A 57,671-nucleotide genomic window follows, 5' to 3' on the forward strand; every position below is an offset into this window, starting at 1 on the left:
GAGCACGGCGACCTTGGGCTTGAGGGCACCCGTCGCGATGGGCGTCGCCATCGCGTTCGCGGTGTCGTGGAAGCCGTTCGTGAAGTCGAAGAACAGCGCCAGCGCGATGACGAGCAGCACGATGATTACGGCGGTTTCCACAGTTCGCTTTCCGTCGGGATTCGTGGGGAGGGTGCCGATGGGATCGGCGGTGCGAACGAACAGTTCACCGTGGGTTCATGTTCCGGCAACCGGACCACGGAAATCCTCGCACATCCGCGGCCGATCGCAGAACCGTCGCACCCGCCCCCGCGGGGGGTCGGTTAGCGTGGGACGGTGACCATCTCGGAGCCCTCCGCCCCCGCCGTTCCCGCCCGTCCGACCACCCGCAGCCATCACGGTGACGATGTCGTCGATCCCTACGAATGGCTGCGGGCGAAGGAGGACGAACAGGTCCTCGCCCACCTGGCCGCGGAGAACGCCTACACGCAGGAGCGCACCGCCCACCTCGAGCCCCTGCAGGAGCGGATCTACCAGGAGATCAAGGGCCGCACGCTCGAGACGGACCTGTCCGTCCCGAGCCGGCGGGGGTCGTGGTGGTACTACAGCCGCACGGTCGAGGGCAGCCAGTACGGCATCCACTGCCGCGCCCCGCTCGCCGACGCGGACGACTGGACGCCGCCCGTCCTCTCCCCCGACGTCGCGATCCCCGGCGAGCAGGTCCTCCTGGACGGCAACGTCGAGGCAGCGGGTCACGAGTTCTTCTCCCTCGGCACCTTCGACGTGTCCACCGACGGCACGCGCCTGCTCTACGGCGTCGACACGCAGGGCGACGAGCGCTACACGCTCCGCATCCGCGACCTCGCGAGCGGCGGCGACCTCGGCGACGTCATCCCGGAGACCTCGGCGGGGGCGATGTTCTCCCCGGACGGGCGCTTCGTCGTGTACACGACCGTCGACGACGCGTGGCGGCCCGACACGGTGTGGCTGCACGAGGTCGGAACGGATGCCGCGACCGACGCGAAGCTCTTCCACGAGCCCGACGAGCGCTACTGGGTGGGCGCGGGCTTCACACGCAGCGACCGCTACCTCGTCATCGCGGCGGAGTCGTCGATCACGAGCGAGGAGTTCCTCGTGGATGCCACCGACCTCCGATCGCCGCTGCAGCCGGTCTGGCCGCGGCGGGAGGGCGTGGACTACTCCCTGACGCACGCCGTCGTCGACGGCGAGGACGTGCTCTACATCCTGCACAACGACGGCGCCCTGGACTTCGAGCTCGTCCGCGTCGCGGCATCCGACCCGGAGGGCCCCCACGAGGTCGTGCTGGCGCACGTGCCGGGCCGGCGCCTGGAGGACGTGTCGGCGTTCCGCGACTGGGGCGTCGTGTCATACCGCCGCGAGGGGCTGTCCCGGGTGGGGCTCCTCGACTACGGCAGCGGCGCGCTGACCGAGCTCGCGTTCGACGAGCCGCTGTACACCGTGGGCGCCTCCGGCAACCCGGAGTGGGCGCCGCCGGTGCTGCGGCTCGGCTACGGCTCGTTCGTCACGCCGGGCACCGTCTACGACTACGTCGTGGAGACCGGCGAACTGCTGCTGCGGCGTCGCCAGCCGGTGCTCGGCGGCTACGACCCGGAGGAGTACGCGCAGGAGCGCCTGTGGGCGACGGCCGAGGACGGCACCCGCATCCCGATCTCGCTCGTCTGGAAGCGCGCCTTCGATGCGGGCGACGGCCCGCGGCCCGTGCACCTCTACGGCTACGGGTCGTACGAGCACTCGATCGACCCCGGCTTCTCGGTGGCGCGCCTGTCGATGCTCGACCGCGGCGTCGTGTTCGCGATCGCGCACGTCCGCGGCGGCGGCGAGATGGGCCGGCAGTGGTACGAGGACGGCAAGCTGCTGCACAAGCGCAACACCTTCACCGACTTCGTCGCGTGCGCGCGGCACCTCGTGGCCGAAGGCCGCACCACCCCGGACCTGCTCGTCGCCGAGGGCGGATCGGCGGGCGGCCTGCTCATGGGCGCGGTGGCCAACCTCGCGCCGGAGCTCTTCGCCGGCATCCTGGCCGACGTGCCGTTCGTGGACGCGCTGACGACGATCCTCGACCCCTCGCTGCCGCTGACCGTCGTCGAGTGGGACGAGTGGGGCGACCCGCTGCACGACCCCAGCGTCTACGAGTACATGAAGTCGTACACGCCGTACGAGAACGTCCGCGAAGGCGTCGCGTACCCCCGGATCCTCGCCGTCACGTCGCTCAACGACACGCGCGTGCTGTACGTCGAGCCCGCCAAGTGGGTCGCGCGCCTGCGCGAGGTGGGCGCCGACGCGCTGCTGAAGTGCGAGATGGTCGCCGGCCACGGCGGGGTGAGCGGGCGCTACAACGCCTGGAAGCAGCGGGCGTTCGAGCTGGCCTGGCTGCTGGACGTCCTCGGCCTCGCCGACTGAGCGCGGCTGGGGCCGGCGGGTCGGGGGGCTGACCCGGGCGCCCGGCATCCCCGCCGCCCGGCATCCCCGGCGCCCGGCATCCCTTCGGCGTCCCCGGCGCCCGGCATCCCCTTCGGCGTCCCCGGCATGTCACACCTGGCGCGGGTCGCGGACCCGTCTCCCGCAGTTGGCGAGACAACTGAGACAGGGATGTCACAGGAGGCGGACTTGCGGGCAGCTCGACCCGCATATTCTGTGACATGCAGCGGCTCCTCCCCAGGGGCTAGATTCGCGCACGTCACGACCGATCGCGCTGCCCATGGGCGGGTGACCGGCGTTCGGCGCTCGACTGGGCGGATGACGAGGATCACGCCGCTTCCCGCGGAATTCGGGGCGCGACCGTTTCGCGTCGCCGAGGCTTTGGCGTCCGGTGTGACGCCGTCAAGACTGAGAGCGGGAGACCTTCTCACGCCGACGCGTGGTGTCCGGGTCGCCCGCTCGGTGACCTTGGCGACGCCGGCGAGGTCGGCGCACCAGCAGGACCGCCTCCGCGCCGACCTGCTCGAGCGCGCGGCGGCCGTTGCGCCCGCGCTGACTCCCGATCAGTTCTTCAGCCACGGCACGGCGCTCGCCCTGCTGGGCGCGCCCCTGCCGTACCTGCGTGCCACGGCGTGGGAACTGCACGTGTCAGCTCGCCGCCCGGCGGGCCAGCCGCGCCGGGCAGGCGTGGTGGGACATCGCCTGCAAGCCCGCGCACCCGCCCGGGGTACCGCTCACGGACTCCCGATCGAGCACCCCGCACGAGCATGGCGGCAGGCCGCGCGGACCTGGGATCTCGACGACGTGATCGCTGCGGCAGATCACCTCGTGTGTCCCCGGCATCGAATCATCACGCCAGCTGATCTCCGCGCCGAGATAGCGGACGCCGGCGACCTACGCGGGGGTCTCCTCACGCGTGCGCGTGCGGAGGTGCGCGTCGGCGCGGAAACGGCGGAGGAGACCCATGTGCGGCTGCTTCTGATGCGAGCCGGGTTACCGGAACCCTCGCTGAACCACCGCTTGCAGGATAGCCTCGGCCGCTTCATCGCGCGTCTGGATCTCGCCTATCCGGGCTACCGCGGTGCCGTAGAGCACGACGGACGCACGCACGCGTTCGATGAGCAGCAGTTCGCGAAGGACGCCGACCGGTGGGATGCCATTCGCGACGAAGGCTGGCTGCTCGTGCGCATCCTGAGCCACCACCTGCGGCCTGATCCCCGCCGGGCGCTCGCCAAGGTGACGGATGCGCTCATCGCCCGTGGTTGGCGCCCCGGCGTCGACTGACCCACCCCTCCGCTCGGCACCATCCGCATCCGCATCCGCATCGGCACCATCCGCATCCGCATCCGCATCCGACGTTCCTGTCACAGAACTCGCGGGTGTAGCGCCCGTCCGGCGCGGTTCGTGTGACATGCGTTGCCGCCATGTCCCGCTTCGCGCACGCGCACGCGCCACCAGCCGCCGCTTGTGTGACACAGGACGGAAGGGGCAGGCCTGCGGGATGGCGGGGACGCCGGAGGGGGCCGTCGGTCGCGCGCTCCGGCGGCCCGCCGCGCCCCCGCGCGTCACCCGAAGAGGGCGGCGGCCTCCTCGTAGCGATACAGGGGGACGTTGTTGAGCTCGCCCAGGGCGTCCTCGAACGACACGCGCACGATGTCGGTGCCGCGCAGCGACACCATCTGACCCCACGCCTGCTCCATGATGGCGTCGGCGGCGTGCAGGCCCAGGCGCGTCGCGAGGACGCGGTCGAACGCCGACGGCGAGCCGCCGCGCTGGATGTGGCCGAGCACGGTCGCCCGGGTCTCGATGCCGGTGCGGCGCTCGATCTCCGGGGCGAGGATCTCCCCGATGCCGCCGAGGCGGGGGCGGTTGAAGGCGTCCAGGCCCTTGTCGCTGTAAGCCTCGTCCATGCCGGTGAGGGTGAAGCCCTCCGACACGACGACGAGCGGCGCGCGACCGCGGTCGTGGGCCTTCGTCACCTGGGCGACGATCTCGTCGATCGACATCGGCACCTCGGGGATGCAGATGACATGGGCGCCGGCGGCGACTCCCGCATGCAGTGCGATCCAGCCGACGTGGCGGCCCATGACCTCGGCGACCATGCAGCGCTGGTGGGAGTCACCGGTCGTGCGGAGGCGGTCCATCGCGTCGGTGGCGATGTTCACCGCGGTGTCGAAGCCGAACGAGTAGTCCGTCGCGCGCAGGTCGTTGTCGATCGTCTTCGGGACGCCCAGCACGTTGATGCCGTCGTTCGCCAGGCGGTTCGCCGCGGCGAGAGTGCCCTCGCCGCCGATCGCGATGATGCCGTCGATGCGGTGGCCGTACAGGGTCTTCGCGATGTTCTCGGCGCCGCCGCGCGGGCCCTCGTAGGGGTTGGTGCGGCTCGTGCCGAGGATCGTGCCCCCGACCTTCGACAGGCCCTTCACCTCGTGGCGGGTCAGCGGGAAGAAGTCACCGTCCACGACGCCGCGCCAGCCGTCGCGGATGCCGACGAACTCGATGTTGTAGTTGGTCGTGCCCTTGAGCACGACGCCGCGGATGACCGCGTTCAGGCCGGGGCAGTCGCCGCCGCTGGTGAGGATGCCGATCTTCATGGAGAGATCCTTCGTGGTGTCAGGGATGCTGCGGCACCGTTGCCTGGCTTCGACACTATCGCCGCCGGGCGCCGGGCTGCCACCGGGTCGGCCGTCGATAACCGTCGACGGCCGACCCGGTGCGAGACCTGCGATCAGGCGCCGCCGAGCGCCTGCCGCAGCAGGTGCATGAGCGCGGACAGCTGCACGGAGTCGCTGGATGTCGGGTCGACGGCCTCGCCGTCGAGCGCCCGGGCCGCGAGTCCCTGCTTCGAGTCGATGAGTTCGGCGATCTTCGTGTCGATCGTGTGCGCGGCGATGATCCGCCACGCGGTGACCGGCTCGTCCTGGCCGATGCGGTGCACGCGGTCGATCGCCTGGGTCTGCTCCGCGGCGGTCCACGACAGCTCGGCGAGGACGACGTTGGACGCGGCCTGCATGTTCAGGCCGACGCCGGCGGCGGTCAGCGAGCAGACCGCGACAGCGACCTCGGGGTCGTTGTTGAACGCGTCGATGGCCTGCTGACGCGCGGGCGTCGTCTGGTCGCCGCGGATCGAGACGGTGCGCAGCCCCGCGGCGGCGAAGAGGTCCTCCGCGGCATCCATCACGTCGATGTGCTTCGCGAAGAAGACGACCTTGCCGACGGAGCGCTGCAGCTGCACGGTGTAGTCCGCGGCGAGCAGAGCCTTCGCCTGCCCGATGCGCCGCACCATGGTGAAGACGTTCTCCGAGCCGGAGCCGGCGGCCTTGGCCTCCTCGAGCTCGCCGTGCGCCACGAGGCGCACGATGTCCTCGTCGAACTCGCCGAGGAACACGCGGTCGCCGCGCGCCTCGATGATGCGGCGGTACTTCGCCGCCAGGCGCTGGCCCAGCTCGCGCTCGGCCTCGCGGATCGACCGGCCGAACTCGTCGTCGAGCTCCACGGGGAGGTCGGCGATGAGCTTGTCGGGCAGGTCGGCGGCGACGTCCTTCTTCTTGCGACGGACGATGCCCATCGAGATGACGGCGTCGCGGGCCTCCGGGTAGAACGCCTTGTCGGCAGGGGTCAGGCCGGTCGCGTCGAGCTTCTCCATGAGGGCGGGGCCGGGCTTCTCACCGTTGGTCCAGCCGAGGAAGCGCCAGATCGCGTCGAAGTCCTCGACGTCGTTGATGAGCGGCGTACCGGTGAGGGCCAGCATGAGCGGGTCGCGCACCTGCTCGCGGATGCGGGTCGCGAGACCCAGCACGTTCTGCGAGCGCTGCGAGGACAGGTTCTTGATGAAGTGCGCCTCGTCGACGACCATGCCCTTGAGCCCCAGGGAGGCCAGCCAGGACAGGTGCCGGTCGAGCACCTCGTAGTTGACGATGAAGACGTCGGCGAACGCGTCCACCTGGTCGCCGTCGCCGTGGATGACGGTGGCGCGGCGCTGCGGCGTCCACCGCTCGACCTCGCGGGCCCAGTTCATCTTGACGACGTTGGGGACGACCGCCAGCAGCGGGTAAGCGCCCGCGACGGATGCCGCGAGCACGGACTCCGCCGTCTTCCCGAGGCCCGGCTCATCGGCCAGGAGGAAGGAGCGGTGACCGGCGCGCACGGCTTCGAGGAAGCGGGACTGGTGCGGCATGATCTCGAGGCCCTTGGGCGAGAGCCGGTCGAACTCGGGGACCTCCGGGAGGTCCATCGACGCGGCGCCGCCGCCGGCGCCGGTCTCGAACGCCTTGTACAGCGGTCCCATGAGCTCCCAGCCGTCCAGGCGCCGGCGCGGCGTGGGCTGCGGGGCGCGGAGGCTGACGTCGGGCGCGAGGAACGGGTTCGACTCGCGACGCGCGTCGATCTGCGGGGGGACGACCTGCCGCTCGGCGAGGGCCGCCGGGACGACGGACGCCTGCACCGGCGCGGCGTCGGTGATGATGAGCTCATCCTCGGGCAGGTCGGCGCCCGACTCGAGGAGCCAGTCGCGGCGCATCCGGCGGGCGACCGGGGAGGTCGCCTGGTCGACTTCGAGCAGCTGGATGAGCGACGTGTCGCGGGCCGCGGTCTTCGCGAGGATCGTCGCCACTCCGTCGAGGCGCTTGAGCAGCTCGGCGCGCGCGGCGGCCGGCACGTCCTCGTCGGCCTTGACCCGCGCCCGCTCCTCGCGGACGAGGAAGGCGATGACCTGGAACTTGACGCGGTTGGTGGGGCCGAGCTTGCCGCGCTGGGCCTTCGCCTCGACCTCGCGCACCTTGCGGGCGAGGATCGGGATGAGGGGCGCGTCGTCGTCGCGTCGAGCCGATGAGCCCGAACGACGCCGGGACGACGACTTGCGTGCGGTGGATGCCGTGGTCGGCATGCTCCTCCTGAGCGTGAGAGCCGGCGCAGGGCCGGCTGTCCGGCGATCGTGCGGCCGGTCGAACGGAGTCGCCGCGAAGCGGCGGCGGGAATACGTGGGGCCCGATCCTCCCGGCTGCGGGTACTCGCTTCTGCGAGCTGCGGCGACGGCGGGGTGCGGTCCTCGCGGAAAGTCTAGCGCGTCGTCACGGCGCCGTGCGCAAGCGCAGGCTGTTGAGCACGACGAACACGCTGGAGAACGCCATGGCCGCGCCCGCGATCATCGGGTTCAGGAGGCCGAGCGCTGCCAGCGGCAGCGCGGCGACGTTGTACGCGAAGGCCCAGAACAGGTTGCCGCGGATGACCCGCATCGTGCGACGGCTCAGCCGGATCGCGGTGACCACGGGGGCGATGCCGTGCCCGGCGAGGGCGATGTCGCTCGCGTGCATGGCGGCGTCGGTCCCGCCGCCCATCGCGATGCCGAGATCGGCGGTGGCGAGCGCCGCGGCGTCGTTGACGCCGTCGCCGACCATGGCGACGCGGTGCCCCTCGGCGCGCAGGCGCGCGATCTCGTCGACCTTGCCCTCCGGCAGGACGCCCGCGATGACGCGGTCGATTCCGACGGCGTGGGCGGCGGCGCGCGCGGCGCCGGCGTTGTCGCCGGTGAGCAGGATGACGTCCAGGCCCAGGCGCCGGAGAGCCCCGATGGTCTCGGCGCTGTCATCGCGCACCGTGTCGGCGACCGCGAGGACGGCGCGCACGCGGCCGTCCCAGCCGGCGACGACGGCGGTCGCCCCGTCCGCCTCGATGCGGTCGACGGCGGCGCGGGCCGCCTCCGGGAGCGCACCGGCCTGCGCGGCGGCGAACGCCGCACGACCGGCGAACACCGCATGCCCGTCGACGGTGCCGGTGACGCCCCGTCCCGCGAGGCCCGCGAAATCGGCCACCGGCGCGTGCTCCGCCGTGAGGCCGGCGAGCGCGCGGGCGAGGGGATGCTCGGATGCGTGCTCGAGCGAGCCGATCAGGTGCTGGATGTCGGCGGTCGCGGCGTCGCCGACCCGGGTGACGGCGACGACCGTCATCCGCCCCTCGGTGACGGTCCCGGTCTTGTCGAGGACGATCGTGTCGATGCGCTCGGCGCTCTCGAGGGCCTCCGGGCCCGTGATGAGGACGCCCAGCTGGGCGCCGCGGCCGGTGCCGACGAGGATCGCGATGGGGGTCGCGAGGCCCAGTGCGCACGGGCAGGCGATGATGAGCACGGCCACGGCGGCGGTGAAGCCCGCGGCCGGCGGCTGCCCCGCGGCGATCCAGCCGAGGAGGGTCAGCACGGCGAGCGCGATGACGATGGGCACGAAGACCGCCGAGATGCGGTCGGCGAGGCGCTGCACGCGGCTCTTCCCCGCCTGGGCCTCCTCCACGAGGCGTGCGAGGTGCGCGAGGCGCGTGTCGTCGCCGACGCTCGTGGCCTCGACGATCAGCCGGCCGTCGGCGGCGAGCGTGCCGCCGGTCACGGCATCCCCGGCGCTCACGTCGACGGGGACGGATTCGCCGGTCATCATGCTCTCGTCGACCGAGGCGCGGCCCTCGCGGACGATGCCGTCGGTGGCCACCTTCTCCCCGGGCCGGACGACGAACACGTCGCCGACGCGGAGGCGCTCGACCGGGACGCGTGTGCCGTCGGCGAGTTCGACGTCCTTCGCGGCGAGCTGCAGCAGCGCGTGCAGGGCGGCGCCGGCGCGCCCCTTCGAGCGCTGCTCGATGAAGCGTCCGAGGAGGAGGAAGACGGTGACGGCGGCGGCGACCTCGAAGTAGACGAGCGCCGTCGCGTCGTGCACGGGGCCGAACAGGACGACCTCGTGCATCAGGCCGATCCGGCCGGCCGAGCCGAAGAGCAGCGCCCACACGCTCCAGCCGAACGCGGCCATCGTGCCGAGCGTGATGAGGGTGTCCATCGTCATGGCGCCGTGGCGCGCGTTCGCGAGGGTGGCACGGTGGAACGGCCAGCCGCCCCACAGCACGATGGGCGCCGTGAGGACGAGGGAGACCCACTGCCAGCCGGGGAACTGCCAGGCCGGGATCATGCCGAACGCGACGACCGGGACGGCGAGTGCGAGGCTCACGAGCAGGCGGGTGCGCAGCGGCGTCGAGCCGGGCCTGTCGGCGACGTCGTGGACGTGCCCACCCTCGGCCTCGTGCGCGGGGGCGTCGTGTCCCGCGGGCTCCGTCCGCGGCGTGCGGATCTCCGCGTCGTAGCCGGCTTCACGGACGGCCGCGACGAGCCGCTCCGGGTCGAGGTCCTGCGGGAAGCTGACACGAGCGGTCTCGGTCGCGAGGTTGACGGATGCCGTCACGCCCTCGACCAGCTGCAGCCGCTTCTCCACGCGTGCGACGCAGCTCGCGCAGGTCATGCCCTCGATGTCGAGGACGGCGCCCCGCACCGCGGCACCGTCCGGTGCCGCGGTCATCAGCGGCGGCCGGTGAGACTGTAGCCCGCCTCGGCGACGGCGGCGGCGATGGCCTCGTCGGCGGGCATGGCGTCACCGGTGACGGTGACCGTCTTCGCCGCGACGTCGACGGCGACCTCGGACACGCCGGCCACGGCGCTCACCTCGCGGGTGACGGCGGCGGCGCAGTGGCCGCAGGTCATTCCTTCGACGGTGTAGGCCTGGGTGCTCATGGGGTTCTCCTCGTGGTGTGTTCACCTGCCCCAACAGAGTACCCCCCGGGGGTATTCCTCAGTCCGACGCGAGGCCGCGCTGCCAGAGGTCGAGGGCGCCGGGGTCGTCGGTGACGATCCCGTCCACCCCCCACCCCACGGCGGCATCCCAGTGCCGGTCGCTGTTGAGCGTGTAGACCACGACGCGGAGGTCGGCGTCGTGCAGCTCGGCGACGACCTCGGGACGGGCCGCGACCGCCGCACGGTCGACGACGATGCCGCGGACGTCGACCTCCCGCATGGCCTGCACGGCATCGGCGGGGATCGTGCGCAGGATTGCCATCCGCGGAATCGCATCCGTCCGGGCCGCCACGAGGGCGAGGGTCCGGGCGTCGAAGCTCGCGGCCACGACGCGCCGTTCGAGTCCGCGGGACAGCACGGCGTCGGCGAGCGCCGCAGCGGCGTCTGTCGTCCAGGTGCCCTTGAGGTCGAGCAGGGCGCGGCCGTCCCGCTCGGCCAGCAGGTCGAGGAACTCCACCGCCGTAGGCACGGGCGTCCCGGCGTAGCGGGGCGCGTACCAGGACCCTGCATCGAGCGCCCGGACCTCGGCGAGTGTCAGCCGCGCGAGGGGCCCGTGTCCGTCCGTAGTGCGGTCGACCATGGCGTCGTGCATCAGGACGGCGTGGCCGTCGGCGGTGAGCGCGAGGTCGACCTCGACGTACTCGAAGCCGGCCGCGAGCGCAGCCGCCACGGCGGGCAGGGTGTTCTCCGGCGCCGCCTCCGCACCCCCGCGGTGGCTCGCGATGAACACGCGCTCGCCGGGCGTGCGCACCGTGCCCCACAGGTCCTGCGCGGAGATCCTCGTGGGCGTCACCCCGGTCATGATGACCACGACGCACGCCACGGCGAGCGCGCAGACGATGAGCAGGGCGGGAAGCCGTTCGGCCGTCCTCGATTCGGGCATCGGGGTGGTCCTTCACTTCGGTGACGTCGTCGTCGCGGCCCACTGTAGCGGAGGCCGTTACCTTTCCGTTACCACTGCGTCGGTGCTTCGCGCGGCCCCTGGCGGTCGGCGTACGCTGGCTGCATGGCCACTATCTCCGAGCGCGAACTCGCCGCGACCCTCGACCACGCGATCCTCAAGCCCGAACTGACGCGCGATCAGGTCGATGCCGAACTCGACATCGCCGCCGAGTGGGGCGTGTTCAGCGTGTGCGTGCGCCCGAGCGACATCGCCCACGCCGCCAGCCGGCTCGCCGGCACGGGAGTGGCCGTTGGCACCGTCATCGGCTTCCCGCACGGCACCACTTCGACGGCCGCGAAGGTCGCCGAGGTGCGTCAGGCGCTCGCCGACGGCGCGACCGAGGTCGACATGGTCGTCAACATCGGCGCGCTCCGCTCCGGCTTCGACGATGTCGTCACCGACGACATCCGCGCCGTCGTCGAGGCGGCCTCCGGTCACATCACGAAGGTGATCCTCGAGACGGCATACCTCGATGACGAGCAGATCGCCCGCGGCAGCCGCCTGACCGAGGCCGGCGGCGCGCACTTCGTCAAGACGTCCACCGGTTTCGCCGGCGGCGGCGCGACCGTCGAGCACGTCCGCCTCATGCGTGCGAACGTCGGCCCGGCTGTGCAGGTCAAGGCCTCCGGCGGAGTCCGCAGCTACGCCGACGCCCTCGCCATGATCGCCGCCGGCGCGACCCGCCTCGGCACGAGCGGCAGCGCCGTCATCCTGGGCGAGGCACGCCGGGTGGATGCCGGTGAGGGCGCGACCGGCGCGGTCGACGACTCGTCCTACTGACGCCCACACGGGCCGCGCGCGTCCTCGCTCAGGAGAGGGCGGCGCGCACGTCGGCGACGTCGTGGGTCATCTGCGCGATGAGCGGCTCGATGCCCTCGAACGCGACCATCCCGCGGATGCGGTCGGTGAAGGTCACCGAGACGCGGTGACCGTACAGGTCGAGGTCGGTCTCGTCCAGCACGTACGCCTCGACCTGGCGCACGAGCACGTCGTCGAAGGTCGGGTTCGTGCCGACGGAGATGGCCGCGGGGTAGCGGGTGACGGCGTGCATCGCCGCCGCCTCCGCGGACGGCCCCTCGTCGACGAGCCACCCGGCATAGACCCCGTCCGCGGGGATGAAGCCCTCCACGTCGGCGGACAGGTTCGCGGTCGGGAAGCCGAGCTCGCGGCCCCGCTTGAGCCCGTGGACGACCTCGCCCTGCACGGCGTGCGGACGCCCGAGCAGCCGGGCGGCACCCTCGACGTCGCCCTCGGCGAGGAGGGTGCGGACCCACGTCGAGGAGACGCGGCGACCGCCGCCCTCGACGTCGCCGACGACGTCGGCACGGAACCCGAACTCGGCGCCGAGTTCGCCCAGGAGCGCGGGGTCGCCCGCTCCCCCGCGGCCGAAGCGGAAGTCCTCGCCGACCAGGACCTTCACGACCCCGAGCGCGTCGACGAGGACGTGCTCCACGAAGGCACGGGCGGTGAGGGAGGCCAGCTGCTCGTCGAAGCGGAGGACGAGCGTCGCGTCGACGCCCTGCTCCGCGAGGAGGTGCAGCTTCTGGTCGAGGCTGACGAGGGGCGCCGGGCAGATCTCGGGGCGCAGGAGGCTCAACGGGTTGCGGTCGAAGGTGACCGCGACGACGCGGGCGCCGGCATCCTCCGCGGCGACGCGCGCACGGTCGATGACGGCACGGTGACCGGAGTGCACGCCGTCGAACTTGCCGATCGCGATGACGCTCGGCCCGAATCCCGCCGGCACCTCGGACGGCTCGCGGAAGACGATCACCAGGACGACCGTTCCAGGGCGGGGTCGATCTCCTCGGCCACGGCGTTGCGCGTGTGGGTCAGCCACCACAGGCCCAGGAACGGCAGGACGAGCGGCACCCAGAGGTAGCCGGCCCCGAAGCCGGACCAGACGGTCGGGTGATCGAACAGCGCGGGGACGACGAGCGACAGCGTGCCGACGACGAGGACGCCGACGAGCTCGAAGCCGATCGCGACCCACGCGACGAGGTACCAGGCCCGCGACGCGCTCAGGATCAGGGCGAGGGTCGCGAGGATGTAGACGACGGCGGCGAGCGCCGACAGCGAGTACGCCAGCGGAGCGGCGTCGAACTCGCGGACGATCTGGACGAAGGAGCGACCGGTGGCCGCCATCGCCATGATCGCGTAGACGATCACGAGGACGCGGGCGATGCCGGTCATGCGGGGGCGGGTCGTGGACATGACCTGTCAATGATAGGCGGCGGAGAGCCTCCGCCCGCGCGCTCAGGCGACCTGGACGGTCCAGATCACGTGCATGCGCCACACCATGACCGCGACCGCGAGCGCGGCGATCCCCATGATGACGGTGCTCCACCGGCTGCGCTCGATGAGCGCCCACGCGACACCGGCGGGGGGCAGGAGCACCGCCGAGACGAGGTACACCCAGTACTCCAGCGCGCTTCCCGACGGGGGGTTGCCGGCGAGGGGCGCGACGATCGCGATGACCACCTGGGCGATCAGGAGCAGGAGGATGAGGGCGAGCCCGCCCACCGACAGGTCGCTGGGGCGCCGGCCGGCGAGTCCCAGCACGATGCACAGCAGGCCGACGCCGCACGCGGCGACGAGCTGGACGATGGTGAACCACAGGATCACAGGGGCTCCTCAGCCATGTTCATGATGCTCTTGACGTCGTCCCCGCGGCGCTCGACGATCCCGACGAGGCGGCCGTCCGGGTCGATGGCGGCGGGGTTCGCGGTGGCCAGCCGCGCGGCGGCGCCGGTGAGGCGCTTGCCGTGCCGGAGATCGCGGGCCTCCTCGGCGGTGACGGGGAAGGCGCCCAGGACGGAGGCAGCCACCTCGGCGTCGCCGCGCAGCGGGGTGTCCGGGGCGACGTCGGTGACCGCGTCGGTGACCTCGAACGGGCCGATGCGCGTGCGGCGGAGCCTCGTGAGATGCCCCCCGACGTCGAGCGCCGCACCGAGGTCCCGCGCGAGCGCGCGGATGTAGGTGCCGCTCGAGCAGTCCACGACGACGTCGAGGTCGATCACGCCGTCCGCCCGGCGGATGCCGGTGACCTCGAACCGGGACACGGTGACCTCGCGCGCCGCGAGCTCGACATGCTCCCCCGCGCGGGCCAGATCGTAGGCGCGCCGGCCGCCGACCTTGATGGCTGAGACGCGGCTCGGCACCTGCGAGATGGGTCCGGTCAGCGCGGCGACGCCGGCCGTGATGGCATCCTCGGTGACGGCGTCGATCGCGGCGGCATCCGCCCGTGTCGTCTCGACGCCGTCGGCGTCGTCGGAGTCGGTCGCGACGCCGAGGCGGATCGTCGCCTCGTACGTCTTGTCGAGGCCCACGATGTAGGTGAGGAGGCGGGTCGCGGGACCGACGCCGAGGACGAGGAGCCCGGTCGCCATGGGGTCCAGGGTCCCGGCGTGGCCGATCTTGCGGGTCTGCAGCGCGCGTCGCGCGCGGGCGACGACGTCGTGGCTCGTGATCCTGCCCGGCTTGTCGACCAGCAGGATGCCGCGGGGCGCGGCCATCAGCAGAAGTCCCGGTAGACGCGGGCCGGAGCGGCGGGGTCGGCGTTGTCGACGATGGCCGAGGCGGCGCGCCGAGGATCGCCGTCACGCAGGTACAGCTCCATCCCCGCCCGGTAGCGCCGGTTCGCCTCGGCCGCCGGGTCGGGGTCGCTGCCGTCGCGTTCCGCCATGCGCGCGAAGCGCACGTCGACGGGGACGTCCAGCCACACCGACCAGTTCCAGATGCCGCGAAGCTCGGGGCGGTTCAGGAAGACACCGTCCACGATGAGGACGGCGTCGCGCGGCGCCGTCACCCACTCCGACGCGACGGGCTCGTCGCGGTCGACGTCGAACACGGCGGTCTGGAACCCGGTGTCCGTCGTCGGCCCGCTGCGGAACGGATCGATCAGCACCCGCCGGAACGTCGCGTAGTCGTACGAGTCGAGGTAGTACCCCTCCGGTGAGCTGCGTCCGCGCGCGTAGCGCTCCGCGCGGGGTCGGTGGAAGCCGTCGATCGACGCGCGGAGGACGGCGGACCCGTCTTCGCCGAACACGGCGGCGAGGTTGTCGGCGAACGTCGTCTTGCCGGCACCGTCCTCGCCGTCCACGCCGACGATCACGCGGCCGCGCCGGTAATGCTGTCGCACCTCGTCGCGGAGCTCGCGCCACAGCGTGGAGGCGGGCGTGACGGGAAGTCGCATGCCTCCAGCCTAGGCGGCGGGACGCCGCCGTTCCGTGCCGCGGCGGTCACTCGCGGCATCCGCATGCCCCCGGTTGCGTAGGCTGGAGCGGTGCCCGACCTCGCCCGCCCGCTCCTGGACTGGTACCGCGTCAACGCGCGGGATCTCCCCTGGCGGGCACCGGGGTTCGGGGCGTGGGGCGTGCTGGTGAGCGAGTTCATGCTGCAGCAGACGCCGGTGACGCGGGTCATCCCGCATCTGGAGGCCTGGCTCACGCGGTGGCCCTCCCCCGCCGACCTCGCCGCCGCACCGCCCGCGGAGGCCGTGCGCCAGTGGGCGAACCTCGGCTACCCGCGCCGGGCGCTGTGGCTGCACCGCGCCGCCGTCGAGATCCGCGACCGCCACGCCGGTGTCGTGCCGCGTGAGGTCGACGCGCTGCTGGCACTGTCGGGCATCGGCGACTACACGGCGCGGGCCGTCGCGACCTTCGCGTACGGCGACCGGCATCCCGTCGTCGACACCAACACGCGGCGCGTCCTGGCCCGCGCGGTGGACGGCCGGTCGCAGCCCGGCCCGCCGGCCAGGCGCGACCTCGCGGCGATGGCGGCGATCCTGCCGGACGACGACGGCGAGGCCGCGATCGTCAACGCCGCGACCATGGAGCTCGGCGCCGTCGTGTGCACGGCGCGGTCCCCGCGCTGCGAAGCCTGCCCGCTCGCGGAGGTCTGCGCGTGGCGGGCGGCGGGCTACCCCGACACCGGCGACGACCGGCGCCGTCAGGCGGCGTACGAGGGCAGCGACCGGCAGGCGCGCGGCGCCGTGCTGCGGGCCCTGCGCGGGACGCACGCCGTGCCCGTCGCGGACGTGCTGCCCGATTGGCCCGATCCCCTGCAACGGGATCGGGCGATCGACTCGCTCATCGCCGACGGGCTGGCGGAGGCCGCCGACGGCATGCTGCGACTGCCGGCCTGAGCCGGCTGTCGCGCCTCAGGCCTCGTCGGCCTCGTCGTCCAGCTCGCGCGGCTTCACGTACGGGTCGGCGTCGCCGGCGTACGTCGCGCCGGTCGCGAGACCCTGCACGGCGGCGTCGCGCTCGCGCGCTTCGCGGAGCAGCTCGGCGATGTGCCCGGCGGTCTCCGGCAGCGCGTCGGGGATGAACTCCAGCGACGGGGTCAGGCGCACGTTGAGGTGCTTGCCGACCTCGCTGCGCAGCATCCCGGTCGCCGCCTTCAGCGCCTCCGCGGAGGAGGCGCGCTCCTCGTCGGAGCCGTACACGGTGTAGAACACCGACGCGTGCTGCAGGTCGCCCGTCACGCGGACGTCCGTGATCGTCACGAAGCCGAGGCGCGGGTCGCGCAGCCCCTTCTCGAGGCGCTCCGCGAGGATGACGCGGATGCGGTCGCCGAGGCGCGCTTGACGTTCACTGGCCATGAGTGTTCCCTTCGACGGCTGAGGGACGCCCGTGGGCGCCCCTCAGCGGTTGCGACTCAGCCTCGCGGCTTCTCCACCATCTCGGTGGTCTCGATCTCGTCGCCCACCTGGATGTCGTTGTACTTGCCCAGGCCGATACCGGCTTCGTAGTCGGTGCGCACCTCGGTGACATCGTCCTTGAAGCGGCGCAGCGACTCGATGGCCAGGCCATCGGCGACCACGACGCCGTCGCGGATGATGCGCGCCTTGGCGTTTCGGGTGATCGTTCCGGAGCGGACGATGACACCGGCGATGTTGCCGAACTTCGAGGAGCGGAACACCTCGCGGATCTCGGCGACACCCGACTGCACCTCTTCGAACTCCGGCTTGAGCAGGCCCTTGAGCGACTGCTCGACGTCGTCGATCGCGTTGTAGATGACCGAGTAGAACCGGATGTCGACACCCTCGCGGGCGGCGCGCTCCCGGGCCTTCGCGTCCGGACGGACGTTGAAGCCGATGACGATCGCGTTGTCGATCGTCGCGAGGTTGACGTCGGACTCCGTGACGGCACCCACACCGCGGTGGATGATCCGCAGCTGCACCGAGTCGTCGACCTCGATCTTGAGGAGCGACTCCTCCAGCGCCTCGACGGCACCGGACACGTCGCCCTTGATGATGAGGTTGAGCGACTCGACCTTGCCCTCTTCGAGCGCGCGGGTGAAGTCCTCGAGCGAGATGCGCTTGCGGGCCTTGGCCAGCTGCGCGTTGCGCTCGGCGGCTTCGCGCTTCTCCGCGATCTGGCGGGCGAGGCGGTCCTCCTCTGTGACGATGAACGTGTCACCGGCACGCGGGACGGAGTTCAGGCCCTGCACCTGCACGGGACGCGACGGGGCGGCCTCGAGGACCGGCTCGCCGTTCTCGTCCGCCATGGCGCGGACGCGGCCGTACGCGGTGCCCGCGACGATCGCGTCGCCGACGCGGAGCGTTCCGGACTGGATGAGCACCGTGGCGACCGAACCGCGACCCTTGTCGAGCTTGGCTTCGATCGCGACACCGCGCGCCGCCTTGTTCGGGTTGGCCGTGAGGTCGAGCCCGGCGTCGGCGGTGAGCAGCACGGCATCCAGGAGGGCCTGGATGTTGAGGCCGTCGCGCGCCGACACGTCGACGAACATGACGTCCCCGCCGTACTCCTCGGCGACGAGGCCGTACTCGGTGAGCTGCTGGCGCACCTTGGCCGGGTTGGCGTCGGGCTTGTCGACCTTGTTGACCGCCACGACGATCGGCACGTTGGCCGCCTGGGCGTGGTTGAGCGCCTCCACCGTCTGCGGCATGATGCCGTCGTCGGCGGCGACCACGAGGATCGCGATGTCGGTCACCTGCGCACCACGGGCGCGCATGGCGGTGAACGCCTCGTGACCCGGGGTGTCGATGAAGGTGATCGCGCGCTCGATGCCGTCGTGCTCGGTCCACACCTGGTAGGCACCGATGTGCTGCGTGATGCCACCGGCCTCGCCGGCGACGACGTTCGCGTTGCGGATCGCGTCGAGGAGGCGCGTCTTACCGTGGTCGACGTGGCCCATGACGGTCACGACGGGCGGACGGATCTCGAGGTCTTCCTCGTTCTCGTCCTCGAGCTCCTGATCGAGGTCGAGACCGAAGCTCTCCAGGAGCTCCTTGTCCTCGTCTTCGGGAGAGACCATCTGGATCTTGTAGCCGAGCTCGGCGCCGAGCACCTCGAAGGTGGCCTCGTCCAGCGACTCCGTCGCCGTGGCCATCTCACCGAGGTTGAACAGGATCGTCACGAGCGTGCCGGGCTGCACCGTGTAGCCGGTCAGCGTCTCGATCTTGTCGGCGAAGTCCGAGATCGACGCGCCACGGCGCATGCGGATGATCTCCCCGTTGCCGCGGGAGACGTTGACGCCGCCGACGACGGGGGCATCCCGCATCTCGAACTCTTGCCGCTTCGCCCGCCGCGACTTGCGCTGCTTGGACTTGCCGCCGCCCTTGCCGAAGGCGCCGGCCGTGCCGCCGCCGGGGCCGCGGCCACGACCGCCGCCACCACCGGGACGACCGGCGAAGCCGCCGCCTGCCGGTGCACCGGGACGCTGGAACCCGCCGGGAGCGCCACCGGGCCGGCCGGGGCCGCCGGGACGCTGCTGGAAGGGGGCGCCGGGACGACCGGCACCGCCGGGACGACCCGCACCGCCGGGACGCGGGGCCCCGGGACGCGGTGCACCCGGGCGCGGAGCCTGGGGACGCGGGATGTTGCCGGGGCTCGGACGCTGGCCCATGCCCTGCGCGGACGCGAACGGGTTGTTACCCGGGCGCGGGCCGGCGGGCCGCTGGCCCATGCCCTGCGCCGACGCGAACGGGTTGTTCCCGGGGCGCGCGCCACCGGGACGCGGGGGCTGCGGTGCGCCGGGCGTCGCGCCGGGCGCCGCCGGTGCGGGGGCGCCGGGGGTCGGTGCCTCGGCGGCGGCGGCGGGAGCCGGAGCTGCCGGGGCGGCCGGAGCCGCCGGTGCCGGGGCGGCCGGTGCAGCGGGTGCCGCAGCGGCGGGCGCGGGCGCGGCGGGCGCCGGGGCGGCCGGCGCCGGAGCGGCGGGACGGGCGGGACCGGGGCGGCCCGGGGTCGCGGGCTTGGCCGCGGCCTTCGGCGCCGCCGATGCCGCGGGCGCCGCAGCGCCTTCAGCCTCGAGCGCAGCCCGAAGCTTGCGAGCCACGGGGGGCTCGATGGTGGATGAGGGGCTCTTGACGAATTCGCCGAGCTCCTTCAGCTTCGCGAGGGCGACTTTGCTGTCGACGCCGAGCTCGGAAGCGATCTCGTGCACGCGTGGTTTTGCCACAATTCTCCTGTCTGGGGCCTACCCAGGACAGGGCAGACCGTTACTTGCGGACGGGTCTCATTTCGAGCCGTTCACTTTGTGTCCATAGCCGTTCAGCCGTTTCGCTGGTGGGTGTCTTGAAAGGTCTGCGTGTCCAGGTCACCGGACACACGCAATGCTCGTCCGAAGGCGCGGCGCCGGATGGCGGCGGTCACGCACTCGTCCGTGTCATGCACCCACGTCCCCCTCCCCGGAAGCACGGCTTTCTCGTCGGCGACGAGGATGCCGTCACGGGCCACGACTCTCAGGAGTGCGGATCGAGGGGCACGCGCGCGGCATCCCACGCACGTTCGAACAGGTTCCATCCTACCCCGTCAGGCGTCTTCCAGGATGCTGTCCGGCTGGATGTCGATCTTTGCGCCCGTCAGCTTGGCCGCGAGGCGGGCATTCTGGCCCTCCTTGCCGATCGCGAGCGACAGCTGGTAGTCGGGCACGAGCGCGCGGACGGCCTTCGTTCCGGCGTCCAGGATGAAGCTGGAGGTGACCTTCGCCGGCGACAGGGCGTTGGCGACGAACTTCGCCAGCTCGCCGTCGTAGTCGACGATGTCGATCTTCTCGCCGCCGAGCTCCTCGGTGACGGCGCGGACGCGGCGGCCGAGCTCGCCGATGCAGGCGCCCTTGGCGTTGATCGACGGGTCGTTGGCGCGGACGGCGATCTTCGTGCGGTGACCGGCCTCGCGGGCGAGGGACACGATCTCGACGAGGCCGGACGCGATCTCGGGGACCTCGAGGGCGAAGAGCTTGCGGACGAGGCCCGGGTGCGTGCGGGACACGGCGATCTGCGGGCCCTTGGTGCCCTTGGACACCGAGGTCACGTAGACGCGCACCCGCGAGCCGTGGGTGTACTCCTCCCCCGCCACCTGCTCCTCGGGGGGCAGGATCGCCTCGACGGTGCCGAGATCGACGTGGACCATGCGCGGGTTGGGGCCCTGCTGGATGACGCCGGCGACGATGTCGCCCTCCTTGCCGCGGAACTCGCCGAGGATCGCGTCGTCGGCGATGTCGCGGAGGCGCTGGCTGATGACCTGCTTCGCGGCGAACGCGGCGATGCGGCCGAAGTCGTCCGGGGTGCTCTCCTCCTCGCCGATGATCACGTCCTCCTCGTCGCGGAGGGGGATGAACACGGCGACGTGCCCGGTCTTGCGGTTGAGCTCGGCGCGGGCGCCTTCGGGGAGCTCGCCCGTGGGCGAGGTGTGCTTGGCGTAGGCCGTCAGGATGGCCTGCTCGATGATCCGCACGAGTTCGTCGAAGGGGATCTCCTTCTCCCGCTCGACGGTGCGCAGCAGTCCCAGATCGATGTCCACAGGTTTCTCCCTATTCAGCTCTCGCCGGGAACGTCACCGTCCCGGCATCCCCCCAACGTTACCGGATGCGGCTGTGCGCGGCATCGGGGACAGCCGCCGCCCGGACGCCCGCCCCGGGTTCTGCGGGGCGTTCGTCGGCGGGCCATACTGGGCTCATGACTGGCCGAACTGCGGACCCCGGACTCATCGGCCTTCTCGGCTTCGTCATCGCGACGCTGACGGCGCAGCTCGAGCACCTCGGGGTGCAGAACGAGAGCCCGGTGTTCTGGATCGGCGCCGTCTTCGGCGGCGTCGTCCAGGTGACGGCGGGGATGCTGGCCTACTTCCAGGGCGATGATTTCCATTTCCTGGTCTACAACGCCTTCGGCTGGTACTGGATCTGCATGCCCGGCTTCCTCCTCGGCGGCGAGCTCGGCTTCTTCGAGGTCGCCGGTCCCGCCCGCGGCGTGTTCTCGCTCATGTTCGCGATCCTCGCGCTCGGCTTCGCGTTCCCCGCCTCGATGCACAACTCCGTGCTCCCGGTGACGCTCCTCTGCGTGTCCGGCGGGCTCGGCCTGCAGGCGGCGGGCGCGTTCACCGGCGTCGAGCTGCTCGGCACGGTCGGGGCGGTGCTGCTGCTGGCGGCGTCGGCCCTGGCCGCCTACCTGCTGGCGGAGAAGTTCGTGTGGCGCACGATGCGGCGCCGCGTCGTGCCGCTCGGCCGGCCGTGGATCGCGGGCGATCCGGACCGCGAGTCCTAGGGGTGCCGGTGTCCGACGCCGCGAAGGACGCCGCGCGCGAGGCGACCACGAGCACCGTGTTCCGGGTGCTCGCCCGGTCGGGTTTCGCCGCCAACGGCGTGGTGCACATCCTCATCGGCGCGATCATCCTCGCCGTCGCGACCGGCACCCGCGCCGAGGCCGACCAAGTGGGCGCGTTCAAGGCGATCGCGACGGCGCCGCTCGGGTTCGTCGCGCTCTGGATGGTCGCGATCGCGCTGTGGGCGCTGGCGCTGTGGCACGTCGCGGAAGGCCTCCTGGCCCGGGGCGAGCGTCCCCGCAAGTGGGGCACCCGCGTCTCGGAGTGGGGTCAGGCGCTCGTGTTCGCGGGGCTGGGCGCCGTGGCCGCCGCCGTCGCGCTCGGGGCGCGCCCCAACGCGGAGGACACGGCGGAGGACGCCAGCCGCGGCGTGCTCGCGATCCCCGGCGGCGTGTTCCTTCTCGGCGCCGTGGGTGCGGGGTTCGCCGTCGCGGGCGTCGTCTTCGTCGTGATGGGCGTGCGGCGCACCTTCCGGAACAAGGTCACGATCCCCCACGCCGGCCCGGGGCGGAGTCTCGCGGGCCTCGGCGCGGTCGGCTTCGTCGCGAAGGGCGTCGCGCTCGGCATCATCGGCATCCTCCTGCTCGTCGCCGCGGTGAAGGTCGACCCTGTTGCTGCGGGAGGTCTCGACGGCGCCGTCGACGGCCTGCTCGAGTTCACCTTCGGCCGCGCCCTGGCGGCCGTCGTCGGGGTGGGCCTCATCGCGTACGGGGTCTTCTGCATCTTCCGGGCCCGCTACGCGCGCCTCTGACACGTGTCAACCCCCTGGCCGCGGCGGAGCACGGCGCGCAGGGTGGGGCCATGACCGAAGTGACCGGCAAGGAAGCCCTCGAGCGCGTGAAGACGCTCGTCGAGGACATCGATTTCACGATGCTGACGACGCAGGATGCGCAGAACCGGCTCGTCAGCCGGCCCATGAGCACCCGCGAGATGGACGACGCCGGCGACATCTGGTTCTTCACCGCGGAGGACACCCAGAAGGTCGACGACGTGCAGCGCGACCACGACGTGGGGCTGTCCTACTGCGACGCGAAGGGGATGCGGTACGTGTCCGTCGCCGGCCGGGCCTCCGTGGTCCACGACCGCGCGAAGATGGAGGAGCTCTGGACCCCGTCCCTGGACATCTGGTTCCCGCACGGCCTGGAGACCCCGGGCATCGCGCTGCTGAAGGTCACTCCTCTGGACACCGAGTTCTGGGAGCCCGCCCACGGCAAGCTCGTCATGGCGGCGGGGATGCTGAAGGCCCTCGTGACCCGGGACACCCCCGATGACACGATGAACCACGGCCGCATCGTCTGCTGACGTCACGCGGCGTGCGCCGGCTTCGCCGTCAGTTCGCGTGGGCCTGCCCCGACGGCGCGCTGTCCAGCTGGTTGACGGCCCGGATGAGCCGGTACAGCGACCCCACCTGGAACTGATCGTAGATCATCACCAGCCGCGGCAGGTCGACGCGGTCATCGTCCTCCCGCTCCGGCGTGAGCGGCCCGGACTTCTCGATCGCGCCGTCGATCAGCATCCCGCCGAACCGGGCGTTCAGATCCGCCACCTCGGCATCGGTGGGTTCGACGCGCAGCCGCAGCACGAGGCGCTTGCCGACCCAGCGCAGGGAGTCGTAGTTGCGCCAGAAGCCGGTGATCTCCTCGGCGGCGGCCGTGACGGAGTCGGCGAGTGTGACCCGGTCGAAGTCGTCGGGAGAGATGACACCGGCGGGCAGCAGCTGCTGTTCGACATAGTCGCGCAGTCCCTCCCAGAACCTGCCGCCGGGCGCATCGAGCAGCACGATCGGCATGGGCTCGGCCTTGCCGGTCTGCTGCAGCGTGAGCAGCTCGAACAGCTCGTCGAGCGTCCCGAAGCCGCCCGGCACGCAGACGAAGCCGTGCGACTCCTTCACGAGCATGAGCTTGCGCGTGAAGAAGTACTTCATGGCCACGTTGTTGGCGCCGGCGGCGACGACGGCGTTCGGCTTCTCCTCGAACGGCAGCCGGATCGACACGCCGAGCGATCGGTCGGCGCCGGCGCCCTCGGCGGCCGCCTGCATGATCCCCGGCCCCGCACCCGTGACGACCATCCAGCCGCGCTCGGCGAGCGCCGCCGCCACCTCCGACGCCTGACGGTACAGCTCGTCGTCGGGCTTCGTGCGCGCGGAGCCGAAGACCGTGACCTTCGGCACGTCGCGGTAGGGGGCGAACAGATGGAAGGCGGCGCGCATCTCGCTGAGCGCCGCGGAGGTGATCTTGAGGTCGAGCCGGTCGGGGTCGTCGAGCCCCAGGCCGACACCCGTGGCGAGGATGCGCGCGATGAGGTCGGCGTCGGCGGTGATGCCCGCTTCGGCGATGACGGCGCGCAGCGCCTCGGTCACCTGCGGCGGGATGGACGCGTGGGAACGGGGTGGAGCCATGCCTCCACCCTGTCACGGCCCGGTGAACGACGGGCCAACGACCTCACCCGGCGGTGAGGGCCGCCACGGCGTCCGCAGCGGCGACGGTCTCACGCTCACCGGTGCGACGGTCCCACAGCTCGACCTCGCCGTCGGCCGCGCCACGACCGACGATGACGATCCGCGGCACCCCGACGAGCTCCGCATCGCCGAACTTCACGCCGGGCGAGACCTTCGGACGGTCATCGAGAAGCACGTCGACTCCGGCGGCCTCCAGGTCGGCGGCGAGCTTCTCGGCCAGCTCGAACGCGACCGCATCCCGGCCCGTCGCGACGACGTGCACGTCGAACGGCGCGATGGAGGCGGGCCACACGAGCCCCTTGTCGTCGTTGTTGAGTTCGGCGAGCGCCGCGAGGATGCGGGTGACGCCGATGCCGTACGAGCCCATCGTGACCGTGACGAGCTTGCCGTTCTCGTCGAGGACCTTGAGCCCCAGCTTCTCCGCGAAGAAGCGACCGAGCTGGAACACGTGCCCGATCTCCATCCCCCGCGCGAGCTCGACCGGGCCGGAGCCGTCCGGTGCCGGGTCGCCGGGTCGCACGTTGGCGACCTCCACGAAGCCGTCGGCCGTGAAGTCGCGGCCCGCGACGAGGGTGTGGACGTGCTTCTGGTCGACGTTGGCGCCGGTGATCCAGCTCGACCCGTCGACGACCCGCGGGTCGAGGAAGAAGCGGATGCCGGTCGCGGACTCCTCGCCGAGCACGGGGCCGAGCTCGGACCAGGGGCCGATGTAGCCCTTCACGAGCAGCGGGTGCTTCGCGAAGTCGGCTTCCGTGGCCGGTTCGACCGCGGCGGGCGCGAAGGCGACCTCGACGCGCTTGTCGTCGACCTCGCGGTCGCCGGGGATGCCGACGACGACGAGTTCGCGGGTGCCGTCGAGGTGGGTGAGCGCGAGGACGACGTTCTTCAGCGTGTCCGCCGCGGTGTACTCCCCCTCGAGGACGGCGTTGCTGTGGGCGACGAGGGTGTCGATCGTGGGGGTGTCCGGCGAGTCGAAGACGACCGGGGCGGGGAGCCCGTCGAACGCGATCGGCTCGGGGGCCACCGTCGTGAACGCCTCGACGTTCGCCGCGTAACCGCCGGCGGAGCGCACGAACGTGTCCTCGCCGACAGGGGTGGGGTGCAGGAACTCCTCGCTGCGCGCGCCGCCCATGAGGCCGTTGTCGGCGTTGACGATGACGTACTCCATGCCGAGGCGCTGGAAGATGCGCTCGTACGCGTCGCGCTGCAGCTGGTAGGACGCGTCGAGTCCGGCATCCGTGTAGTCGAAGGAGTACGCGTCCTTCATGGTGAACTCGCGGCCGCGCAGGAGGCCGGCGCGCGGGCGGGCCTCGTCGCGGTACTTGTCCTGGATCTGGTAGATCGTCAGCGGCAGGTCCTTGTACGACGAGTACAGGTCCTTCACGAGGAGGGTGAACATCTCCTCGTGGGTGGGCGCCAGCAGGTAGTCCGCGTCCTTGCGGTCCTTCAGCCGGAAGATGCCGTCCCCGTACGCCTCCCAGCGCCCGGAGAGCTCGTACGGCTCACGGGGCAGCAGCGCCGGGAAATGCACCTCGTAGGCGCCCGCCCGCGTCATCTCCTCGCGGACGATGCCCTCGATCTTCGCCTTGACGCGCAGGCCCAGCGGGAGCCACGTGAAGATGCCGGGTGCGGCGCGGCGAATGTAGCCGGCGCGCACCAGGAGGCGGTGGCTTGTGACCTCGGCGTCGGCCGGGTCTTCGCGGAGCGTGCGGAGGAAGTAGTGCGAGAGACGGGTGACCACGAGGGTCAAGCTTAGTCGCGCGGGTTCGAGCGGCCCGCGCGGTCCGGCGGGCTGTCCCGGGCGAGCGCGCCTACACTGGCGCCGTGCCCGTCCGACGCTCCCGCATCGTCCCGACCGAGGCCCGCGGCGCGCTCGCGGCGTCGTTGGAGGCGCTGCGCCGCTCCCTCGATCTCCCCGCGTCGTTCCCGCCCGAGGCGCAGGCGGAGGCCGAGCGGGCCGCCGCCGCCGTGCCGGTCGACCCGGCGGCCGCCGGCCTCGCCGATCTCCGGCACATCGAGTTCCTGACGATCGACCCGGCCGGCTCCACCGACCTCGATCAGGCGGTGCATCTGGAGCGGACCGCGACCGGCGCGATCCTGCACTACGCCATCGCGGACGTGCCGGCGTACGTGGCGCCCGGCGGCGCGCTCGACGGCGAGGCCCGCCGCCGGGCGCAGACGATCTACGCCCCCGACGGCCGGATCCCCCTGCATCCGCCGGTGCTGAGCGAGCACGCCGCCTCCCTCCTGCCCGAGCAGGACCGCCGCGCGTACGTCTGGCGGTTCGTGCTCGACGACGGCGCACGTCCGGTTCAGACGACGCTCACCCGGGCGGTGGTCCGGTCCCGCGCGCAGTGGGCGTATGCCGAGGCGCAGGAGGCCATCGACCTCGGCACCGCTCCCCTCACACTCCTCGCGATGCCGTGGTTCGGCGCCGAGCGCGACGCGCGGGAGAGCGAGCGCGGCGGGGCGAGTCTGAACCTCCCGGAGACCCGGGTCGTCGCGGAGGGCGACGGCTACCGTCTGGAGAGCCGCGACGGTGTGCCCCTGGAGGAATGGAACGCGCACGTGTCGCTCCTGACCGGGATGGCCGCTGCAGAGATCATGCTGGCCGGCGGCGTCGGCATCCTGCGCACGATGCCGCAGGCCGACCCCGACGACGTCGCCGAGTTCCGCGCCCAGACGATCGCCCTCGGCCTCCCCTGGCGCTTCGACATCCCGTACGGGACGTACTTGAGTGATCTGCCCCACACACCCGCCGGACGGGCCGTGCGCGAGTATGCCGGTGGCCTGTTCCGCGGCGCGGGGTACGTCGCCTTCGACGGCGACCCGCCCGACGACCCCCGCCAGGCCGCGATCGGAGCGCCCTACGCGCACACGACCGCGCCGCTGCGCCGTCTCGTCGACCGCTGGTCGCTCGTGATCTGCGACGCCCTCGCGAACGGCCGTCCGGTGCCGGACTGGGCGCGCCAGAGCCTGCCCGAGGTGCCCGCCCTGATGGCGGCCGGCTCGCAGCGCGCCGGACGGATGGATGCCGGGGCGATCGACCGCGTGGAGGCCGCCGTGCTGCGCGGCCGGGAGGGTGAGGTCTTCGACGGCGTCGTGCTGAGCGTCCGCGGCGACGGCGCCCGTGTGCAGCTTCGCCGCCCGCCCGTCGAGGCGAAGGTCGCGGGCCTCGGCGACGTCGTGCCCGGCGCGGAGGTGCGGCTGCGTCTCGACGCGGCCTCGATCGCCGACGGCACCGCGCTCTTCAGCGAGGCGGCGTCGTGACCACGGTGCTGCTGACCGGGTTCCAACCGTTCGGCGGCGACGCCGCCAACCCGTCGGGCGAGGCCGTGCAGCTCGTGGCATCCGGGTGGGACGGGCCGGCCACGCTCATCGCGGCGGTCCTCCCGGTCACGTTCGCGGGCGCCGCGGCACGCCTCCGGGAACTCATCGCGGAGCATCGACCCGACGTCGTCCTCGCGACCGGGCTGGCCGGCGGACGCGCCGCGATCGGCGTCGAGCGGATCGCCGTGAACCTCATCGACGCCCGCATCCCCGACAACGCCGGCGCGCAGCCCGTCGATGAGCCCAGCATCCCCGGCGCCCCGCCGGCGGCCTTCGCGACACTGCCGGTCAAGTCCGTCGCCGCCGCGATCCGGGATGCCGGCATCCCCGCCGAGGTGTCGCACACGGCCGGCACGTTCGTGTGCAACCACGCCTTCTTCACGGCGCTGTCGGCCGTCGCCCCCGGCACACGAGCGGGCTTCGTCCACGTCCCGTGGGCCGTCGGCCAGGCGCCGGGCGACGAGCCCGAGCTGCCGCTGGGCGACATCGCCCGCGCGCTGCGGGTCGCGCTCGACGTGACGCTTGCCGGCGCTCCGGAGACGCGCTCCCCCGCGGGCACGCTGCACTGATCCCCGCCCGCGCCGCCGATCCCCGCGTCGCGCCGGGAGGATTCGACGCCTCGGGAGGTCGCATGGAGCCCAGGCATCCTCCTGAAAGGTCATCCCCTCCCGAAGCGCACACCGTCGCGGGTTACACGCTCTGCGCGACCAGCGCAAGGGGTGACGGATGGCGCCTCGGTGTAGCAGGTTGGAAGCATGCTGCCCCTCAATCCCCCCGGCGACGCCGGTACCGCGAGCGGAAAGATGATCGTATGACGGATGTCACCGAGCCCGCCCCCTACACGGCCTCCATTCCGATCCTCACGCAGGAGCCGTTCCCGGACACCCCGGGCAGCCCCGAGCCGGAGTGGTTCAAGACCGCCGTCTTCTACGAGGTCCTGGTGCGCTCGTTCAAGGACTCCGACGGCGACGGGATGGGCGACATCCGCGGGCTCATCGAGAAGCTGGACTACCTGCAGTGGCTGGGCGTGGACTGCCTGTGGCTTCCGCCCTTCTTCCCCTCGCCGCTGCGCGACGGCGGCTACGACGTGGCCGACTACACCGGCATCCAGCCGGGTCTCGGCACGATCGAGGACTTCCAGGAGTTCCTGGACGCCGCGCACGAGCGCGGCATCAAGGTGATCGTCGACTTCGTCATGAACCACACGAGCGACGAGCACCCGTGGTTCCAGGCGAGCCGCAGCGACCCGGGCGGGCCGTTCGGCGACTTCTACGTCTGGAGCGACACCGACCAGCTGTACGAGGATGCCCGCGTCATCTTCGTCGACACCGAGCCGAGCAACTGGACGTGGGACCCCGTACGCCAGCAGTACTTCTGGCACCGGTTCTTCTCGCACCAGCCCGACCTGAACTTCGACAACCCCGCGGTCCACGAGGCGATGATCGACGCGATGCGCTTCTGGCTGGACATGGGGCTCGACGGGTTCCGCCTGGATGCGGTCCCGTATCTCTACGAGCGGCCGGGCACGAACGGCGAGAACCTGCCGGAGACCCACGAGTTCCTGCGGAAGGTGCGCCGCTTCGTGGACCGCGACTACCCGGGCCGGGTGCTGCTGGCCGAGGCCAACCAGTGGCCGGCCGACGTCGTCGACTACTTCGGGAACCCGGATGTCGGCGGCGACGAGTGCCACATGTGCTTCCACTTCCCCGTCATGCCGCGCATCTTCATGGCGGTGCGCCGCGAGTCGCGGTATCCCATCAGCGAGATCCTCGCGCAGACGCCGCCGATCCCGGCCGGATGCCAGTGGGGCATCTTCCTCCGCAACCACGACGAGCTGACCCTCGAGATGGTCACCCACGAGGACCGCGACTACATGTGGAACGAGTACGCCCAGGATCCGCGGATGAAGGCGAACATCGGCATCCGGCGGCGCCTCGCCCCTCTGCTGGACAACGACATCGACCGGATCGAGCTGTTCACCGCGCTGCTGCTGTCCCTTCCCGGTTCCCCCGTTCTCTACTACGGCGACGAGATCGGGATGGGCGACAACATCTGGCTCGGCGACCGCGACGGCGTCCGCACCCCCATGCAGTGGACGTCGGACCGGAATGCGGGCTTCTCGACCGCGAACCCCGGCAAGCTGACGCTGCCCGTCGTGCAGGATCCCGTGCACGGCTACCTGGCGGTCAACGTCGAGGCGCAGCAGGAGGACCGTTCGTCGCTGCTGCACTGGACCCGGCAGATGATCCTCGCCCGCAAGCGCCACCCCGCGTTCGGGCTCGGCGGATTCAACGATCTCGGCGGCTCGAACCCGTCCGTGCTGTCGTACTCGCGAGAGCACACGAACGACGACGGCACCGTGGACGTCATCCTGTGCGTCAACAACCTGTCCCAGTTCCCGCAGCCGGTGGAGCTGGATCTGCGACGCTTCGAGGGGATGGTCCCGGTCGAGCTCGTCGGCGGCGTGCCGTTCCCGCGGATCGGCGAGCTGCCGTACCTGCTGACCCTGGGAGGACATGGGTTCTTCTGGTTCCAGCTGCATGGGCCGGCCGAAGAGTCGGAGGAGGTGGGGCTGCTGTGAGCCAGCTCGATCACGCCGTTCTGGCGGACTATCTCGGTCGGACGCGCTGGTTCGCCGGCAAGGGCCGGCCATTCCAGGTCACGGACGCACGCGTGGTCGCGGACCTCCCGGCGACAGACCGCGGCCCGGCCGTCACCGTGATCCTCGCGACGGTCGACTACGCCGACGAGGAAGGCGGCCGCGAGCGGTACCAGGTGCCGCTCGCCGGCTACGCCGACATCGAGGAGCGGATCGGCCACGCGTACGTCGGCGCGACGGAGATCGACGGGCATGTCCGGCACTTGTACGACGCCGTGCACGACCACGACGCGATGGCGCTCTGGCTGGCAGGCTTCGTCGCCGCCGAGCCGGACGGGACGGCGGAGATCGGCGGACTGCGGTTCCGCCGGGTGCCGGGCGGCGACCGGCTCGACCCCGACCTGCGGGCATCGACCATGACCGGCGAGCAGTCCAACTCCTCCGTGCGCTTCGACGACACCGCCATCATGAAGGTGTTCCGCAAGGTGAGCGCGGGCGTGAACCCCGACATCGAGATCCACGAAGAGCTGACGCGGGGCGGGTCGGAGCACATCGCCCCCCTGTACGGATGGGTCGAGATCGAGCTCGACGGTGAGGTGCTGCACCTGGCGATGCTGCAGCTGTTCCTCCGCACCGCCACGGACGGCTTCGACCTCGCGATGGGGAGCGTCCGCACGCTGCTGGCCGATCCCGATCCGGACATCGTCGGCTCCGGCGGCGACTTCGCGGGCGAGGCGGCGCGCCTCGGCGAAGCGCTCGCGGGCGTCCACGCCATGCTCCGCGAGCGGTTCCCCGCGCATCGGCGCGGCGCCGAGGCGACCGCCGAGCTCGCCCGCGCCATGACGGATCGCCTGGACCGCGCACTGCGGACGGTGCCCGAACTCGAGCCGCACGCGGAGCGGCTGCGGGCCGCGTACGCCGCCGTCGCCGCGCTCGACGGGCTGGACGTGCAGCGGATCCACGGCGACCTGCACCTCGGCCAGACGCTGCGCACCTCCCACGGGTGGCGGATCGTGGACTTCGAGGGCGAACCGGGCCGCCCCTTCGACGAGCGGGCCCTCCCGGACTCGCCGTGGCGCGACGTGGCGGGCATGCTGCGCTCGTTCGACTACGCACCCGGCGTCGTGGAGATGTCGGGCTCCGGCGCGGATGCCGAGGAGAACGCCCTCCGGGCGGACCGCGCCCACGAGTGGTCGCAGCGCGCGCGCCGTCACTTCGTCGACGCGTACGTGGCGGCATCGTTCCCGACGCATCCGCACGACGAGGCCGACGAGCCCGACGAGGCCGACCAGGGTTCTCCCGCCGCGGACGCTCTCGCCCGCGAGCGCCGTGTCCTGCTGGATGCATACGTGGCCGACAAGTCCGTGTACGAAGTCGTCTACGAGAAGCGCAATCGTCCCGCCTGGACGGCGATCCCCCTCGGCGCGGTCGCCGCGATCGGCGCCGTCTGACCAGTCACGGAGGAACAAGGGCGACGCTGGGCAACATCACCTTCTACGCCGACGATCCGCGCCGGCTCTCGCACTTCTGGGCGGACGTGTTCGGCTGTCCGCGATCAGCAGTGGGGAGCGTGGCCGGAGCTGTACTTCCAGATGCGGGATCCCGAGGGCAACGAGTTCTGCCTGCCGTGACCCGGGGGTCTCACCGTGCCGCCCCCGTGACGCGGGCCAGCGGCCCGATGCCTTCGCGGCGCTCGAATACGAGGTGGGTCTCGGTCGTGCTCACCATCTCGTGCACCGTGATGTGCTGCAGGACGATGTCCCGCAGCGCCGCCGCGTCCTCGACCGCGACGTGGACGAGGAAGTCATCCGCTCCGGCGACGTGGAACACCTCGATGACGCCGGGGGTGCGCACGAGAGCGTCGAACAGACCGCCCACGCCGTCACTCGTGTGCCGGCCCAGCCGCACCCGGATCACGCCCTGGAGGGGAAGACCGAGAGCGGCCGCGTCGAGCACGACGCGCACACCGGCGATCACGCCGCGCGACCGGAGAGCGCGGACCCGGTAGGCGCACGTCGACTCGGCGACGCCGAGATCCTCGGCGAGCGCCTTGTTCGACCGGCCGGGCTGCCGCACGAGCACCGCGAGAAGCCGGAGGTCGAGATCGTCGAGCCCGGTGCTCGATTGCGGATCGGCCAAGACAGCCACCCCTTCCGACATCCCGATTGCTGATTCGCCAATGCTTCCATAGTTCAGGATGCCGATCCACAATCATCATCGACAGACATCGATCATTCCGCAACGCTAGGCCCCATGGACCGCGCCCCGCACCCCGAGAACGTCCACCGCTTCGAGACCCTGGCTGTGCATGGCGGCCGGGACGACCTCACGACGCTCGGCGTGCACGCTCCGCCCCTCGACCTCTCGTCGACCTATCCCCTGCCGGATGTGCAGCGCGGCGGCGACTCCTACGAGACGCTCGCGGGCGGCGGGCGGCCTCCTGCGGACGGCAGCGCCGTGTACGCCCGACTGTGGAACCCCACCGTCGCCCGGTTCGAGGACGCGCTCGCGCTGCTCGAGGGCGCCGAGGCGGCCGTCGCCTTCTCCTCCGGGATGGCGGCGGTCACGGCTGCCCTGCTCAGTCACACGACGTCGGTCGGCAGACCGCACGTCGTGGCGGTGCGTCCGCTGTACGGGGGCACCGACCATCTCCTGGCGACGGGCCTCCTCGGAACCGACGTGACGTACTGCACCGCCGATGAGATCGCCCGGGCGGTCCGCGGCGACACGGGGCTCGTCATCGTGGAGACCCCCGCCAACCCGACGATGGAGCTCGTGGACATCGAGCGCGCGGTGGCTCAGGCGGGCTCGGTTCCCGTCCTCGTCGACAACACCTTCGCCACGCCGGTGCTGCAGAACCCGATCGCGCACGGCGCCGCCATGTCGCTGCACAGCGCGACGAAGTATCTGGGCGGGCACGGCGACGTCATCGGCGGGGTCATCGCATGCAGCGAGGAGACGGCCGAGGCGCTGCGGCCCGTGCGCGCGATCACCGGCGCCGTCCTCCATCCGCTCGCCGCGTACCTGCTGCACCGGGGGCTCCCCACCCTCGCGCTGCGCGTGCGAGCCCAGCAGGCGTCCGCGGAGCGGATCGCGCGATGGCTGACCGAGGATCCCGCCGTCGCCGAGGTGTTCTACCCGGGTCTCACCGGGGACCCGCTCGTCGGGTCGCAGATGCGCGGCGGCGGGGCGATGATCGCTGTCCGCCTGCGCGGCGGCTACGAGGCCGCTGCGCACGTGGCCGGCGCCACGCGGGTGTTCGGCCACGCGGTCTCGCTGGGCGGTGTCGATTCGCTCGTGCAGCACCCGGCGGCGCTGACCCACCGCCCGGTGGCGCCGTCGGCGCGTCCGGGCGCCGACATCCTGCGGCTGTCGATCGGCCTGGAGCACATCGACGACCTGATCGCCGACCTCGCCCAGGCCCTCGCCTCGGCGCCGCAGGAGAGCACAGCCGTGACGCGCGCCGGTGTCCGCTAGGCCGTGACGACCTGCGCCGTGCCGAGCGGCGCGCCCGGGCCCATCTCGGCGGCGAGGCGGTTGGCCTCTTCGATCAGGGTCGCGACGATGTCGGCCTCCGGCACGGTCTTGATGACCTCGCCCTTGACGAAGATCTGACCCTTCCCGTTGCCGGACGCCACACCGAGGTCGGCCTCGCGGGCCTCCCCCGGTCCGTTGACGACGCAGCCCATGACGGCGACGCGCAGCGGCACGGTCATGTCCTTGAGCCCCTCGGTGACGTTGTCGGCGAGGGTGTAGACGTCGACCTGGGCGCGTCCGCACGAGGGGCACGAGACGATCTCGAGCTTGCGCTCGCGGAGGTTCAGCGACTGCAGGATCTGGTGGCCGACCTTGACCTCCTCGGCGGGCGGGGCGGACAGCGAGACGCGGATGGTGTCGCCGATGCCCTCCGACAGCAGGATGCCGAACGCCGTCGCGCTCTTGATGGTCCCCTGGAAGGCGGGGCCGGCCTCGGTGACGCCGAGGTGCAGCGGCCAGTCGCCCATCGCGGCGAGGAGGCGGTACGCCTTCACCATGACGACGGGGTCGTTGTGCTTGACGGAGATCTTGAAGTCGTGGAAGTCGTGCTCCTCGAACAGCGACGCCTCCCAGCGGGCGCTCTCCGCGAGCGCCTCGGGGGTCGCCTTCCCGTACTTCTGGAGCAGGCGCGGGTCGAGCGACCCGGCGTTCACGCCGATCCGCAGCGACACGCCGGCGTCCTTGGCGGCCTTGGCGATCGCGCCGACCTGGTCGTCGAACTTGCGGATGTTGCCGGGGTTCACGCGCACGGCGGCGCAGCCGGCGTCGATGGCCTGGAAGACGTACTTCGGCTGGAAGTGGATGTCCGCGATGACCGGGATCTGGCTCTTCTTCGCGATGATGTGCAGCACATCGGCGTCGTCCTGCGACGGCACGGCGACGCGGACGATCTCACAGCCGGAGGCCGTGAGCTCGGCGATCTGCTGCAGGGTCCCGTTGATGTTGGTCGTCGGGGTCGTGCACATCGACTGGACGCTCACGGGGGCGTCACCGCCGACGAGGACTTTTCCTACCCGGATCTGGCGGCTCTTGCGGCGCGGGGCGAGGACGTCGGGGACCTTGGGCATCCCGAGATTGACTGCTGGCACGTCCTCAAGCCTACGACCCGCCGACCGGGTGCAGGCTGAGTGCGCCCGCGCGGCTGTGGTAGTTTCGGCGCATGTCCGCGAACCTCACCTGGTGGCACTCCGCATAAGGCGGTGTGTTCGCGTGACGACTGACACAGACCGCCCCGACGGGCGGTCTTCTTCGTAGGGCGACCGCCCCCACGACGAAAGACCGACCATGACCGGGTCCACTCCGCCGAACCTCGCCGCCCTCGCCTCCTCCGGGACGCCGTTCGCGCTCCTCGCCCGCGACGGCTCGACCGTCGAGGTCCTCACCGGCGACATCGTCGACGTCGCCGCGCTCGCCGACATCCCCCTCGCGGATGCCGCCGGGACGCCCCGTGAGGTGCTCGCTCTCGTCCCGTTCCGGCAGGTCGTGGAGCGGGGCTTCGAATGCCACGACGACGGGGCGCCGCTGCGCTGCCTCGTCGTGGACGCCCACGAGGCGCTGACCCTCGACGACGCGCTCGCCCAGCTCCCGACCGAGCGCGTCGCCCTCGCCGACGCCGGCTTCGACATCCCGGATGAGGAGTACGCCGCCATCGTCCGCCGCGTCATCGCGGATGAGATCGGCCGCGGCGAAGGCGCGAACTTCGTCATCCGGCGCGATTTCACCGCCGCCGTCGACGCGGATGCCGTGACGGCCGGACTCACCTGGTTCCGCGCCCTCCTCGAGCACGAGCGGGGCGCCTACTGGACGTTCCTGATCTCCACGCCGGGGCACCTCGCCGTCGGCGCCAGCCCCGAAGCGCATGTGAGCGCGAAGGGCGGCCTCGTCACGATGAACCCGATCTCGGGAACCTTCCGGCATCCCGCCGGCGGCGCCACCGTCGAGACCCTCGCCGAGTTCCTCTCCTCCACGAAGGAGACCGAGGAGCTCTTCATGGTCGTCGACGAGGAGCTGAAGATGATGTCCGCCGTCTGCACCGACGGCGGCCGCATCACCGGACCGCACCTGAAGGAGATGTCCCGGCTGACCCACACGGAGTACATGCTTCGCGGGCACAGCACGATGGACCCGCGCGACATCCTGCGGGAGACGATGTTCGCCCCGACCGTGACGGGCTCCCCCATGCAGAACGCGTGCACGGTCATCACGCGGCACGAGCGCTCCCCGCGCGGGTACTACTCCGGGGTCGCGGCCCTCTTCACTCCGCATCCCGGAGGCGGACACGACCTGGACGCCCCGATCCTCATCCGGACGGCATACCTCGCCGACGGCGTCCTCCGGGTCCCCGTCGGCGCCACCCTCGTCCGGCACAGCGACCCCGACGGCGAGGTCGGCGAGACCCACGGCAAGGCCGCCGGCGTGCTGGGCGCCATCGGCGCCGTGGAGCGCGACCACATCGCGGAGGCGGTCGAGCTCGATGAGGACGCGCCGGCGGCGCAGCCGCGCCTGCTGGCCGATGACCCGGCGATCGCCGCTCAGCTGTCCTCGCGCAACGCCCGGCTCGCCGCGTTCTGGCTGAACCCGCAGGATGCCGGTGCGCACGGCCCCTTCGCGGGCCGCACCGCGCTCGTCGTCGACGCCGAGGACCGCTTCACGACGATGCTCGCGCACCAGCTGCGCCACCTGGGGTTCGAGGTGACGATCCTCCCGTGGCACGAGGTCGATGTCGCGGCGATCGACGTCGCCGATCTCGTCGTCTCCGGTCCCGGTCCCGGCGACCCGCGCGAGGCGGACAGTCCGCGCATGGCGCGGATGCGCGAGGTCGTGCGTGCGCGCCTGGCCTCGGGGCGGCCGCTCCTGGCGGTGTGCCTCAGCCACCAGATCCTCGCCGCCGAGCTGGGCCTCGGCCTCGCCCCGCTGGATTCCCCGCACCAGGGACTGCAGAAGACCGTGGACGTGTTCGGCGTGCCGGCCTCCATCGGGTTCTACAACACCTTCACCGTCCGCGTGCCGGCCGGCACCGCCGAGGTCGGGGCGACGCAGATCGCCGCGGATGCGGCATCCGGGGATGTCTATGCGCTGCGCGGTCCGGGCTACGCCTCCGTGCAGGGACACCTTGAGTCGATCCTGTCGCGGGACGGCCTGGAGACGCTCGAGCGTCTCATCACCCACGCGCTCACGTCCTGATCGGCGGGAGATCAGCCGAACAGGACGACCGGGTTGAAGACGTCGGCGAGGATCAGGATCCCGCCCATGACGATGAGTCCGATCACGACGACGAAGGTGACGGGGACGAGCTTCGTCGCATCCACGGGCTTGGGGGCGGCCGCCGGAACAGCTTCGCCCACGCCCGCTTGAGACCGTCCCACAGCGCCACGACGACGTGCCCGCCGTCCAGGGGCAGGAGCGGCACGAGGTTGAAGACGAACAGCGCGATGTTCAGCGACCCGAGGAGGCCGAGGAGCGCGGACACGCGGTTCAGGATCGGCGCGTCGATCGCCGCGACCTCGCCCGCCAGGCGACCCGCGCCGACGACGGAGAGCGGGCCGTTCGGGTCGCGATCCTGACCGGTGAACAGGTCGACGGCGGTCTGGTAGACCTTGACCGGCAGCTGCCAGATGATGCCCATCACCTGCCCGGTCTGGTCCACCGCGGAGGCCGGGCCCGCCCAGATCGGCTGACGGACGAACTCGACGGATGCCGTCATCCCGACGAAGCCGACCTCGGCGGTCGTCACCTCGCCGCCGGCGCCTTCGACCTCGCGCTCGGCGAGCATCGGGGTCACCCGCAGCGGGACGGTCTCCCCGTCTCGCTCGACGACGATCTCCAGCGCGCGTCCGGGGGCGGCCTGGATGATCGCCGAGGCATCCGAGAAGGTGGCGACGTCCGTACCGTCGACCGAGACGAGCACGTCCCCGGGAAGGATGCCGCCCTCCGCGGCCGGCGACGCCGGATCGCCGGCGTCGCACGTGGTCTGCGTCGTCCCGGCCGGCAGCACGCACTCGTTGACGGCCGCGACCGTCGTGGTCGCGGTCTGCACGCCGATGCCGCTGAACACGATCGCGAACAGCACGAAGGCCAGCAGCAGGTTCATGACCGGGCCGCCGAGCATCACGATGACGCGCTGGTACACCGGCAGCTCGTAGAAGGCCCGGCGCTCCCCGGTCGCGACGAGCGTCTCGTCGTTCGCGGCGCGGGCGTCCTGCACCATCGTCGCGAAGAACCCCCCGCCGGCGCGTCCCTCGGCGCCGGGCGAGGGCGGGTACATGCCGGCCATCGAGATGTAGCCGCCCAGCGGGATCGCGTTGAACCCGTACTCGGTCTCCCCGAAGCGCCGCGACCACAGCGTCGGGCCGAAGCCGATCATGTACTGGCCGACGCGCACGCCGAACTTCTTGGCCGGCACGAGGTGCCCTACCTCGTGGAGCGCGATCGAGACGGCGAGCCCCACGACGAGGAGCACGACCCCGATGATGAAGGCGATGACGGTCACGAGCGCTCACGCTACCGTCCGGCGCTTTGAGTTTGCCGAGCCGCGCGCCGACTAGGCTCGGAGCGTGGAACGGGGACGACACGCGGCGCGCCGGGCGCGGGCCGTGCGCGGCTGCGCGGCAGCCGCCGTCGCCGTCGTCCTCGCCGCCACGGCGCACACACTCTCCGGCGGCGGCGCCCCGCCGTGGTGGCTCCTCGTCGCCGTGACACTCCTGGCCTCCCCGCTCGCCGTCGCGCTCGTCGGACGGGCCCCCGCCCTATGGCGCACGAGCGCGGTCGTCGCCGTCAGCCAGGCTCTCCTGCACACGGCGTTCGCCGCGGTGGGGACGGATGCCCCGGCAGCGGGCGTGCGGCATGTGCACGGCGGCGCCCTCCTGGGGATCGGTTCCGCCGGAGTCGTCCTCGACCCCGGGATGATCGCCGGCCACGCGCTGGCCGCGCTCATCACGACCGTGCTGCTGGTGTGGGGCGAGCGGATGCTGCGCGGGATCGGCCGGGGACTCCGCCGTCTCCTGCGACTCCTCCCCGCCCACGCGCCCGGGTCGCCGTCGGCGCCGCCGCGCGCCGTGCCGGTCGCCCTGCCCACGCTCCCGCGGGTCCACCTCGCCTCCCTCTCCCGACGGGGACCGCCGGCCGTCTTCGGCTGAGCACGCCGCCTGCGCGGCATCCCCCTTCGCGGCGACCCGCCGCAATGACCCGAGAGAGAACCATGACCACCTCCACCCCTTCCCGCCGTCGCGCGCGCCTCCTCGGCGGCGCCGTCGCCGGCCTCGCCCTCGTCCTCGCCGCGCCGCTCGCGGCCTCCGCGCATGTGCACGTCTCGCCGACCGACGGCGCGGCGGGCACCACGACGCGGCTCGACTTCACGTTCAGTCACGGATGCGACGGCGCCCCCACGACCGCCGTCGTCCTCGACCTGCCCGAGGGCCTCGACGCCGTCACCCCGGTGCTCGACGGCGCGTGGACGATCACCCGCGACCTCGGCGCCGACGGCATCCCCACCATCATCACCTACACGGCGGTCGCGCCCGTCGAAGACGGCGTCAGCGCGACCGTGTCGCTCGACGTCGTCTTCGCCTCGTCCGTCGCCGACACCGAGGTCGCCTTCCCCGTGCTGCAGGAATGCGCCGAGGGTCAGAACGACTGGAGCGAGGTCGCCGAGGAGGGGCAGGACCCCCATGAGCTCGAGGCGCCCGCGCCCGTCGTGACCGTCGGCGCCCCCGCCGAGACGGGCGACGCGCACGGCGGCGACCACGCCGACGCGTCGGCGCCCGGCGGGGTGTCCGAGGGCGCGGCCGACGGGGCCGACCCGGTCGCCCGCTGGCTCGGCGGAGGCGCCCTCGTCGCCGCCGTGGCCGCGCTCATCGTCGTGCTGGTGCGCCGGCGCGCCTGACGCGACCCCGCGGCGGGTGCGCGCACCCGCGCGCCCCGTCGCGATCGCATTCGCGCGGGCACCGGGGCGATCCGTGCGGGGGATGAGAGGATGGACGGGCCATGCCCAGTGACGCCGCGCCCTCCAACCTCCCGCCCGTGCTCCGCCCGGAGAACCCTCCGCAGCGGTCCCTCGCCGAACTCGCGGAGCGCTTCGGCCGCTCGCACAGCGGCGACCTCGGCGACACCCGCCTGACCGGCATCACGCTCGCCACCGCCGACCTCCGCGCCGGCGAGGCCTTCGTGGCGATCCAGGGCGCGAAGCGGCACGGGGCGGACTTCGCCCGGACCGCCGCGGAGAAGGGCGCCGCCGCGCTCATCACCGACGCCGCGGGCGCCGAGATCGCCCGCGACGCGGGGCTTCCGATCATCGTGGTCGACGACCCGCGGGCCCTGCTGGGCGACCTCTCCGCATGGGTCTACGGCACCGGCCCGGACGACGACCTGCCGCTCCTTCTCGCCACGACCGGCACGAACGGCAAGACGAGCGTGTCACACCTCCTCGAAGGGATCCTCGGCCAGCTGGGCGTCGTGACGGGCCTGTCCTCCACGGCGGAGCGGCACATCGCCGGCGAGGTCATCGTGTCGCGCCTGACGACACCGGAGGCCTCCGAGTTCCACGCGCTGCTCGCGCTCATGCGCGAGCGGGGCGTCGAGGCGGTGGCCGTCGAGGTCAGCGCCCAGGCCCTCTCCCGGCACCGCGTCGACGGCATCCTCTTCGACGTCGCAGGCTTCACCAACCTCACCCACGATCACCTCGACGACTACGCCGACATGCGGGAGTACTTCGAGGCCAAGCTGCCGCTCTTCACGCCCGAGCGGTCGCGCCGCGCCGTCGTGTGCCTCGACTCCGCCTACGGCGCGGAGGTCGCGCAGCGCAGCACCGTCCCGGCCGTGACGATCATCACTCCCGCGATCGCCGTCGACCCGTCCGCCGCGGCGGACTGGCGCGTCGAGATCGTCGAGGAGCGCCAGGACGGCACCGAGTTCACTCTGACGGGGCCGGAGGGCCGGTCCCTCACGACGACCGTCCCGGTCATCGGCCGCCACATGGCCGCCAACGCCGGCCTCGCGATCGTCATGCTCCTCGAGGGCGGCTACACCTGGGAGCGGCTCGTCGCCGTGCTCGACGGCGGCCGCATCGACGCACACCTCCCCGGTCGCACGCAGCGGGTGTCCGGCGACCGCGGACCCGCCGTCTACATCGACTTCGGGCACTCCCCCGACGCGTTCGAGAAGACGCTCGCCGCCGTGCGGCGGGTAACGCCCGGCACCGTGCTCATGCTCTTCGGCGCCGACGGCGACCGCGACGCGACGAAACGGCACGACATGGGCCGGACGGCGGTGGAGGGCAGCGACATCCTCATCGTCACCGACCACCACCCGCGTTTCGAGGACCCCGACGCGATCCGTGCAACCCTCGTCGAGGGCGCCCGACGCGCGGCGCCGGATGCCGACATCCACGAGTACTCGCCGCCCGAGCGGGCGATCCGGGAGGCCGTCGCGCTCGTCGGCGACGGCGACGCCATCCTGTGGGCGGGGCCCGGCCACCAGGATTACCGCGACATCCGGGGCGTCCGCACACCGTACTCGGCGCGCGAGCTCGCGCGCCGCGCGCTGCGCGACGCGGGCTGGCCCGTCCCCGAGCCGTCCTGGCCCGTGCCATACCCGGCCGACGAGACACCGCTCTCCGACCCCTCACGCCCGCTGGCCTGACGCGCCCCCGGGGCCTGGCCCGTGCTGGGCCTGACGCGCCGCGCTCGGCGCCAGAATGGGGTCACACCGCGCCGCCTCACAGGCCTCGAGGCGACGCGAACCGCCCCCATTCCCTGCGGCACGGACGAGCGAACGGGATCGGGGTCACCTCGTGCCGCTTCGGCCCACTCGAGGCGGCGCGAACCGCCCCCATTCCCTGCGGCACGGAGGAACGAACGGGATCGGGGTCACCTCATGCCGCTTCGGCCCGTTCGAGGCGGCGCGAACCGACCCGAACTCTGGCACATCCGCCCCGCGGACCTCGCGCGGACCCGGCGCGAAACTGCGGCGCGGAACCCGCGGGGCCTTTGTGGCCAGGCCACAGTCGCGACCGGCGGACCCGCGCCGGCGATTGTGGCATCCGTGCACCCCCTAGCCGTGGTCTGACCATAGCGCTATGCTGGTCCCAACCGGCACGCCGAGCGGAATACCGCCACCAGACGGGGACCACCCGACGCGCTCGATCCCACGAGGACATGAGGAAGCGACATGACCACCGTCACCCCCGCCGCACAGGACGCCCAGCCCGCCGCCTGGACCGGATTCACCCCCGGACCGTGGCAGGACGGCATCGACGTGCGCGACTTCATCCAGCGCAATTACACGCCGTACACCGGCGACGCGTCGTTCCTGCAGGGCGCCACCGCCCGCACGACCCGCATCTGGGACACGCTGAGCGCGATGTTCCCGGTCGAGCGGGAGAAGGGCATCTACGACGTCGACACCCACACGCCCGCGTCCATCACGGCGCACGCGCCCGGGTACATCGACCAGACGGACGAGATCATCGTAGGCCTCCAGACGGATGCCCCCCTCAAGCGCGCCATCATGCCCAACGGCGGATGGCGGATGGTCGAGGGCGCACTGAACACCTACGGCTACGAGATCGACCCCACGCTGCGGACCGTCTTCACGACCTACCGCAAGACGCACAACGAGGGCGTCTTCGACGCGTACCCGCCGAACGTCCGCGCGGCGCGCAGCTCCCACATCATCACGGGCCTCCCCGACGCGTACGGCCGCGGCCGCATCATCGGCGACTACCGCCGCGTCGCCCTGTACGGCGTCGACGCGCTCATCACCGCCAAGAAGGTCGACAAGCTCGGCCTGGACACCACCCCGTTCACCGAGGAGATCGTGCGCCAGCGCGAGGAGCACGCCGAGCAGATCCGTGCGCTCGGCGAGCTGAAGCAGATGGCCGCGTCCTACGGCGTCGACATCTCCGGCCCCGCGACGACGGCCCGCGAGGCCGTGCAGTGGCTGTACTTCGCCTACCTCGGCGCCGTCAAGGAGCAGAACGGCGCGGCCATGTCCCTCGGCCGCACCTCGACGTTCCTCGACGTGTTCATCGAGCGCGACCTCGTCGCCGGCCGCATCACCGAGTCCGAGGCGCAGGAGATCATCGACGACTTCGTGATCAAGCTGCGCATCGTCCGGTTCCTCCGCACGCCCGAGTACGACGCGCTGTTCTCCGGCGACCCCACCTGGGTCACCGAGACCATCGGCGGCATGGGTGAGGACGGCCGTGCGCTCGTGACGAAGAACTCGTTCCGGTACCTGCAGACCCTCTACAACCTGGGCCCGGCCCCCGAGCCGAACATGACCGTGTTCTGGAGCCCCGAGCTGCCGCAGGGATTCAAGGACTTCTGCGCCCGCGTGTCGATCGACACGTCGGCCGTGCAGTACGAGTCCGACGAGATCATCCGCGCCGCATGGGGTGACGACGCCGCCATCGCGTGCTGCGTCTCGCCGATGCGCATCGGAAAGCAGATGCAGTTCTTCGGCGCCCGCGTGAACCTCGCCAAGACGCTCCTGTACGCCATCAACGGCGGACGCGACGAGGTCAGCGGCAAGCAGGTCTCCCCCATCGCCGCACCCGTCGGCGACGGACCGCTCGAGTTCGACGACGTCATGGCCCGGTTCGACAAGACGATGGACTGGCTCGCCGAGACGTACGTGGAAGCGCTCAACTGCATCCACTGGTCGCACGACAAGTACGCGTACGAGCGGCTCGAGATGGCGCTGCACGATCGTGACGTCCTCCGCACCATGGCCTGCGGCATCGCCGGCCTGTCCGTCGCGGCCGACTCGCTGTCGGCGATCAAGTTCGCCACCGTCACCCCGGTGCGCGACGAGCGCGGCATCGTCGTCGACTACACGACCGAGGGAGAGTTCCCGACGTTCGGCAACGACGACGACCGGGTCGACGGCATCGCCGTGGACCTCGTCGAGCGCTTCATGACGAAGATCCGCCGCCACCCGATGTACCGGAACGCCATGCCCACGCAGTCGGTGCTGACGATCACGTCGAACGTCGTGTACGGGAAGGCGACGGGCAACACGCCCGACGGCCGCCGCGCGGGCGAGCCGTTCGCTCCGGGCGCCAACCCGATGAACGGACGAGACACCCACGGGATGCTGGCATCCGCGCTGTCGGTCGCGAAACTGCCCTACGACCAGTCGCAGGACGGCATCTCGCTCACCAACACCGTCGTCCCTGCCGGCCTCGGCCGCACGAAGGACGAGCAGGTGCAGAACCTCGCCGGTCTCCTGGACGCCTACATCGGGTCCGAGGGCTACCACATGAACGTCAACGTGCTGAACCGCGAGACGCTCCTGGATGCCATGGAGAACCCCGAGGCCTACCCGCAGCTGACGATCCGCGTCTCCGGCTACGCCGTGAACTTCGTGCGACTGACCCGCGAGCAGCAGCTCGACGTGCTCTCCCGCACCTTCCACGGCTCGATGTGACCGGCATGTTCCCGCTGACCGCCCTCCCGCCCGAGGCGACGCGCCTGGAGGCTCCCTCCGGCCCCGCCGCCTCGGCGGCGGGGCCGCGCGCCGGCCACGGCCTGGACGGCCTGCGCGTCGCGCAGGTCGACCGGGGCGAACGCCTCACCGCGATGCGGGAGGGACGCCTGGGCTCCGTGCACTCCTGGGAGCTCGTGACGGCGGTGGACGGTCCGGGAACCCGGCTCACGGTGTTCCTGAACGGCTGCCCGCTGCGCTGCCTGTACTGCCACAACCCCGACACCCTCGCGATGAAGGACGGCAAGCCGGTAACCGCCGACGAGGTCATCACCCGCATCCGCCGCTACGCCGGGGTCTTCCGGGCCACCGGCGGCGGGCTCACCCTGTCCGGCGGCGAGGTGCTGATGCAGCCGCAGTTCGCGGCCCGCATCCTGCACGGCGCGAAGGCGCTCGGTGTGCACACCGCCCTCGACACGAGCGGCTACCTCGGCACGAACGCGACCGACGAGATGCTCGCCGACACCGACCTGGTGCTGCTGGACGTGAAGTCCGGCGACCCGGAGACGTACCGCAAGGTGACCGGGCGCGACCTCGAGCCGACGCTCGCGTTCGGCTGGCGTCTCGCGGAGCTCACCGACGGGCCGGAGATCTGGATCCGCTTCGTGCTGGTGCCGGGCCTCACCGACGACGAGGCGAACGTGGAGGCCGTCGCCCAGTACGCGGCGTCGCTCAACGAGATCCGGCCGGGCGCGCTGACCCGCGTCGAGGTGCTGCCCTTCCACCAGATGGGTCGTGACAAGTGGAAGGCGGTCGGGCGGGAGTACGAGCTGGCCGACACCGAGCCGCCGACCCCCGAGCTGGTCGAGCGCGTCCGCGAGCAGTTCCGCGCGCACGGCCTCACGGTGCACTGACCGTTCCCCCGACGGTCAGATCGAGCCCAACGGCGGGCTTGTCGATCGGTCCGCCCCACCGCTTCCGGGGCGGGCCGATCGTTGCCGTGCGCGCGAAACGCAGGAGCGGACGTGACGGGTGTGGCTGGTGTGGCTCAGAGGCCCCGGGCGTCACACCATCTCCTGCAGATCGACCCGTGCTGCGGCTCGCGCGCGGGTGACGGCGGACCGGGATGCCGCGGCGGCGGCGCAGCCGCGCCGGAGGCGTCAGCGCGCCGCGATGACGCGGTCGGCGGCGGCGCGGGCCCACCGCTCCGCCTCGGCGAGCGACTCGCGGGTCAGCTCCCCGGGAGCCTCGTGCTCGTCGACGACGCGCGCGACCGTGTCGAGGATGCCGGTGAAGCCCAGCTTCCGCTCGTGGAACGCGTCGACCGCCTGCTCGTTGGCGGCGTTGAACACCGCGGGGTAGGTTCCTCCGGCCCGCCCGACACGCTTGGCGAGCTCGACGGCGGGGAACGCCTCGGCGTCGAGCGGCTCGAACGTCCACGCGGTCGCGGTGGTCCAATCCAGCGGCACGCCGACGCCGGCCACGCGATGCGGCCAGTCCAGTCCCAGCGAGATCGGCAGGCGCATGTCGGGCGGCGAGGCCTGCGCGATCGTGGAGCCATCGGTGAACTCGACCATCGAGTGCACGATCGACTGCGGGTGCACGACGACGTCGATCTCGTCGTAGTCCACGCCGAACAGCAGATGCGCCTCGATGACCTCGAGTCCCTTGTTCACGAGGGTCGCGGAGTTCGTCGTGACGACACGCCCCATGTCCCACGTCGGGTGGGCGAGCGCCTGCTCCGGGGTGACATCGGCGAGGGCCGCCCGGTCGCGGCCACGAAAGGGCCCGCCGGATGCCGTGAGGACGAGCCGGCGCACCTCGATGCGCTCCCCCGCGCGCAGGGCCTGCGCGATGGCGGAGTGCTCGGAGTCCACGGGGACGATCTGGCCGGGGGCGGCCAGCCGCGTCACGAGCTCGCCGCCCACGATCAGCGACTCCTTGTTGGCGAGGGCGAGGACCCGTCCGCTCTCCAGGGCCGCGAGCGTCGGGCCGAGGCCGACCGAGCCGGTGATGCCGTTGAGGACGACGTCCGCGTCGACGTCACGGACGAGCTGCTCGGCCTCGATCGCGCCGAACGCGGTGTGCTCGACCCCGAACTCCGCCGCCTGCGCGGCGACGCCGGCGCGATCCGATCCCGCCGCGAGACCCACCACCTCGAACCGGTCGCGCCGGTCGCGGATGACATCCAGCGCCTGCGTCCCGATCGATCCCGTGGAGCCCAGGATCAGGACGCGCCGCACGGGTTCAGCCTCCCGGGTCACTGGGCCGGGATGTGCTGCGCGCCGAGGATGTCGACGACGAAGATCAGGGTCTCGCCCACCAGATCGGTCGTGTTGATCTCGCCCTCGCCATAGCCGTCCACGGGCGGGATCACGACGAGCACCTGCGAGCCGACGGGGTACCCCTCGAGCGCCTTCTGGAAGCCGGGGACGAACGACGTGGTGCGCTGCGCGTAAGGGACGCCGCCCTTGGCCCACGTCGAGTCGAACGATTCGCCGTTGGACCAGCGGACGCCCCAGTACTGGATGAGGACCGCGTCGCCGGACTGCACCTCGTAGCCGTCGCCCTCCTTGAGGGTCGCGAGCGTCGTCTCGGTGGGGAGGTCGCCCTCCGGCACGGTGACGGTGGGCGCGCCGTCGTCGGCGAGGGTCACCTTCGGCATCCCGGCGACCGGCTCCTGCGGCTCGCCCCACGCGGCCGTCGGGACGACGGAGAGCAGGTCGAGCACGTAGATCTCGGCGTCCGTGTCGTCGGTCTTCGGGAACGCGGCGACCACGCGGGTGCCGACCGGGCTGCAGCCGAACGTCTCGCCGAGCGGGCTGTCCGCGGAGATCTGCGCCGGAAGCATCTCGCCGGGTTCGTAGCCCGCCGTCGCGATCTCCTCGCCGGTCTCGGGGTTGAAGGCTGTCAGCGCGTACGAGACGAAGTCCCCCGCCTCGACCTTGTCGCCGTCACCCTCCTCCACGACGGTGACCTGGCGGTCGGCGACCTCCAGCGGTGCATCGAACACGAGCTTCGACGGTTCGCCGACCTCGCCGGTGACGGTTGCCGCCTCGGACGCCGCACCGGAATCCGCGACCGCCGCGCACAGGTCGGCGGCGCCGCTGGCATCGGGGGACGGCGCGTCGCTTCCCGCGCCGGCACAGCCGGAGAGCAGCAGCGCCGAGACGGCGACGACGGACAGGGCGAAGGGGCGCAGGCGCACGGAAGACCTCACAGTGGGAGACGGGACACGCCCATCCTCGCGCATTTTCTTCTGCCTCGGCTGAGAAGGCGCCATGCCCGAGGCGGAATGGAAACGGGAGTAACCTCGTCGAGTGACCGCACAGGAAGAGCCCGTACCCGACGTGGCATCCGCGGACGAGAACGAGGTCGCCGGCGTCGGCCTGACCTATTACGTCATTCGCTGGCTGATCGCGCCGCTGGCGCGACTGATCTACCGTCCCCGCATCGAGGGTCGGAAGAACATGCCGCGCAAGGGCCCCGTCATCCTGGCGAGCAACCATCTGTCGTTCATCGACTCGTTCGTCATCCCCATGTTCGCGCCGCGCCCGGTGTACTTCCTCGCGAAATCGTCGTACTTCGAGGGGAAGGGGATCGCCGGCTGGTTCAGCCGGCAGTTCTTCACCGCAATCGGCGCGACGCCGGTGACGCGCGGCGCCGGCCAGGCGGCACTGGACGCCCTCGACCAGCAGCGCCGGATCCTCGAGTCCGGCCGCGCGATCGCGCTGTACCCGGAGGGCACGCGGTCGCTGGACGGCCGGCTCTACAAGGGCCGCACGGGCGTCGCGTTCCTCGCCCTGCAGACCGGTGCGCAGGTCGTCCCGGTCGGTCTCGTCGGCACGAGCGACGCCATGCCGGTCGGCGCGAAATGGCCGAAGATGCGGCCGCAGGTGATCATCCGCTACGGCGAGCCGCTCGACCTGGCGCACCACGGCCCCGCCTCATCCGGCCGTGCCCGCCGTCTCGCGACGGACGAGATCATGGCCGCGATCCACGCCCTCTCCGGCCAGGAGCTCGCGCACGCCTACAACGAGGCACCCGCGCAGACCCCCGTCGAGCGTCTCAGGCAGGTCCTGCCGCACGAGCGTCGCTGACCTCCGCGACGACCACCGTCGGCTCGTGCCGCACGGGGAAGTTCACCGAGTTCGCGATGAAGCACCACTCGCGTGCCTGCGCGTGCGCCGCGGTCGCCGCGGGGATCATCGCCGGGTCGGTGACCGTCACCCGCGGCCGCAGCACGACCTCGGTGAACGCTCCCCCGCCGCGCCCGTCCTCCACCATGCGTCCCGTCGCGTCATCCGCGTAGGAGACCACGACGACGCCCACCTGCACGCACGCGTGCAGGTACGACAGCAGATGGCACTCCGACAGGGCGGCCAGCAGGAGATCCTCCGGGTTCCACTTGGCCGGGTCTCCGCGGAACGGCTTGTCGCTGGATGCCGTCAGCTCCGGCTTCCCGTCGATCGAGATCGTCACCGCCCGGTCGTAGTCGCGGTACCCGCTCGTCCCCGTGCCGCGGTTCCCGGTCCAGACGCTCCGCAGCGCATAGTCATGCTCGCCGATCATCCGGCCAGTCTGCCATCGCGGGTCGCGGCGGAGGCGACGATAGGCTGACGGGGTGGCGCAGACCTTCACCGTCCCGGATGCAGTCGAACTGGCCGTCGTGGAACGGAGCGGCTTCGTCGAGTCCCGCCACGCGGGATCGGCGATCGTGCTCGACCCCGACGGGGTCGCCGTCCGCACACTCGGCGACGTCGACACGCCGATCCTCCCCCGCTCCAGCCTGAAGCCGCTGCAGGCGCTCGCGTGCCTCACGGCCGGGGCTGCCCTCGACGGCGAGCGCCTCGCGCTGGCGACCGCGAGCCACGCCGGCACCGACCGACACGTCGCCGTCGTCCGATCGATCCTGGCCGCCGCCGGGCGCGGCGAGGACGACCTGCAGTGCCCGCCGGCGTGGCCCGGCGACGCGGCCACGCGGGACGAACTCGTGCGCGAGCTCGGTCAACCGCAGCGAGTCCGGATGAACTGCTCCGGAAAGCACGCCGCCATGCTGCTCGCCTGTTCTGCCAACGGGTGGGACCACACCACCTACCTCGACCCCGCGCATCCGCTGCAGCTGCACATCCGCGAGGTGATCGAGCGGCTGACCGGAGCGAAGCCCGCCGCGACCGCCGTCGACGGGTGCGGCGCACCGGTCTTCGCGATGAGCCTCGCCGCCCTGGCACGGGCGATCCACCGCATCGGATCGTCGTCGGAGCGGTCGCCGTTCGCGCTGCACCGCAGCGCCGGGCAGCTCGTGCGCGCCGTGCGGGAGAACCCGTGGACGATCGACGGCCCCGGCCGGCCGGACACGATCGCGATCGAGCGCCTCGGCGTCTTCGCGAAAGGCGGCGCCGAAGGCGTCATGGTGATGGTGGCCCCGAACGGCGCCACGGTGGCCCTGAAGATCCTCGACGGCAACGGGCGCGCGACCACCGCCATCGCCCTGGCGCTGCTCGAGCGGGTCGGCGCGCTGCCTGCGGGCGACGTCGCGCAGACCCTGTCGCTACTTCCGCTGTCGGTCACCGGCGGCGGGCAGGACGTCGGGTCCATCCGGCCGACGGTGTAGTCGTCCCCACAAGGGTCGCAGAAAGGACGAGCATGCGGATCTGTGTTCCCACCGAGATCAAGAACAACGAGTATCGGGTCGCCCTCACGCCCGCCGGCGTGCACGACCTGTCCGCCGCGGGACACGAGGTCTTCGTGCAGCGCGGCGCGGGCCTGGGCTCGTCGATGACCGACGCGGAGTACGAGGACGCCGGCGCCACGCTCCTCGACGATGCGGCCGAGGTGTGGGCGCGCGCGGAGCTCCTGCTGAAGGTGAAGGAGCCGATCGCGTCGGAGTACGGGTACTTCCGTGACGACCTGGTCCTCTTCACCTACCTGCACCTGGCCGCCGACCGCCCGCTCACCGACCGGCTCGCGGCGGACCGCGTGACCGCGATCGCGTATGAGACGGTCCAGTCCCCCGGCGGCGGGCTGCCGCTCCTCGCGCCGATGAGCGAGGTCGCGGGGCGGCTCGCGCCGACCGTCGGTGCGGCGACGCTGCTGCGTTCCGCGGGCGGACTCGGGCTGCTCATGTCGGGTGTCCCGGGGACGCGCCCTGCGACCGTCACCGTCATCGGCGGCGGGGTCGCCGGCGCGAATGCGGCCGTCATCGCCGTCGGCATGGGCGCCGACGTCACGGTGTTCGACACGAACATCCAGCGCTTGCGCTACCTCGACGACCACTTCCAGGGACGCATCAAGACGGCCGCGTCGAACCCCCTCGATCTCGACCGCGCCGTCGTCGCCAGCGACCTCGTGATCGGCTCGGTCCTCATCCCGGGGGCGAAGGCGCCCAAACTCGTCACGAACGACATGGTGGCGCGGATGCGGCCCGGTTCGGTGCTCGTCGACATCGCCGTCGACCAGGGCGGCTGCTTCGAGGACACGCGTCCCACGACCCACGCCGACCCGACGTTCACGGTGCACGGCAGCGTTTTCTACTGCGTCGCCAACATGCCCGGCGCCGTGCCGAACACGTCGACCTCGGCGCTGACCAACGCGACGCTGCCCTACATCCGCCGGATCGCGGCGCAGGGCTGGCGCGACGCGCTGCGCGCCGACGCGTCGCTGGCCGCCGGGCTCAACACCGTCGACGGGGAGGTCGTCAACGCCGGCGTCGCGACGGCGCACGGTCTCCCGCCGCGGTCCCTCGAAGACGCCCTCGCGTGAGGAGGCCCCCGCCTGATGCGTCAGGCGGGGGTCCTCTCCTGGATCCCCCACGGCGACCCGTACGCGCCGCCGAGAAGGTCGAGGAACGGCCGCGCGTCGAACGCCTCCGGCCCGAGCACGCCCGCACCCGACCAGACTCCCGTGGCGAGCAGCTCGAGCGCGATCACGGGATTGATGGCGGTCTGCCACACGACGGCCTGCGAGTTGTACTCGCGCATCGTGTCCTCGTTGTCCACGACGTGGTACAGGTAGGTCGACCGGGGCTGCCCGTCCTTGCCCGTCCCGGTGACCCACACGCCCGCACAGGTCTTGCCGGTCATCTTGTCGCCGATGGTCGCGGGGTCGGGCAGGCAGGCGGCCACGACGTCGCGGGGTGAGACCTCGACGCCCTTGACCGTCACCTTCTCGGTCCGGTCCAGCCCTAGTTTGTTGAGTACCTTCAGCACCTCGATGAACTCGTCGCCGAGCCCGTACTTGAACGTGACCCGGCGTGCACCCGTCCAGCGCGGCATGAGGAGCACCTCCTCATGCTCGACGTTGACGCACTCCACCGGGCCGATGCCCTCCGGGAAGTCGAACACCTCGGGCTCGCTGAAGGGCGCCGTCGTGTACCAGCCGCGGCCCCGCTCGTAGACGACCGGCGGGTTCAGGCACTCCTCGATGGTCGTCCAGATGGAGAAGGAGGGCGCGAAGTCGTACCCGGCGACGACGAGGTTCGCGCCGTCGCGCACGCCGAGTTCGTCGATCTCGCTGAACAGCTCGTCCTCCGCGTAGCGGGCGAACACGTCGGACAGGCCCGGCTCGACGCCGATGCCGACGAGCGCGAGCCGGCCGGCATCCTTCCACTCCTGCTCCTTCGCGAACTGCTCGTCGCCGAGCTTCACGCCGGGCAGCTCGTACGGGCGGTCCGGATGCCGGCGGGAGAGGCTCATCGCCATGTCGAGGTAGACCACCCCGGCGGCGAAGCAGCCGTCGAAGATCGGCATGACGAAACGCGGGTCGACGGCGTTCAGGACATGCGTGGCCCCGTGCTCGGCGATGAGGGCGGCCACCGAGTCCGCACTCGACGCGTCGACCTGCGCCGCGACGAGCCGCGCATCGCCGAGTTCGTCGACGAGGGCCTGCGGCCGGGCGGGATCGTAGTCGGCGATGATGAGGCGGTCGAAGAACTCGCGGCGGACGGCGATGCGGGCGGCGGCGGACCCGACGCCGCCGGCGCCGACGATGAGGATGCGCATGGGGATTCCCTTCGGCGATCGGGGAGGCAGGGCGCGGACGGCGGTCAGGCGCGGCCGCCGTCGACGGAGCGGACGAACTCGCCCGGCTCCTCCGGCACGAGCACGGGCGTCTCGCGGTTCAGGCTCTCACCGCGGAAGAACCGCTTCGAGCGCGGGAAGAAGTACCAGGCGACCATGAGGACCACGCCCACCAGCAGCGCGCCGATCCCGACGACGAACGTGCTGCCCACGCCGAGGAGGGTGCCGGAGTACCCGTAATCGGGGTCGAGCATGTCGATGGCGGACTGGACGAACGCGTACGTCAGCATGAGGGCGCCGAGCAGCGGCAGGATCCCGCGGTAGAGCAGGTTGCGGCCGGACGTGAACAGGTCGCGCCGGAAGTACCAGACGCACGCGTAGCCCGTGATCGCGTAGTAGAACGCGATCGCGAGCCCCAGCGAGAGGATGGTGTCCTGCAGGATGCTGTCGCTGATCGTCGTCATCACGACGTAGTAGACGCTCGCGACGATGCCCATGATGAGCGTGGAGAAGGACGGCGTCGCGTACCGCGGATGGACGTCCTTGAACCGCGCCGGCAACGCCCGGTACACGCCCATCGCGAGGGTGCCGCGCGCGGTCGGAAGGATCGTCGTCTGGGTCGAGGAGACGGCGGAGATGAGCACCGCCACGACGAGCACCCAGCCCCACGGGCCGAGCAGCCCGTCCTTGATGGCGAGGAAGAAGTCGTCGGCGTTCGCCTCGTTGCCGAGTCCCGTCCCGTCCTCCCCCACGCCCGCGTACATCATCGCGGCGATCGTCACCGAGACGTAGGTGACGAGCAGCAGGAGGCAGGTGAGGACGGCGGCGAGGCCGGGGATGCGCGTGGGGTCCTTCGTCTCCTCGTTCAGCGCCAGGCAGGTGTCCCAGCCCCAGTAGATGAACAGGGCGAGCAGCACCGCTTCGACGAAGCCGCTCCACTCGCCGAAGGCGAACGGGTTCAGCCACTCCCAGTCGAACGGGGTCGGATTCGGCGCGGTCCCGGCGAAGAACTGGGTCAGCGCCGCGATCACGAAGACGATGAGCGCCAGGTACTGGATGGCGAGCAGCACGTTCTGGATGCGCTCGCCGATCTCGACACCCCGCCAGGACACCCACGTCATGGCGGCGATGAAGGCCACCCCGACCAGGACGATGCGCCAGTCGTTGGGGGCGTCGAACTCCTGCCCGAGGAGCGCCCAGAAGTAGATCGAGGCGATCTGGGCGAGGTTCGCGAGGACGATCATGCCGGCCACCGCGACGCCCCACCCGCCCATCCAGCCCACCCACGGCCCGAACGCCTTCGTGCCCCAGGTGAACGTCGTGCCGCAGTCCGGCACATCGTTGTTGAGCTCCCGGTATGCGAAGGCGATGAAGAGCATCGGGATGAAGGCGACGATGAAGGCGATGGGTGCTTGCGCGCCGACGGCGAGCACCACCCAGCCGAGGGTCGCGACGAGGGAGTACACGGGTGCGGTGGAGGCCAGGCCGATGACGGTCGAGCCCCAGAGGCCGAGCGTTCCGGCGGCGAGACCCTTGCCATCACCCCGGGTCAGGTGAACAGGCGTGGTAGTCACAGTCGTGACGCTAGGCCCGGGCGGCCGGGCAGGTCAAGGGACGCGCCGCGGGTCGGGGAGCACGACGCGGCGAGGCGGGGCGTCCGGGTCTCCGCGCACGAGCCACGCCCGCCGCCCGCCGGCGAGCGCGTACGGCGGCAGGTCGCGGCGGCCCGTGACCACCCGGTACTCCGCCGCACATGCGGCGTCCACGACGAGGTCGGCCTCGGCGCGCGCACGGGCGAGGAGCTGCCATCGTGCGAGCCATTCCTCGGGCGTGCCCCACACGACGGCGCCGGGGCGGAGCTCGGCGTCGTCCGCCGCCACGTGGGCGATCCGCAGACCGCCGTCGCGCCACAGGGCGAGGGTCGCCCGGGCGCCGGGACCGGTCGGCGCGACGAACGCCGCGGCACGGCGCCCGGGATGGAGGACCCGCGGGGTGGGGTGCCCGTCGGGCGCGGGCGGATCGGCGGCGAACGCGAACTGCACGAGCTCCCCGCCCAGCCGGCCTCGTCCCGGTGGCGGATCGGCCAGGAAGCCGGCGGAGTCGCCTCCGGCGGCGACGTGGTCGGCGCGGGAGCCCACGGCGAGGAGCGCCCGGCGCGGGATCAGCTCGGCGAGCCGGGCGAGCCCGCCGCTCAGCCGCTGCGCCGTCACGACGAGGATCACGCCGCGCGCGCGGCCCGTTCTCGCCACCGCCTCCAGCCGCTCCAGGACGACCGCAGCGTAGTCGGCCGGGAACCGGGCGAGGAGGGCGTCGGCGTCGTCGACGAGCACGGCGGTGCCGGGTCGGAGGCCCTCGAGAGCCTCGCTCGCATCCCAGGCCGCCTCGGGGTGGGCCGGGAGCGCGTGCACCTCGGCGACCTGCGCCGCGATGGCCCGCACGATCGCGGTGCGGCCGGAGCCCGTCCGCCCGATGACGACGAGTCCGGGCTCCCCCGGCGCGAGGCGGACGACCGGCTGCCGCTGCCGTTCCGGCTGATCGGCGACCCCGAGGACGATGCGCCCGGGCTCCCGCACGGCGTGGAGGGCGATCATCTCCGGCAGCGCCGGCAGCCACGGGCGTCGCGCGCGGGGGCCCGGCGTCCGGGCGACGATGCGCGCGACCGTCGCATCGTCGCAGAGCGCGATCCGGAGGCTGCGCGGCAGAGCGTCGCCGGCGGCCCGGACGAGCGCGATGCCCCGCGCGTCGGGGCTGCCGCTCAGTAGCACGGCCTCGTCCGTCCCGAGCACGGCGCGGGAGTCGCCGGCGTCGGTCACCCGCAGGCTGATCCGCAGCGGGGCGTTGGCCAGCACCGCGTCGCGGAACACTCCCGCAGCCCGCTGGGAGGCGAGGATGAGGTGGATGCCGAGCGCGCGCCCGCGCGCGGCGATGTCGCCGAAGAGGTCGTGCAGGGCCGGATGGGCGGCCACGAGCGCCGCGTACTCGTCGACCACGACGACGAGCCGCGCGAGATCGACCTGCGCGATCTCGCGCGCCCCGGCCTCCGCGAGCACCCGCTCGCGGTGCCGGATCTCGGCGCACAGGCTCTCGACGGCGCGCACGGCGGCCGTCTCGTCGAGATCCGTGAGCACACCGGTGACCTGCGGCAGCGGCAGCAGCGCGTCGAACGTGCGGCCGCCCTTGAAGTCGACGAGGAGGAACGACACCTGTGCGGGGCCGTGGGCGGCGCACAGGGCGACGATCCAGGAGGTGAGCAGCTCGCTCTTGCCCGACCCGGTCACGCCGATGACGACCGCGTGGGGGCCGTCCCGCACGAGATCGAGCACGACGGGTCGCCCCGCGATCGTGCCGATCGGCGCGGGAAGGCGCGTACGGTCGGCCGGCGGGACCTCCTCGATGAGCTCCGCGAGCCCGACGCCGGCCTCGACCGGCGGCGCGCCGGCATCCGCCCGCGCCGCCAGCAGCAGCGCGAGCCCGCGCGCCTGGGCCGCGGACAGCGACTCGATCCGCACGTCGCGGGTCACCCCGTCATGGTCGAGCACGGCCCGATCGATCCCGGTGAGGGTGAGCACCGCGGCGCACCGCGGGGGTGTCGGACTGCCGGGGTCGACCCGGACGATCGGGATGTCCGCCGCGGGGGGCAGGGCGCCGACGTCGGCGGGGACGCACAGGAGCCGCCCCGCGAGGGCGGCGGCGTGCGGCAGGCTCTGCAGCTCCGGTGCACCCTCGCTCTGGAGGCGCACCGCCCCGGACGGCGCACCGAGGCACGCCTGCAGCGTCAGCGCCCGCACGACGCCGTCCGCGAGAAGGGGCGGACCCACGACGGCGACGCCCGCGTCCACGGGCACGGTGATCGGCGCATCGTCCAGCCGGCGAGCGGCCCGCTCCAGCTGACGGGCCGCCGCGCCGCCGTCACCGCCGGTCACGCGCAGCCGGCTGCTCGTCTCGCCGCGGCCGACGACGAGGACGTCGCTGCGGCCGGCGACCGGACGCCAGATGTCCTCCGGTGCGACGGCGAATGCCGCGACATCCGGATGCCGGGCCCACAGCGCCGCCCGTTCGGCGTCGTGGCGCTCCGCCAGAGTCGTCCGCAGCCGTGCGAGCGCCTCCGCGGATTCCCGGGCGGCCCGTCGCCGCTGCCGCCGGGCGCCGCGGCGCGCGTCGAGCGCCGATGCGCCGGCCAGGACCGGACCGAGCGCCGCGAACCAGAGCGCGAAGGGCGACCCCGTGATGGCCCACAGCAGGACGGCGCCGGCGACCGGGGCGAGCGCGGACAGCACCGGGAGCGGGGTCCGTGGCGGCGGGGGTGGTGCGGGCGGCAGCGCGAGCGGCCCGTCGAGATCGTCGGGATGCACGAGGCCCATCGAATCGCGCCGCGGACCCGCGCGGCGGACCGGACCCGGTTCGGGGGTGGAGGCGGTGTCAGTCGGCGACTGGGGAGGAGCCGGTGCGGGCGACGTTCAGCACGATGATCGTGATGTTGTCGCGGCCGCCGTTCTCCAGCGCCGCCTCGAGCATGGCATCGACGGCGTCGCCCGGATCGGCGTGCTGCAGCAGGAAGTGCAGGATGCCGTAGTCGGTGAGCTCCTTCGTCAGCCCGTCACTGCAGATGACGAAGCGGTCGCCGTCGACGACCTCGAGCCGGACGTAGTCCGGTACGACTCCGTCGCTCGGGCCCACGGCGCGCGTGATGACGTTGCCGTAGGGGTGGTTCTCCGCCTCTTCGGGGCTCAGCCGGCCCGAGGCGATGAGCTCCTGGACGACGGAATGGTCGGTCGTGACCTGCGCGAGGCTGTCGTCCCGGAAGAGGTAGACGCGCGAGTCGCCGATGTTGAAGGTGACCCAGGTCGGCTCGGCGTCGGTGGCGTCGAGGTAGACCCCGGTGACCGTCGTGCCGGTGCCGTCGTCGGTCGCCTCAGGGTGCGACGAGATGTCGGCGACGGCGCGGGAGAGCGCCTTCTCGATCGTCTTCGGGGTGACAGGTCCCTTGGCGACGACGCCGGCGAGGCGTTCGACAGTGCTCGAGCTGGCGATCTCGCCGCCGATGTGCCCGCCCATGCCGTCGGCGACGGCGAACAGCGGGTAGCGGGCCAGCACGGCGTCCTGATTGCCGTCACGCCGGCGGCCCTTGTGGGTCACGTCGGCCCACGTGAGCTCGAGCGAACCGTCCGGAAGGGGAACGGTGTGCGACTCGGTCGCAGGTTCGGGCACGCTGACACCCTTTTCTTGGTCGACGGATCGCGTCCTCACACTCTAGTGGACGCCGCGCATGGCGGCCCGCCGCCGCTCGACGGCATCCGGGGATTGCCGTGGTGTCCGCGGGAGCCGCACGCGACGGAACCCCCGACCACGCGGATCGGGGGTTCCGTGACCAGGTCGATCAGACCCGCGGCGGTGCCGGCGGCTCATCGGCCGGCGGCTCGGCTGCCGGCGGCTCGGCTGCCGGCGGCTCGGCTGCCGGCGGCTGCGCTGCGGGAGGCGGCGTCACGTCACCGGCGGGCGGCGGCGGCTGATATCCCGCGGGCGGGGCCGGAGGCGGCTGATACCCGGCCGGCGGTGCCGGCGGCGCCTGGTACCCCGCGGGCGGCGGCGGCGGGGTGTAGCCGGCCGGCGGAGCGGGCGGCGTGTACCCGGCCGGCGGAGCGGACGGGTAGCCTCCGGGACCGCCCGGTGCCGCGTAGCCGCCGGCCGGCGCCTGGGCGGGAACGCCCGGCCACACCGTCTGGTCGCGGAGGAACGCGTTCGACGCCCACGGCGCCGGCG

The 57,671-nt window shown here is 72.2% G+C and carries 48 protein-coding genes and 1 pseudogene (2 of these 49 cut by a window edge); 21 read left to right on the forward strand and 28 right to left on the reverse strand.

All coding sequences use genetic code 11. The features are described from left to right. On the reverse strand, positions 1-141 hold the 5' portion of the coding sequence (locus MSA03_RS08760; protein WP_244946378.1) for an inorganic phosphate transporter. It extends 1,248 nt beyond the left edge of the window; only the first 141 of its 1,389 coding nucleotides appear in the window; its start codon is at positions 139-141; the stop codon falls past the left edge of the window. Positions 142-315: 174 nt separating this feature from the next. On the opposite strand from MSA03_RS08760, the gene MSA03_RS08765 reads away from it, so the two are divergent. Next, the gene (locus MSA03_RS08765; RefSeq protein WP_174799863.1) at positions 316-2,421 is read left to right on the forward strand and encodes a S9 family peptidase; all 2,106 of its coding nucleotides are present in this window, start codon (positions 316-318) and stop codon (positions 2,419-2,421) included. Between the two features lie 336 nt (positions 2,422-2,757). Next, positions 2,758-3,723 (forward strand): putative endonuclease domain-containing protein, encoded by a 966-nt coding sequence (locus tag MSA03_RS08770; RefSeq protein WP_147050528.1) that lies wholly within the window; start codon positions 2,758-2,760, stop codon positions 3,721-3,723. 281 nt (positions 3,724-4,004) lie between these two features. Here MSA03_RS08770 and MSA03_RS08775 read toward each other — a convergent pair whose 3' ends face one another. The 5 genes from MSA03_RS08775 to MSA03_RS08795 form a co-directional block, all read right to left on the reverse strand. After that, entirely contained in the window at positions 4,005-5,033 is a 1,029-nt protein-coding gene (locus MSA03_RS08775; RefSeq protein ID WP_028496053.1) for a 6-phosphofructokinase, read from the reverse strand. A 134-nt stretch (positions 5,034-5,167) separates the two neighbouring features. Further along, entirely contained in the window at positions 5,168-7,324 is a 2,157-nt protein-coding gene (locus MSA03_RS08780; RefSeq protein ID WP_147050530.1) for a DEAD/DEAH box helicase, read from the reverse strand. 184 nt (positions 7,325-7,508) lie between these two features. Next, positions 7,509-9,767 carry a heavy metal translocating P-type ATPase gene (locus MSA03_RS08785; RefSeq protein ID WP_147050532.1) on the reverse strand — a complete coding sequence of 753 codons (2,259 nt, stop codon included), beginning with the start codon at positions 9,765-9,767 and terminating at the stop codon, positions 7,509-7,511. Continuing rightward, on the reverse strand, positions 9,767-9,979 hold the full coding sequence (locus MSA03_RS08790) for a heavy-metal-associated domain-containing protein (protein ID WP_147050534.1): 213 nt from the start codon (positions 9,977-9,979) through the stop codon (positions 9,767-9,769). Before MSA03_RS08790 ends, MSA03_RS08785 begins: the two co-directional genes overlap by 1 nt. A 58-nt stretch (positions 9,980-10,037) precedes the next feature. Further along, on the reverse strand, positions 10,038-10,922 hold the full coding sequence (locus MSA03_RS08795) for a glycerophosphodiester phosphodiesterase (RefSeq protein WP_147050535.1): 885 nt from the start codon (positions 10,920-10,922) through the stop codon (positions 10,038-10,040). Positions 10,923-11,045: 123 nt separating this feature from the next. Between MSA03_RS08795 and deoC the strand changes: the two genes are divergently transcribed. After that, positions 11,046-11,762: a deoxyribose-phosphate aldolase gene (deoC, locus tag MSA03_RS08800; RefSeq protein ID WP_147050537.1), complete on the forward strand. Its 717-nt coding sequence runs from the start codon at positions 11,046-11,048 to the stop codon at positions 11,760-11,762. A gap of 28 nt (positions 11,763-11,790) precedes the next feature. Here the strand turns inward: deoC and MSA03_RS08805 are convergent, their stop codons facing one another. From MSA03_RS08805 to MSA03_RS08825, 5 genes are read right to left on the reverse strand one after another with little or no spacing between them, the layout of a single operon-like run. Further along, positions 11,791-12,753, reverse strand: coding sequence for a bifunctional riboflavin kinase/FAD synthetase (locus MSA03_RS08805; RefSeq protein ID WP_147050539.1), 963 nt, complete (start codon positions 12,751-12,753; stop codon positions 11,791-11,793). Further along, the gene (locus MSA03_RS08810) at positions 12,750-13,193 is read right to left on the reverse strand and encodes a hypothetical protein (RefSeq protein WP_147050541.1); all 444 of its coding nucleotides are present in this window, start codon (positions 13,191-13,193) and stop codon (positions 12,750-12,752) included. The genes MSA03_RS08805 and MSA03_RS08810 overlap by 4 nt, the downstream gene beginning before the upstream one ends. A 42-nt stretch (positions 13,194-13,235) precedes the next feature. Then, a complete protein-coding gene (locus MSA03_RS08815) occupies positions 13,236-13,604 on the reverse strand; it encodes a hypothetical protein (RefSeq protein WP_147050543.1) in 369 nt (122 codons plus the stop codon). After that, the gene (truB, locus tag MSA03_RS08820; RefSeq protein WP_147050545.1) at positions 13,601-14,494 is read right to left on the reverse strand and encodes a tRNA pseudouridine(55) synthase TruB; all 894 of its coding nucleotides are present in this window, start codon (positions 14,492-14,494) and stop codon (positions 13,601-13,603) included. Before truB ends, MSA03_RS08815 begins: the two co-directional genes overlap by 4 nt. Continuing rightward, positions 14,494-15,174, reverse strand: a complete 681-nt coding sequence (locus tag MSA03_RS08825; RefSeq protein WP_028496062.1) for a nucleoside/nucleotide kinase family protein — start codon at positions 15,172-15,174, stop codon at positions 14,494-14,496. The genes truB and MSA03_RS08825 overlap by 1 nt, the downstream gene beginning before the upstream one ends. A 90-nt stretch (positions 15,175-15,264) precedes the next feature. Here MSA03_RS08825 and MSA03_RS08830 point away from each other — a divergent pair, with 90 nt between their 5' ends. After that, positions 15,265-16,125, forward strand: coding sequence for an iron-sulfur binding domain-containing protein (locus MSA03_RS08830; RefSeq protein ID WP_147050547.1), 861 nt, complete (start codon positions 15,265-15,267; stop codon positions 16,123-16,125). Between the two features lie 15 nt (positions 16,126-16,140). Here the strand turns inward: MSA03_RS08830 and rbfA are convergent, their stop codons facing one another. The 4 genes from rbfA to nusA form a co-directional block, all read right to left on the reverse strand. Continuing rightward, the gene (gene rbfA / locus MSA03_RS08835; protein WP_028496064.1) at positions 16,141-16,584 is read right to left on the reverse strand and encodes a 30S ribosome-binding factor RbfA; all 444 of its coding nucleotides are present in this window, start codon (positions 16,582-16,584) and stop codon (positions 16,141-16,143) included. A gap of 56 nt (positions 16,585-16,640) precedes the next feature. Further along, a complete protein-coding gene (gene infB, locus MSA03_RS08840; RefSeq protein ID WP_174799864.1) occupies positions 16,641-19,406 on the reverse strand; it encodes a translation initiation factor IF-2 in 2,766 nt (921 codons plus the stop codon). Between the two features lie 92 nt (positions 19,407-19,498). After that, entirely contained in the window at positions 19,499-19,750 is a 252-nt protein-coding gene (locus MSA03_RS08845) for a YlxR family protein (protein WP_051526209.1), read from the reverse strand. 9 nt (positions 19,751-19,759) lie between these two features. Beyond that, positions 19,760-20,749, reverse strand: a complete 990-nt coding sequence (gene nusA, locus MSA03_RS08850) for a transcription termination factor NusA (protein WP_147050549.1) — start codon at positions 20,747-20,749, stop codon at positions 19,760-19,762. Positions 20,750-20,904: 155 nt separating this feature from the next. On the opposite strand from nusA, the gene MSA03_RS08855 reads away from it, so the two are divergent. The 3 genes from MSA03_RS08855 to MSA03_RS08865 are packed head-to-tail and all read left to right on the forward strand — an operon-like array spanning position 20,905 to position 22,849. Then, positions 20,905-21,489 (forward strand): acetate uptake transporter family protein, encoded by a 585-nt coding sequence (locus tag MSA03_RS08855; RefSeq protein WP_051526210.1) that lies wholly within the window; start codon positions 20,905-20,907, stop codon positions 21,487-21,489. An 8-nt stretch (positions 21,490-21,497) separates the two neighbouring features. Further along, positions 21,498-22,298, forward strand: coding sequence for a DUF1206 domain-containing protein (locus MSA03_RS08860; RefSeq protein ID WP_147050550.1), 801 nt, complete (start codon positions 21,498-21,500; stop codon positions 22,296-22,298). 50 nt (positions 22,299-22,348) lie between these two features. After that, positions 22,349-22,849 carry a pyridoxamine 5'-phosphate oxidase family protein gene (locus MSA03_RS08865; RefSeq protein WP_147050552.1) on the forward strand — a complete coding sequence of 167 codons (501 nt, stop codon included), beginning with the start codon at positions 22,349-22,351 and terminating at the stop codon, positions 22,847-22,849. Positions 22,850-22,877: 28 nt separating this feature from the next. Here MSA03_RS08865 and MSA03_RS08870 read toward each other — a convergent pair whose 3' ends face one another. Together MSA03_RS08870 and MSA03_RS08875 are read right to left on the reverse strand one after the other, a co-directional pair. After that, the gene (locus MSA03_RS08870; RefSeq protein ID WP_028496069.1) at positions 22,878-23,945 is read right to left on the reverse strand and encodes an LOG family protein; all 1,068 of its coding nucleotides are present in this window, start codon (positions 23,943-23,945) and stop codon (positions 22,878-22,880) included. Positions 23,946-23,988: 43 nt separating this feature from the next. Continuing rightward, the gene (locus MSA03_RS08875) at positions 23,989-25,746 is read right to left on the reverse strand and encodes a proline--tRNA ligase (protein ID WP_147050554.1); all 1,758 of its coding nucleotides are present in this window, start codon (positions 25,744-25,746) and stop codon (positions 23,989-23,991) included. A gap of 83 nt (positions 25,747-25,829) precedes the next feature. Here MSA03_RS08875 and MSA03_RS08880 point away from each other — a divergent pair, with 83 nt between their 5' ends. The 4 genes from MSA03_RS08880 to MSA03_RS08895 all read left to right on the forward strand — a co-directional run bounded on the left by MSA03_RS08880 (position 25,830) and on the right by MSA03_RS08895 (position 31,385). Further along, the gene (locus MSA03_RS08880; protein WP_147050556.1) at positions 25,830-27,275 is read left to right on the forward strand and encodes an RNB domain-containing ribonuclease; all 1,446 of its coding nucleotides are present in this window, start codon (positions 25,830-25,832) and stop codon (positions 27,273-27,275) included. After that, positions 27,272-27,904 carry a pyroglutamyl-peptidase I gene (gene pcp, locus MSA03_RS08885; RefSeq protein WP_174799865.1) on the forward strand — a complete coding sequence of 211 codons (633 nt, stop codon included), beginning with the start codon at positions 27,272-27,274 and terminating at the stop codon, positions 27,902-27,904. The genes MSA03_RS08880 and pcp overlap by 4 nt, the downstream gene beginning before the upstream one ends. Positions 27,905-28,146: 242 nt before the next feature. Then, on the forward strand, positions 28,147-29,916 hold the full coding sequence (gene treS, locus MSA03_RS08890; RefSeq protein WP_147050558.1) for a maltose alpha-D-glucosyltransferase: 1,770 nt from the start codon (positions 28,147-28,149) through the stop codon (positions 29,914-29,916). Further along, positions 29,913-31,385, forward strand: a complete 1,473-nt coding sequence (locus MSA03_RS08895) for a maltokinase N-terminal cap-like domain-containing protein (RefSeq protein ID WP_147050560.1) — start codon at positions 29,913-29,915, stop codon at positions 31,383-31,385. The genes treS and MSA03_RS08895 overlap by 4 nt, the downstream gene beginning before the upstream one ends. A gap of 190 nt (positions 31,386-31,575) precedes the next feature. On the opposite strand, the gene MSA03_RS08900 is transcribed toward MSA03_RS08895, so the two are convergent. Continuing rightward, positions 31,576-32,073 (reverse strand): Lrp/AsnC family transcriptional regulator, encoded by a 498-nt coding sequence (locus MSA03_RS08900; RefSeq protein WP_147050562.1) that lies wholly within the window; start codon positions 32,071-32,073, stop codon positions 31,576-31,578. A 114-nt stretch (positions 32,074-32,187) separates the two neighbouring features. Here MSA03_RS08900 and MSA03_RS08905 point away from each other — a divergent pair, with 114 nt between their 5' ends. Further along, positions 32,188-33,411 (forward strand): trans-sulfuration enzyme family protein, encoded by a 1,224-nt coding sequence (locus tag MSA03_RS08905; RefSeq protein WP_147050564.1) that lies wholly within the window; start codon positions 32,188-32,190, stop codon positions 33,409-33,411. On the opposite strand, the gene ispG is transcribed toward MSA03_RS08905, so the two are convergent. Next, a complete protein-coding gene (gene ispG / locus MSA03_RS08910; protein WP_174799867.1) occupies positions 33,408-34,559 on the reverse strand; it encodes a flavodoxin-dependent (E)-4-hydroxy-3-methylbut-2-enyl-diphosphate synthase in 1,152 nt (383 codons plus the stop codon). The two genes, MSA03_RS08905 and ispG, sit on opposite strands and share 4 nt — an antisense overlap. Before the next feature lie 196 nt (positions 34,560-34,755). On the opposite strand from ispG, the gene MSA03_RS08915 reads away from it, so the two are divergent. Continuing rightward, a complete protein-coding gene (locus tag MSA03_RS08915; protein WP_147050566.1) occupies positions 34,756-36,654 on the forward strand; it encodes a chorismate-binding protein in 1,899 nt (632 codons plus the stop codon). 11 nt (positions 36,655-36,665) lie between these two features. Here the strand turns inward: MSA03_RS08915 and MSA03_RS08920 are convergent. Continuing rightward, positions 36,666-37,960: pseudogene (locus tag MSA03_RS08920) on the reverse strand (M50 family metallopeptidase). 64 nt (positions 37,961-38,024) lie between these two features. Here MSA03_RS08920 and MSA03_RS08925 point away from each other — a divergent pair. The 5 genes from MSA03_RS08925 to pflA all read left to right on the forward strand — a co-directional run bounded on the left by MSA03_RS08925 (position 38,025) and on the right by pflA (position 44,807). Continuing rightward, positions 38,025-38,606, forward strand: coding sequence for a hypothetical protein (locus MSA03_RS08925; protein WP_147050568.1), 582 nt, complete (start codon positions 38,025-38,027; stop codon positions 38,604-38,606). 62 nt (positions 38,607-38,668) lie between these two features. Continuing rightward, the gene (locus MSA03_RS08930; protein WP_147050569.1) at positions 38,669-39,352 is read left to right on the forward strand and encodes a DUF1775 domain-containing protein; all 684 of its coding nucleotides are present in this window, start codon (positions 38,669-38,671) and stop codon (positions 39,350-39,352) included. 101 nt (positions 39,353-39,453) lie between these two features. After that, positions 39,454-41,106: a Mur ligase family protein gene (locus MSA03_RS08935; protein ID WP_028496080.1), complete on the forward strand. Its 1,653-nt coding sequence runs from the start codon at positions 39,454-39,456 to the stop codon at positions 41,104-41,106. Between the two features lie 528 nt (positions 41,107-41,634). Further along, a complete protein-coding gene (gene pflB / locus MSA03_RS08940; protein ID WP_147050571.1) occupies positions 41,635-43,896 on the forward strand; it encodes a formate C-acetyltransferase in 2,262 nt (753 codons plus the stop codon). Between the two features lie 5 nt (positions 43,897-43,901). After that, positions 43,902-44,807, forward strand: a complete 906-nt coding sequence (gene pflA / locus MSA03_RS08945; RefSeq protein WP_147050573.1) for a pyruvate formate-lyase-activating protein — start codon at positions 43,902-43,904, stop codon at positions 44,805-44,807. 246 nt (positions 44,808-45,053) lie between these two features. Here pflA and dxr read toward each other — a convergent pair whose 3' ends face one another. Together dxr and MSA03_RS08955 are read right to left on the reverse strand one after the other, a co-directional pair. Then, positions 45,054-46,136, reverse strand: coding sequence for a 1-deoxy-D-xylulose-5-phosphate reductoisomerase (dxr, locus tag MSA03_RS08950; protein WP_147050575.1), 1,083 nt, complete (start codon positions 46,134-46,136; stop codon positions 45,054-45,056). A 17-nt stretch (positions 46,137-46,153) separates the two neighbouring features. After that, the gene (locus tag MSA03_RS08955) at positions 46,154-47,101 is read right to left on the reverse strand and encodes an FKBP-type peptidyl-prolyl cis-trans isomerase (protein ID WP_147050577.1); all 948 of its coding nucleotides are present in this window, start codon (positions 47,099-47,101) and stop codon (positions 46,154-46,156) included. Between the two features lie 112 nt (positions 47,102-47,213). On the opposite strand from MSA03_RS08955, the gene MSA03_RS08960 reads away from it, so the two are divergent. After that, positions 47,214-47,993 carry a lysophospholipid acyltransferase family protein gene (locus MSA03_RS08960; protein ID WP_147050579.1) on the forward strand — a complete coding sequence of 260 codons (780 nt, stop codon included), beginning with the start codon at positions 47,214-47,216 and terminating at the stop codon, positions 47,991-47,993. On the opposite strand, the gene MSA03_RS08965 is transcribed toward MSA03_RS08960, so the two are convergent. Then, the gene (locus MSA03_RS08965) at positions 47,962-48,465 is read right to left on the reverse strand and encodes an OsmC family protein (RefSeq protein WP_147050581.1); all 504 of its coding nucleotides are present in this window, start codon (positions 48,463-48,465) and stop codon (positions 47,962-47,964) included. The two genes, MSA03_RS08960 and MSA03_RS08965, sit on opposite strands and share 32 nt — an antisense overlap. 52 nt (positions 48,466-48,517) lie before the next feature. Between MSA03_RS08965 and MSA03_RS08970 the strand changes: the two genes are divergently transcribed. Next, complete coding sequence (locus tag MSA03_RS08970) at positions 48,518-49,507, forward strand: asparaginase (RefSeq protein ID WP_147050583.1); 990 nt, start codon at positions 48,518-48,520, stop codon at positions 49,505-49,507. 32 nt (positions 49,508-49,539) lie between these two features. Beyond that, on the forward strand, positions 49,540-50,655 hold the full coding sequence (gene ald, locus MSA03_RS08975; protein WP_147050585.1) for an alanine dehydrogenase: 1,116 nt from the start codon (positions 49,540-49,542) through the stop codon (positions 50,653-50,655). 20 nt (positions 50,656-50,675) lie between these two features. On the opposite strand, the gene MSA03_RS08980 is transcribed toward ald, so the two are convergent. The 5 genes from MSA03_RS08980 to MSA03_RS09000 form a co-directional block, all read right to left on the reverse strand. Next, positions 50,676-51,893, reverse strand: coding sequence for a saccharopine dehydrogenase family protein (locus MSA03_RS08980; protein WP_147050587.1), 1,218 nt, complete (start codon positions 51,891-51,893; stop codon positions 50,676-50,678). A 44-nt stretch (positions 51,894-51,937) separates the two neighbouring features. After that, entirely contained in the window at positions 51,938-53,485 is a 1,548-nt protein-coding gene (locus tag MSA03_RS08985) for an APC family permease (RefSeq protein WP_147050589.1), read from the reverse strand. A gap of 33 nt (positions 53,486-53,518) precedes the next feature. After that, positions 53,519-56,263 carry an FtsK/SpoIIIE domain-containing protein gene (locus MSA03_RS08990; RefSeq protein ID WP_371863091.1) on the reverse strand — a complete coding sequence of 915 codons (2,745 nt, stop codon included), beginning with the start codon at positions 56,261-56,263 and terminating at the stop codon, positions 53,519-53,521. A gap of 67 nt (positions 56,264-56,330) precedes the next feature. Then, positions 56,331-57,119 carry a PP2C family protein-serine/threonine phosphatase gene (locus tag MSA03_RS08995; RefSeq protein WP_028496092.1) on the reverse strand — a complete coding sequence of 263 codons (789 nt, stop codon included), beginning with the start codon at positions 57,117-57,119 and terminating at the stop codon, positions 56,331-56,333. Between the two features lie 169 nt (positions 57,120-57,288). Further along, positions 57,289-57,671: the 3' portion of a DUF5684 domain-containing protein gene (locus MSA03_RS09000; protein WP_174799862.1), read on the reverse strand. It continues 424 nt past the right edge of the window; only the last 383 of its 807 coding nucleotides appear in the window; its start codon lies off the right edge, out of view; it ends in the stop codon at positions 57,289-57,291.

This window comes from Microbacterium saccharophilum, assembly GCF_007992455.1.
GTDB classification, from domain to species: domain Bacteria; phylum Actinomycetota; class Actinomycetes; order Actinomycetales; family Microbacteriaceae; genus Microbacterium; species Microbacterium saccharophilum.

Bases quoted from the DNA above. Each gene is read 5' to 3' on its own strand.
- MSA03_RS08770 (WP_147050528.1), top strand. From the start codon at position 2,758: ATGACGAGGATCACGCCGCTTCCCGCGGAATTCGGGGCGCGACCGTTT.
- MSA03_RS08775 (WP_028496053.1), bottom strand. From the start codon at position 5,033: ATGAAGATCGGCATCCTCACCAGCGGCGGCGACTGCCCCGGCCTGAAC.
- MSA03_RS08780 (WP_147050530.1), bottom strand. From the start codon at position 7,324: ATGCCGACCACGGCATCCACCGCACGCAAGTCGTCGTCCCGGCGTCGT.
- MSA03_RS08785 (WP_147050532.1), bottom strand. From the start codon at position 9,767: ATGACCGCGGCACCGGACGGTGCCGCGGTGCGGGGCGCCGTCCTCGAC.
- MSA03_RS08790 (WP_147050534.1), bottom strand. From the start codon at position 9,979: ATGAGCACCCAGGCCTACACCGTCGAAGGAATGACCTGCGGCCACTGC.
- MSA03_RS08795 (WP_147050535.1), bottom strand. From the start codon at position 10,922: ATGCCCGAATCGAGGACGGCCGAACGGCTTCCCGCCCTGCTCATCGTC.
- deoC (WP_147050537.1), top strand. From the start codon at position 11,046: ATGGCCACTATCTCCGAGCGCGAACTCGCCGCGACCCTCGACCACGCG.
- MSA03_RS08810 (WP_147050541.1), bottom strand. From the start codon at position 13,193: ATGTCCACGACCCGCCCCCGCATGACCGGCATCGCCCGCGTCCTCGTG.
- truB (WP_147050545.1), bottom strand. From the start codon at position 14,494: ATGGCCGCGCCCCGCGGCATCCTGCTGGTCGACAAGCCGGGCAGGATC.
- MSA03_RS08825 (WP_028496062.1), bottom strand. From the start codon at position 15,174: ATGCGACTTCCCGTCACGCCCGCCTCCACGCTGTGGCGCGAGCTCCGC.
- rbfA (WP_028496064.1), bottom strand. From the start codon at position 16,584: ATGGCCAGTGAACGTCAAGCGCGCCTCGGCGACCGCATCCGCGTCATC.
- MSA03_RS08845 (WP_051526209.1), bottom strand. From the start codon at position 19,750: ATGGAACCTGTTCGAACGTGCGTGGGATGCCGCGCGCGTGCCCCTCGA.
- MSA03_RS08855 (WP_051526210.1), top strand. From the start codon at position 20,905: ATGACTGGCCGAACTGCGGACCCCGGACTCATCGGCCTTCTCGGCTTC.
- MSA03_RS08865 (WP_147050552.1), top strand. From the start codon at position 22,349: ATGACCGAAGTGACCGGCAAGGAAGCCCTCGAGCGCGTGAAGACGCTC.
- MSA03_RS08870 (WP_028496069.1), bottom strand. From the start codon at position 23,945: ATGGCTCCACCCCGTTCCCACGCGTCCATCCCGCCGCAGGTGACCGAG.
- treS (WP_147050558.1), top strand. From the start codon at position 28,147: ATGACGGATGTCACCGAGCCCGCCCCCTACACGGCCTCCATTCCGATC.
- MSA03_RS08905 (WP_147050564.1), top strand. From the start codon at position 32,188: ATGGACCGCGCCCCGCACCCCGAGAACGTCCACCGCTTCGAGACCCTG.
- MSA03_RS08915 (WP_147050566.1), top strand. From the start codon at position 34,756: ATGACCGGGTCCACTCCGCCGAACCTCGCCGCCCTCGCCTCCTCCGGG.
- MSA03_RS08930 (WP_147050569.1), top strand. From the start codon at position 38,669: ATGACCACCTCCACCCCTTCCCGCCGTCGCGCGCGCCTCCTCGGCGGC.
- MSA03_RS08935 (WP_028496080.1), top strand. From the start codon at position 39,454: ATGCCCAGTGACGCCGCGCCCTCCAACCTCCCGCCCGTGCTCCGCCCG.
- pflB (WP_147050571.1), top strand. From the start codon at position 41,635: ATGACCACCGTCACCCCCGCCGCACAGGACGCCCAGCCCGCCGCCTGG.
- pflA (WP_147050573.1), top strand. From the start codon at position 43,902: ATGTTCCCGCTGACCGCCCTCCCGCCCGAGGCGACGCGCCTGGAGGCT.
- MSA03_RS08965 (WP_147050581.1), bottom strand. From the start codon at position 48,465: ATGATCGGCGAGCATGACTATGCGCTGCGGAGCGTCTGGACCGGGAAC.
- ald (WP_147050585.1), top strand. From the start codon at position 49,540: ATGCGGATCTGTGTTCCCACCGAGATCAAGAACAACGAGTATCGGGTC.
- MSA03_RS08980 (WP_147050587.1), bottom strand. From the start codon at position 51,893: ATGCGCATCCTCATCGTCGGCGCCGGCGGCGTCGGGTCCGCCGCCGCC.